Raw genomic sequence first — 57671 nt, forward strand, 5'->3', positions numbered from 1 at the left:
GCCGTCGGCTCGGGGACACCGCGGGCGACGAGCGCGGCCGTCATAGCGGCCGCGAGGCCGACGCTCTTGAGGGCGTCGCGTTCCTGGAGTTCGGTGCTGGCCGCCACGGCCGCCTCGAGGCGGGGGCCGAGTTCGCGGTTGGCCGGTCCCATGGCGCTCGACGCGCGCTCGAGACCGGCCGCCACCGCCTGCAGCGGGGTGGCGTCCGCGGGCGCCTGCGCGATGCCGTCGGCGAGCAGCCTGCTGAGCGTCTCCTGCCCGGCGACCAGAAGCTCCCGCTTGTCGGAGAAGTGCCGGAAGAAGGTGCTCTTGGTGACGCCGGCGCGCTCGGCGATCTGCGCCACCGTGGTCGCGTCGTACCCCTGCTCGGTGAACAGGTCCACGGCCGCGACGACGAGTCGCTGGGTCGCCCCTGGTTGCCATCTAGCCATGAGGACAGGATAGGTGATGGGACTGTTGTCCCGTCACCGTGTAGTGTCAGTGATGGGACAAGAGTCCCATCACTTTCAGGGAGTACTTATGCACGTCTTCATCACCGGCGGCACGGGCACCATCGGCTCCGCCGTGGTCACCGAACTGCTCGGCAACGGCCACAGCGTTCTCGCACTGGCCCGCTCGGACGCCTCCGCGCAGGCCCTCGAGAGCGCCGGCGCCGAGGTGCTGCGAGGGGATCTGGCGGACCTCGACGTCCTGCGGTCCGGCGCCGCGCAGTCCGACGGCGTGATCAACCTGGCGTTCGGACGCGACTACAGCAGCCCGGACGCGCTCGCGCGGGCCGTCGCCGAGGAGAGCGCCGCTCTGGCCGCGCTCGGGCAGGAACTCATCGGAAGCGACCGCCCGATCGTCACGGTCTCGGGTACGCCCTGGGTGCCGGGGCGCGCCTCCACCGAGGCCGACCCGCTGCCGACCGACGGGCCGGTGGGCGGCCGGGGCCGGTCGGTCACGGCACTGCTGGATCTCGCCGAGCGCGGTCTGCGCAGCACGGCGGTCCGCATGCCGCGCACGGTGCACAACCAGGGACAGGGCGGATTCGCCGGGCTGCTGGCCGAGTCGGCGCGCCGCACGGGGGTGGCCGGCTACCCCGGCGACGGCACCCAGCGCTGGCCGGCCGTGCACGCGCTCGACGCGGCGGTCCTGTTCCGTCTGGTCCTCGAATCGGCACCGGCCGGGACGTCCTGGCACGCGGTCGCCGACGAGGGCGACGCGGTGCGGGACATCGCCACCGTCATCGGCCGGCGCCTGGGCCTTCCCGTCGAGCAGGTTCCGCAGGAGACCTTCGGCCCGTTCGGCCCGATCTTCGCCATGGACCAGCCCGCGTCCAGCGCCCGTACCCGCGACGCCCTCGGCTGGCAGCCGGCCCACTCCGCCCTCCTGGAGGACCTGGAGAACATCCAGCCCTGACACAGGTGAGCCGGACGGGACGGCGGATCGCTCACCGAAGCGGCCACCCCGGCCCCGCCCCGGGCCTGCCGACGGGCTTTGTCCTGGATCTGTAACGGCGCCCGACCGGCGCAACGGGCCGCGGATCGTGCCCATCTGACTGGTCGGCGAGGGCGCAACAGGGCGCCGTCGCACACAGGGGAGCGGGCCTCGCCATGGGGGAGACCCGCAGGAAGGAAGTCCATGACCAGGACGAAGAAGGCCGGGACGAAGGCACGCTACGGCCGGATGGCCGTGATCGGCGCGCTGGGTCTGGCCTCGGTGACGCTGGCCGCTGTTCCGGCGTTCGCCAAGGGCGACGTGGACGTCACGGCGCCCCGCACGGCGCACGTCGGCAAGACGATCACGGTCACGGCGCAGGGCGACGACGACAGCGCCGGTTTCCTGCACCAGCTGTGCCTGGAGGAGAACGGCTTCGGCGAGGGCTGGCACCAGGAGAACTGCAGCGCCGTCCGCAACGGCGACGTGCGGGTGACCGCGCACGGCACCTCGGCGCGCCGCGGGGACCTGAAGTTCCGCGCGGTGCTGTACGGCCTGACCAGCAAGCACGACCGGCATCCGAAGCGCCTGCACGCCTCTGACGTGGTGACGGTCCACGTCCGCTGATCCGCCACTCCGGCCGCGGGCAGTGGCGCAGCCGCTGCCCGCGGCCGGACGGCCCTTCTCGCACATGTCACCCGACGGCACGCGAGACCGGGGAGCCGCGCAGTCCCGTGAGGCCGGGCGAGGCAGGGTGACAACCGCCGTACCGGACGGCGCGGCGCGAGCCGGGATCCCCGCCCGGGACGCACATTCCCACGCCTACGGCCGGCGGTTCGGCCATGACGGGACCGCGTCGACGACCCGCCCGCCCCATGCCTGCCGGGCCCTGCCTGCCCCGGACACAGCAACCGCCCGAGTCCTCCGAGACGGTGTCAGGCCGTCAGGACGGCCAGCAGGGCCGCGCCGAACTCCGCGGGACGTTCCAGGTGCACCGCGTGCCCGGCACCGGGAATGACGATCTCCCGTACCGTGCCGCCGTGCGCGGCGTAGCGGTCCAGGACCTGCCGGGTCTGCGCCACCATCGGCTGGGCGGGCGTGCCGTCCCAGCCGGGCACCGCGCCGATCGAGCCCAGGTGCGCCAGGTCGAACATCGAGGTGTCCGAGACGATCACGTCGTCCTGGCCGCGGACCCACAGCACCGGCGGTTTGGGGTCGGCCAGGTGCAGCCCGTCGACCCGGAAGTACAGCGGTGAGAGGGAGTTGAGCACCCCCCGGGTGCCGGGGGCGACGCCCGGCCACGCGGGGGACGGCACGCTGTCGCCCGGGTAGTGGCCGTCGCCGGTACGTGTGGTGAGCATGGACTCCACGTAGGCGTTCTCGCGCTCGGCCCCGGGGCGCCACGGCGGCTTGACGTAGCAGTTCGCCAGGACGGAGCGGGGCGCGGCCGGGGAGTCCCCGCCGCGGTCACCGCCGGCGAGGCGCGTGACGAACTCCGCGTCGGCCGTGCCGCCGCCCGATCCCGCCCCGTCCTCGGAGTTGAGGACGCCGTCCACCCCGTGGGTCCCGCCGAAGCCGTACGGTGACACCGGGTTGACCAGGGTCATGGAGCGCACGGCGGCCGGACGGTCGCACAGGTACTGCATGACCACGCCCCCGCCCATGGACCAGCCCACCAAGTGCGCCCGGTCGATCCCGAGGGCCGTCAGCAGCGCGGCGAGGTCGTCGGCGTGGTCGCGCAGGCCGCGCGTGGCGTCGACGGGCAGCGGGTCGGTGCCGCCGAAACCGCGCAGGTCCGGCGCGAGGGGGCGGTAACGGTCCGGGAGCAGGGCCATGGTGGTGTGCCAGAAGGCGGAGGAGGAGACGTTGCCGTGGACGAAGACGACCGGCTCGCCCTCGTCCCGCACCTCGCAGACCTGGACGGTGAGCCGGCCGGTGGGTACACGGCGGGTGCGGATGCTGTGCGTGGTCATGTGCGGTCCTGCCTTGTCCGGTGTCGGTCGGCCCGTCACGAGAGCCAGGTGGCGATCTGGGCGGCGGCCGAGCTGTTCCAGCCCAGCTCCAGGTGGTTGGCTCCGGCGACGGTGGCGGTGGCGCCGACCGTGCGGACACCGGTGGTGTCGAGTGCGCTGGCGATGAGGACGACACCGTCGCTGGGCCCGCGGTTCTCGTTGAAGATGCCGACGACGTCCGGGGATCCGCCGGCCAGCAGGTAGGTGGTGACGGAGGCGGGTACGCCGGCGGCGTGCAGCGGCTCGATCAGCGACCCCGCGTCGATGGCGGCCTGGATGCCGCTGCCCGCGGTGTAGAGGCCCTGGCCGCCGTAGTACGTCGTGTACCAGTCCTGCGCGGTGCCGTCGACCCCGTACGTCCCGTCCCAGCGGGCCAGCATCTGGCGCTGGCCGGGATAGTCGTCGTAGCCGCCGGAGGGCGTCATCGCGTACTCGGGGTGCGCGGTGTACTGGCCGTAGCAGGTCATCCGCGAGTGCGGGGAGGGCGCGTTGACCGTACCGCCGCACTCGGGCCAGATGGAGAAGTCGTGCGCCCAGCCGTGTGCGTAGGGGTAGTCGTAGCCGCCGTTCGGACCGCCGACGGTGATCAGCCTGCGCACGTCACCGGCGTACGCCCGTCCCCAGTCCGGCTTCAGCGACGAGACGTAGGCGCGCGCCGACATCTCGCCCTTGCTCCAGCCGACGAGGTCGACCTTGTCGACACCGAGCCTGGCCTTGACGACGGCGACGGCGTCACCGACGACCTGCGCCTGCATCAGGTTGTCGCCCTGCTTGTGCGCGAAGCCGACGGCGAAGACGCGGTGGCCGCGTCCGGCCAGGTACTGCATCAGACCGGTGGACGGGCAGGACAGGGCGCCGCAGCCGTATCCGCCCGCCTCACCCGGATCCGCCCAGGCGCGGTCCGCGTTGTCGTTCGCGCCGTGGACGAGGAGGACGGGTGTGGTGCGCGTGCCGGTGTTCCAGCCGGGGGCGGAGTAGAGCAGGAAGCGGCCGGAGTACGGGCGGGAGACCCCGCCGAAGTACGTGACCCGCTTCCCGTCCTGGTCACCACGGCCGTCGGGGGGATAGCCCTCGGTGCGGAACCCGGCGGTGGTGTCGAGGTAGCGCTCCACACGTTCCCAGCCGTTCGAGACGGTTCCGGCCCCGTAACTCGCCTCCAGAGTGAGGTAGGAGGGCGTCGGCCCGGCGGCGGACGCCGGGCCGGCGCCGGCCACCGGCCCGGCCGCCACCGCCAGCAGCAGGGCGAGCAGCATCCTCCACCGCCCCGTACGGCTCTGCCTGCACCCCATGCTCCCGCCCTCTCCTCGCGTGTCCACGGCTGCGTCCCACCGCGGCGGACCACACTAGGCAGCCGACACAGCGGCAGGGCATGTGTGCGGGAACCATAAGTGAGCCGCTCGGTATGGGGGGTGGGCCGGATGCAGCAGCCGGTCGGAGACCGGGACACCGGACAGCCCGGCGCGTCTCCTCAGAGCCGCGCGGTGAGAGGGGGCTCAGCACCGGGAGGTGGGGCCGGGCCGCGACGTCACGTCCGGGATGTGGGAGAAGCCTCGGCCGGTGGGCCGTCACCGGCCTGGGCCTGTGACACTGAACCGCACGCCGATCCTCTGCCCGAGCCGACACCTTTCACAAGGAGTCCGAAGCAAGCATGAACACCAAGCAGCCGACCGTCACCGCCTTCGCCGTCTACCCCGTGGCGGGCCGCGACTCCATGGCACTGAACCTCTCCGGAGCCCACGCCCCCCGCTTCACCCGCAACGTCCTCGTCCTGACGGACTCCGAAGGTCGCACGGGCCTCGGGGAGGTACCCGGCGGCGAGAAGATCACCCAGACCCTGCGCGACGCCGAATCCCTCGTGACCGGGTCCAAGACAGGCGACTACAAGCGGATCCTGCGCGAGATCCAGGACCGTTTCGCCGGCCGGGACGCAGGCGGACGCGGCGCCCAGACCTTCGACCTGCGCACCACCGTCCACGCCGTCACCGCCGTCGAGTCGGCACTGCTCGACCTCCTGGGCCAGCACCTCGACGTACCGGTGGCGGCCCTCCTCGGCGACGGCCTGCAGCGCGACACGGTCCGCGTCCTCGGCTACCTCTTCTACGTCGGTGACCCCGACCGCACCGACCTCGACTACCACCGTGCCCCCGGCGCACCGGTGGACTGGTACCGCATCCGCCACGAGGAGGCCCTGACCCCCGAGGCGATCGTCCGCCAGGCCGAGGCCACCTACGAGCTCTACGGATTCCGCGACTTCAAGCTCAAGGGCGGCGTCCTCGACGGCGCCGAGGAGGTCAAGGCGGTACGCGCTCTCAAGGAGCGCTTCCCCCAGGCACGCGTCACCCTCGACCCCAACGGCGCCTGGTCGCTGCGCGAGGCCGTCGAGCTGTGCACGCCCCTGGCCGGAACCCTCGCCTACGCCGAAGACCCCTGCGGAGCCGAGGACGGCTACTCCGGGCGCGAGATCCTGGCCGAGTTCCGCCGCGCCACCGGCCTGCCCACCGCGACCAACATGATCGCCTGTGACTGGCGGCAGATGACCCACGCCATCGCTCTGCAGTCCGTCTCCATTCCGCTGGCCGACCCGCACTTCTGGACCATGCAGGGCTCGGTGCGCGTGGCCCAGCTCTGCAACGCCATGGGCCTGACCTGGGGCTGCCACTCCAACAACCACTTCGACATCTCCCTGGCGATGGTCACCCACTGCGGAGCCGCCGCACCGGGGGAGTACAACGCCCTGGACACCCACTGGATCTGGCAGGAGGGCCTGGAGCAGCTCACCGTGGCGCCGCCTCGCATCGTCGACGGCGAGATCGCCGTCCCCGACGCCCCCGGTCTCGGCGTCCAGATCGACATGGACCGGCTCCTCGCCGCCCACGAGCTGTATCAGGAGAAGGCGCTGGGCGCGCGGGACGACTCGGTCGGCATGCGCTATCTGATTCCCGGCTGGGAGTTCGACGCCAAGCGACCCTGTCTGGTCCGGTAGACCGAACGATCGCAGCACTTGTTCCGCACGGCTTCCGCTCCACGGCTTCCGCTCGGCGGGCAGGCCCACCGGAAACGAGGACTGGTGGGCCCTGTCCGCTCCTCCCGCTCGTCGGCCGGACGCCGCCGGGTGGCCGGCCGGTCGCTGTGGCCGGCCCGACGGTCGCTCGTAGGCCGGCTGTCGGTGGCTGTGGCTCAGCCGTCGGCCGCTGTAGGCAGGTTGTCGGCGGGGGCCGGTGACCTGTCGGTGTTCTGTCGCCGGGCGCCAGCACAGTGGAGTCGTCCGGCGCCGCTCGTCAGCGGCGCCGGTCACCGGCACCACCGTCCCGGCCCGCTGGTACGGGCTCCGGCATGACCAGCCAGGAACCCGTCCAGTCGCCCTCGACAGGAAGAACGTACCCATGACCAGCGATGTCACGATCATCGGCGCGGGCCTCGGCGGCCTCGCCCTCGCCCGCGTCCTGCACCTGCACGGAATACCCGCCGCGGTCTACGAGGCGGAACCCTCCCCGGCCTCCCGCGCCCAGGGCGGAATGCTCGACATCCACGACTACAACGGGCAGATCGCGCTCGAAGCCGCCGGCCTGACGGACGAGTTCCGCGCGCTGATCCTGGAGGGCCGGCAGGCGATGCGGGTCCTCGATCCGGACGGGACCGTCCTGTTCGACAAGGCCGACGACGGCACGGGCGGGCGCCCCGAGGTGCAGCGCGGTGAGCTGCGGCAGCTCCTGCTCGACTCGCTGCCGGCCGGCACCGTCCGGTGGGGCCACAAGGTCATCGGCGCCCGGAGCCTCGGCGACGGCCGTCACGAGGTGACGTTCGCGGACGGCAGCACCGTCGTCGCCGCGCTGCTGGTCGGCGCGGACGGCGCGTGGTCCAAGATCCGGCCGCTGCTCTCCGCCGTCACCCCCGAGTACACCGGCAGGTCGGTCGTCGACACCTACCTGTTCGACGCCGGTGTCCGGCACCCGGCCGCGGCGAAGGCGGTCGGCGCCGGGTCGATGATCGCCGTCACGCCGGACCGGGAGATCTTCGCCCACCGGGAGAAGGGCGACACCCTGCACGCCTACGTGGGGCTGTCCCGGCCGCGGGACTGGTTCGACGCCATCGACTTCACCGACTCCGCCGCGGCCACCGCCCGGATCGCGCAGGAATTCGACGGCTGGGCGCCGGAGCTGACCGCGCTGATCACCGACGCCGACACCGCGCCGGTGCTGCGCCCCCTCTACGCCCTGCCGACCGGGCACCGGTGGGACCGCGTGCCGGGGGTGACCCTGCTCGGTGACGCCGCCCACCTCGCGGCCCCCAACGGCGAGGGCGCCAACCTCGCCATGCTCGACGGAGCCGAACTCGGCAAGGCCCTGGCCGCACATCCCGGAGACGTCGAGGCCGCGCTCAGCGTGTACGAGCGTGAGCTGTTCCCGCGCAGCGCCGAGGCCGCCGACTTCGCGACCGCCGAGGCCCACGCGGCCGATTCCGGCAACGCCGCCCCTCACGAGCTGATCGCCGCCTTCACCCGGCACGAACCGCCCAGGACCCGGTAACAGCTGCGGACAGAAGTGGGTTCCGACCAGCGGGCGCCGCACGCCGGGGCCCACTTCTGTCCGGACCGCCAAGGCATCCGCCCGGGCCGTCCATTCGCCGGCCCTGGCGCCGGGCGACCGCGCCGTGGCCGGGGGGCCTTCGCCCGGGCCGTCCCACGGGCATGCGCTCGTGGGAGTGATCGTCCTCGGACGGCCGTGACGCGGGGGAGCGGTCACCGGGTTGTCAGGGTATCGGGGAGGACCGAGCAGGAGCGGGCCACGGTCTTGCGCGGCAGGAAGGACGAAGGACAGTGCACCGTGAGGGCAAGCCCAGGCGGGACCGCCCGGCTCTGGCCGTGCGGCTCGGTCTTGAGCCGCATCCCGAGGGCGGCTGGTACCGAAGGCTGTGGTCGGCGGGCGAGCACGTCGACACCGCACAAGGGCGCCGCGTGGCCGCCAGCGCCATCCACTACCTGCTCGCGCCCGGTGAGCAGTCCCGCTGGCACCGCGTAGCCGGCGAGGAGCTGTGGCTCTGGCACAGTGGCAGCCCCCTCACTCTCGCCCACGGCCCTCACCCCGACGCCCACACGGCCTCCACCACCCTGCTGGGCCCCGACCAGGCGGCCGGGCAGGTGCTGGGGGCCGCCGTTCCCGCCGGGAGGTGGCAATGTGCCCACCCCGCCGGTGGCGACCCCGTGCTCGTCACCTGCGTCACCGCCCCCGGCTTCGACTGGAGCGACTTGACGTTGCCGCCGGACGGCAACTGAACCCGTGCGCCCGTACGCCGAGCCCGTACGCCGTTCCCGCTCTCGACGACGGCCGGGGCAGGCCGGTTCGGGGCTGCGGGGGCAGGGGCCTCCACGGCGAGTTCGGTCCTGCGCAGCCCGCGGTGCGACGGCCGGAGACCGCCCCGGCGTGAGCGGATGGACAGGGGAGCGATGAGTTCCGGGTCCCGGCCCGGTCAACCCCTGTGACCGGTGACTGCCGCGCCTGAACTCTGTGAGGTGGACCATGACCACTCATCCCCTGCCGCCCGTCGTCGACGCCGCCACCTGGGAGCGCCGGCTCCGGACACTGCGTGCCAGGGAGAAGGCCGCGACCCGGGAGCTGGACGCCATCGCCGCCGAGCGCCGCCGCCTGCCGATGGTGGAGATGCCCGACTACGTCCTCGAAGGCGAGGACGGGCCGGTCCGGCTGGTGGACGTCTTCGACGGCAAGCGGCAGCTGATCGTCTACCACCACATGTGGTTCCCCGGCAAGGAATGGCAGTGTCCGGGCTGCACGGGTTTCACCGCGCAGTTCACCCGCCTGGAGTTCCTGGCCGGCTATGACGCGCGTTTCGTCGTCGTCACCCAGGGCCCGATCGACGAGGCACTCGCGTACAAGCGGCGGGTCGGCAACCGGATGACCTGGTACTCGACCGCCGGCAGCTCCTTCGGAGCCGATGCCGGCGCACCGCCCGGGGGAGCGTTCGCGGTGAACGTGTTCCTGCGGGACGGGGACACCGTCTACCGCACCTGGCACACCAGCGGTCGGGGTACCGAGCAGCTCACGCACACCTTCGCGCTCATCGACCTCCTGCCGTACGGGCGGCAGGAGGAATGGCAGGACTCGCCCGAGGGGTGGCCGCAGTCCCCCACCTACAGCCGCTGGCCGGGCTCCGAGGAGATCGCCGCGCTCTACGGCACGGGCGCCGACGGGGTGGGACGTCTGTGACCTGCCATGTCACACCCGCCGCGGCGTGAGCCTCGACGGGTGGGCCCTGCCGGGCCGGTCCGGACGCCGGGACGAAGTGTGGACGGCCCGTCCCTGCCGTGAGGCCGGGCCCGGCGGCGCCGGGGGTGAGTGACCGCGAGGGCAGGACAGCTCGCTCGCCGTCCGGGACGTGAGTGGGTATCCGAGGACCCCGGACGTGGGCACCGGGGTGGCAAGTCCGCTCAGCGCTGGGCCGGGGGGCGCCGCGTGACCGGCAGCGGCGGGGTGACGACGGGTTCCAGGAGCTGGGCGAGCTGACGGCGCTGCTGCGGGTCGAGCCGGCCGGTCGCCGGCGCCAGGGCGTCCCGGATCTCGCCGTCCAGCCGTTGCGTGAGTTCGAGTCCGGCCGGGGTGAGGAAGACGTCGACGGCGCGTCTGTCGTCCGGGTTCCTGCCGCGGGCCAGCAGTCCTCGGCGTTCGGCACGGTCGATGAGACCGGACATCGTCGACTTGTCCAGGCCGAGGAAGGCCGCGAGGTCGGTCATCCGGGGCCGGCGGTCGCGGAGGATGCCGAGCACGCGGAGCTGAGTGAGCGACAGGTCGTGCTCGGCGCCGACGCGGGTGAGTACGCCCATGATCTGGAAGGCGCTGCGGACGAGGCCGTCCAGGACGGCGTCCGTGGAGTCGTCGGTGGTCATGGACCGCATGCTACCTGACATGGTTTGGATTACCAATCATCGTAGATTTAGTTGGTAATCCAAACTACTCCCCGTGGGAGGTCACCATGCATGCCGCCATCGTGACGGCGTTCGACGCTCCGCCGATCTACGGCGAGCACCCCGATCCGGTCGCCCGCCAGGAGAACGAGGTGGTCGTGGAGGTCCTCGCAGCCGGGCTCCACCATCTGACCCGGGCCAAGGCGAACGGTTCGCACTACTCCGCCACCGGCGCACTCCCGCTCGTGCCCGGCGTCGATGCCGTCGTGCGCGATCCCTGGGGCGATCTTCGCTATGCGGTCATGGACGACACGGCTCTCGGCACGTTCGCCGACCGCACCGTCATCGACCTGCGCCGCAGCGTGGTCCTGCCGGACGGCATCGACCCGGTCCGGATCGCCGCCGCGATGAACCCGGGGATGGCGTCCTGGGTCGCGCTGCGTCGCCGCATCGACTTCCGGCGGGGCGGGAGCGTCCTCGTTCTCGGCGCCACCGGCAGCGCCGGACGCATGGCGATCCAGGTCGCCAAGCGGTTCGGCGCCGCGCGGGTGATCGCCGCCGGACGCGACACCACCCGGCTCAAGGCGCTGAAGGACCTGGGCGCGGACGAGACGATCACCTTCGACGAGATCCAGGTCGCCGCCGACGTCGACGTCGTGATCGACTTCGTGTGGGGCGAACCGTCCGCCCGTGCCATGATGCCGCTGCTCACCGCCCGCGCCGACCGCGGTGCACCCTTGACCTGGATCCAGATCGGATCGGTCGACGGCCCGCTCGCGCCGATCCCGTCCGCCGCGCTGCGGGCGTCCCGGTTGCAGATCATCGGCAGCGGCATAGGCTCGGTCCCTGCCCGTGACTTCATCGAAGAACTGCCGGAACTGGCCACAGCGGTGGCACAGGGCGCGATCGACGTCCGCGCCCGGGCGGTACCGCTCGCCCGGATCTCCGAGGCATGGACCGACAAGACCGACGAGCGCCTGGTCTTCGTGCCCTGAACCCGGGAGGCGACCGCACAGACTGTCCGGCATCACGTCGCCGCCCACCGGGCGCGCACCACGAACACGGCGTGACCGTCACCGCGCCCGCGGACGGCCCTCGCCGGCGAGGGCCGTCCGCGGGCGCGGCCGGAATGTGGCGGCGGCCCCGGGGCCGCCACTCAGCCGAGGCGCTCGGCGGTGTAGGCCTCGATGGCGTCGCGCTGGAACGCCGCGAGGCCAGGTGCGATGGCCTCGTAGGCGGCGCGCCAGGCGGGGTTGTCGACGCAGGCCCGGCCCATGGCCCTGTGCTCCTCCGCCGACACCGGGCGCAGGGCGGTCACGGCCCGGTACTGGGCGTCGATCTCGCTCTGCACCGGCTCGGAGTCCGCCGGGTGGCCGGCGGCCCGGAGTTCGGCGAGGCGGATCATCTGGGCGGTGCGCTCGCGCTGTCCGGCCTCGATGTCCTGCGGACTCATGCCGGCGACGTGGCGGGCGACCTGCTCGGCGTGGGCGGGGAAGTCGCGCAGGCTGTCCTGGTACTGGTCGGGCTGGACGCCGTCGAAAAGGTTCTCCGGGCGGTTGATGGTCATGGGGGTGTCGTCCTTCCTGGACTGCTCCAGTTCGGCGATCGTGCGGGAGACCGTGGCGGCCAGTGTGTCGAGCCGGTCCCGTTCGGCCAGCAGCCGTCGGTGGTGGCCGCGCAGGGCTTCCACCTCGTCGACCTGCTCGGCCAGGACGCGGCCGATGTCCTCCAGCCCGAGACCCAGCGCCCGCAGGACGAGGATCTGCTGCAGGAGCAACAGCTGGCGTTCGCCGTAGTACCGGTGGCCGTTGGCCCCGATCCGGGCGGGCGGCAGCAGGCCGATCTGGTCGTAGTGCCGCAGCGTACGGGCGGTCACGCCCGACATCCGGGCCACCTCCGCGATCGGCCAGTCCATCACCGTCTCCCTCATTCTCGCCTCACCAGGGCCGGTCTCTCCGGCCCTGGTCACGACCGTAGAAGCTGCCGCAACGGCAACCGCAACCCCTCACGAAACACCACCTCACCGGCCCCGCGCGCAGGATGGCGCCGGCTTCGCGGAGCGGCAGCGCCTGACGTCACCGGGACGCCTCCCTCCAGCGTCCATCGGGCCGATGCACCGAGCCGTGAAGCCAGGGAAACCCTCGTCGGCTCACAGTTTCGAGGCCGGCCCCTGCCGCCGTCACTGGGCCGTGCCGGCCAGCAGCCAGCGGCGCACAGGCACTTCGAGCAGCACTCGATTGCTGCCGGGACGGGTGGGAGCGGATACGTCCCAGCCGTATTTCCGCTCGAACGCGGCCACGACCTGGTGGGGGAAGCCCTCACGCATCAGTGATGCGTCTCCTTCGGCGACGACCGGGAACCGGCCGTCCTCCAGAGCCAGGGACACACGGGGCTCCTCGCGGATGTTCCTGACTTTGACGGAGCTGTCGTCCGAACCGATCCACCACCGTGAGTTCTGGTAGACGAACCAGACCGGTGTGACGTGGGCGGAGCCATCCGGACGCACCGTGCACAGCCAGACGTTCTTCTCCTCGGCCAAGCGCAGAAGGATGTCCGGCCCTGGCTCGTTCACAAGATCACTCATTCCGTCATGGGACCAGCAGACGGGATGAAACACATCGGGCAACGCGTCGGACCATCGGCCTAGGTCTCGCGGTCCGAAGGGAAGTCTCCTTCAGCAGTGAGCCTTCTGGCCCGGATACGACATCCATGGGGAGGCTCTTTTCGTGCCCGCGCCCGCTCTTCCCGAGCGCTCGCCCAGGCCCTGCTCGTCCGGCCCGGCACCACCCAGGTCGAGCGCGTCATCGGCGCTCTCCGGCCGGGCCGACCGGTACCCGACGAGGACGACGTGACGACCCGTGCGCGTCGCTCCCACGGCACTCGTCTCCTGCGAGAGCAGGTGATGACGATCACGCAGAGCGGCATACATGGACCGGCAGCAGCTCTGAGTCCCGCGGGCGAGCGGGCCGTGTGGTCGCGTCGCCCTGTCTCCAGTGAGGAGCCGTATGCAAGCCATCACCGTGCGAGACCGTGGCGCCGGCCCGGCCGGCATGTCTGTGACGGACATGCCCTATCCCCACGCGGCCGAGAACGACGTCATCGTTCGGGTGCACGCCGCAGGCTTCACCCGTGGCGAGCTGGACTGGCCCGGCACCTGGACCGATCGCGCCGGCCGCGACCGTACGCCGAGCGTGCCCGGGCACGAGCTGTCCGGTGTCGTCGTGGAGCTGGGGTACGGCACCACCGGTCTCAGTGTCGGCCAGCGAGTGTTCGGCCTGGCCGACTGGACCCGCGACGGCAGCCTCGCCGAGTACACCGCGGTGGAGGCCCGCAACCTCGCCCCGTTATCTTTTTCGCGGTCCTGCAAGAGGGCCGCTGGCCTCCGGGCCCGGCATGACTGTTGCCCCCTGTCGATCGGATGACCTGGGGGGTGGTGTCACCGGGTCCGAGGGGTGCCGTCGGAGACGCTGATCAGAGGTCCGACCACCGTCCTGCCGGGCGCAATGCCCGGCCGCTCGCGGGCGGCAGGTCTGCATAACGTGGCTGCGCGAGAACGGCTCCCGACCCTGGGGCCGGCACGCATCGACGCATGTGGGGGCACGGTGATCAGCATCGACGGGGTGGACGTCTTCCTGGGCCTGGACGTCGGCAAGCAGACGCATCACGGACACGGTCTGACCCCGGCCGGGAAGACGGTCTTCGACAAGGCGTTGCCGAACAGCGAACCAAAGCTGCGGGCCGTCTTCGACAAGCTCAAGACCAAGTTCGGCACCGTCCTGGTGGTCGTGGACCAGCCCGCCTCCATCGGCGCCCTGCCGCTGACCGTCGCCCGGGACACCGGCTGCCAGGTCGCCTACCTGCCCGGCCTGGCGATGCGCAGGATCGCCGACCTCTACCCCGGCGAGGCCAAGACCGACGCGAAGGACGCCGCCGTCATCGCGGACGCCGCCCGCACCATGCCCCACACCCTGCGCACCCTCGTCCTGACCGACGAGGCCACCGCCGAGCTGACCGTGCTGGTCGGCTTCGACCAGGACCTCGCCGGCGAGGCCAACCGCACCTCCAACCGCATCCGCGGCCTGCTCACCCAGTTCCACCCCAGCCTCGAACGTGTCCTCGGCCCCCGCCTGGACCACCCGGCCGTCACCTGGCTCCTCGAGCGCTATGGATCCCCGCAGGCCCTGCGCAAGGCAGGCCGCCGCAGGCTGGTCGAGATCGTCCGTCCGAGGGCACCGCGGATGGCCGAGCGGCTGGTCGACGACATCTTCACCGCGCTCGACGAACAGACCGTCGTCGTCCCGGGCACCGGCACTCTCGACGTGATCGTCCCGTCGCTGGCGAAGTCGCTGGCCGCCGTCCACGAACAACGCCGGGCCCTGGAGGCCAGGATCGAAGCCCTGCTGGAGGCCCACCCTCTTTCCGAGGTCCTGACGTCGATGCCCGGCATCGGAGTCAGGACCGCCGCAGTCCTCCTGACCACCGTCGGTGACGGCCGCTCCTTCCCGAGCGCCGCCCACCTGGCCTCCTACGCCGGCCTCGCCCCGGCAACCCGGCAGTCCGGCACGTCGATCCATGGTGAACACGCCCCCAGAGGCGGGAACCGGCAGCTGAAACGGGCGATGTTCCTCTCCGCGTTCGCGGCCCTGCACGATCCCGCCTCCCGCACCTACTACGACCGCTGCCGAGCCCGCGGCAAGACCCACACCCAGGCCCTCCTCCGCCTCGCCCGCCACCGCATCAGCGTCCTGTTCGCCATGCTCCGCGACGGAACCTTCTACGAACCGAGGAACCCTCGACTCGCTTGACGAAAGACATAGAGGCACCCTCCCTGCGGACATCGACCACACGCTCGCCGCAGCCCTTCCCATCTCCGGACTGACCGCCTGGCAGGGCCTGTTCGACCACGGCCGCCTCACGACGGGCCAGACCGTCCTGATCCACGGCGCCGCGGGCGGCGTCGGCTCGATCGCCGTACAGCTCGCCCGTGCAGCCGGCGCCCGTGTCATCGGCACCGGCCGGGCCCCCGACCGGGACCGGGCACTCGCCCTCGGCGTTCACACCTTCATCGATCCGCAGACCGAGAACCTGGAGGACGCCGGCGAGGTCGACGTCGTGCTCGACGTGATCGGCGGAGACATCCTCGACCGCTCGGCCGCGCTCGTCCGGGCCGGTGGCACGCTGGTCACCATCGTCGCGCCGCCCCGCGTCCGGCCCAAGGACGGGCGGGCGGTCTTCTTCGTCGTCGAACCCGACCGCGCCCGGCTCACCGACCTCGCCACCCGGGTGCGGGACGGCCGGCTCACCCCGGTCGTCGGGGCTGTGCGGCCGCTCACCGAGGCGCCCGCCGCGTTCGCCTCCGGCAAGCGCAGCCCGGGCAGGACGATCATCCGCGTCACGGAAGATTGAACAAGGGACCAGACCGGTCGTGGTCGGACGGCGGATCGCCGCCGGCCTTCCTGGCCGTGGCCAAGCTGACTGCACTCGCGGCCCGCGGCCACGGCCATGCTCGCCCTCCGATCAGCCGGCCCACGCCAGGACGACGGCGACGGATGCGGTACCCAGGCGCCGTGTCGAGACCTCGGACCAGTGCAGTCGGCGGGGAGCGCGACAGCCTCCTGAACCTTCACTTCCTGGAGCCTGCCAAGGGGATTGACGCGGCTCCCGTATGAGGGGTTAATTCCTTGGTGCCGTATATGGGAGCGCTCCCAACCTCATCGTGGAAGCGCACGGCCACCCCTACGAATCCGAGGAGCCCATCCGCATGAGCGCACGCGACCATGCCGGAAGCACTGGAACACCCGGCAGAGCCGACCGGACCGCAGGAACCGGAGGAAGCAGAGGAGTCGGGGGAACCGGGCGGGTCACCAGAGCCGGGGGAACCGGCGGAACTCTCCGCCCGCTCACCGTCACCGTGGCCGCCGCCGCGCTGGCCGCGACCGCGCTCGCCGCCGTTCCCGCGCAGACGGCAGCGGCGGCGCCGGCGCAGGTGCCCCGGCCCACCACCCTCTACACGCCGCCCGCGAACCCGGACGCCCACCGGCAGATCCTGGAGCTGGCAGGGCAGGGGAAGATCAGGGACGCGGCCGGCGTCCTGGCGATGACGCTGACCCCGCAGGCCGTGTGGTTCGGCGACGGCACGCCCGACGAGGTGCGGACGTCGGTGCACAAGACGGTCGTGGACGCGGCCCGCCGCCACGCGCTGCCGGTGCTGGCGCTCTACGACATCCCAGGCCGGGACTGCGCCCAGTACTCGGCCGGCGGCGCCGCCGACACGGCGCAGTACGAGGCGTGGATCGACGCCGTGCGCGCGGGCATCGGACGGCTGCCCGCCACGGTGGTCCTGGAGCCGGACTCCCTGTCGCTGCTGCCCTCGGACTGCGGCCAGGACGATGCGCAGGGCAGCAGGACCACCGAGCGCTACACCGAGATCCACTACGCGGTGGACGCCCTGGAGCCGCTCGCCGGGACCAAGGTCTACCTGGACGCAGGGCACAGCGGCTGGCACAGCGTCAACGACATCGTGCCGCGCCTGGTCACCGGCGGCGTCGGTGACGCCACCGGCTTCTTCCTGAACGTCTCCAACTACCGCTCCGACAGCGAACTGGCCTGGTACGGCAAGCTGATCTCGTCCTGCCTGAGCTACGTGTCGGCCGGCGGCGCGGCGGCCGACTGCCCGAACCAGTGGTGGCCGGTGAACGACGCCCAGTCATGGCTCGACGCACATGTGCACGAGGCGCCGTCCGCCATGAAGCACTTCGTCACCGACACCAGCCGCAACGGCCAGGGCCCGTGGACCCCGCCGGCCGGTGTCTACTCCGACCCGCAGGAGTGGTGCAACCCGCCCGGCCGCGGCACCGGTGCCCGGCCGACCCTCGACACGGGCGACCCGCTGGCCGACGCCGAGCTGTGGGTGAAGATCCCCGGTGAGTCGGACGGACAGTGCACGCGCGGCACGGCGGGCCCCGACGATCCCGAGCGGGGCTACCCGGATCCGGCGGCCGGCAAGTGGTTCCCCCAGCAGGCCCTGGAACTGGTGCACAACGCCGACCCCCGGCTGGTGCGCTGACCGGCGAACGTACGGGGGCACCGGACCGGCCACGGCGCCACGGAAGAGCGCGGCAGACCGCACGACTGCCGCGCTCGCTCCCGGCGCCGTGAAGCCGGACGCCGTGGGATACCGAACCGCCAACGCCAAGGCGTCAAGACGCAGTTCGCGGTGTACGTCGAAGAGGTGGTTTGACCGTTCGCCGGCCGATCGTGCGTGCGGAGAGGGCGAACACTGATGGGAGGGGTGGCACGGGCCACGGGGGAAGGGGGACGGCATGGCCGACGGCACGGTTCTGGTGGCGGTGGCGGAGCATCCGGAGGACAGGAGCGCCACCGCCGGGCAGCTGGCGCGCATCGCCGAGGGGATCCGGGCGCGCGGCCTGCACGTCCGGTGGGTGGTGAGCGCCTGTGACGCCGAGGCGGTGCTCAGGACGGAGGCCGGTCTGGCCGCCGCGGTGGTCGCCTGGGACCTTCCGCCCGGAGGCGAGGACGAGCCGGGCGGCGCGGCGGTGCTGCGCCGGATCGGCCAGCGGTTCCAGAACCTGCCGGTGTACCTGGTCATGGCGGGCGAAGGGCTGCGCGAGCTGCCGCTGTGGGTGTCGCAGTCGGTGGTGGGCTATGTGTGGCCGCTGGAGGACACGCCGGTGTTCATCGCGGGGCGGATCAGCACTGCCGCGCGGTCCTACCAGGAGGCCCTCCTCCCGCCGTTCTTCAAAGCGCTGCGGCGCTTCGACGACGCGCACGAGTACTCCTGGCACACCCCGGCGCACTCCGGCGGGGTCGCCTTCCTCAAGTCGCCCGTCGGCCGGGCGTTCCACGACTACTTCGGGGAGCGGCTGCTGCGCAGCGACCTGTCGATCTCGGTGGAGCAGCTCGGCTCGCTGTTCGAGCACACCGGCCCGATCGGCGAGGCGGAGCGGAACGCGGCGCGGGTCTTCGGCTCCGACCACACGTACTTCGTCCTGCACGGCGACTCCACCTGCAACCGCCTGGTCGGTCACTTCAGCGTGACCCGCGACGAGATCGCCCTGGTTGACCGCAACTGCCACAAGTCGGTCCTGCGCGGCTTGGTCGTCTCCGGCGCCCGCCCGGTGTACCTGGTCCCGACCCGCAACGGTTACGGCCTCGCCGGACCGCTGCCGCCGGCCGAGATCGCCGCCGACGCGGTGGCGGCGCGGATCGCGGCGAACCCTCTCACGCAGGACGCGGTGTCCTCGCGTGCCCAGTACGCGGTGTTCACCAACTCCACGTACGACGGGCTGTGCTACGACGCGGCGACGGCGGCCCGGGCCTTCGCGGCCGGCACGCCCCGCCTGCACTTCGACGAGGCGTGGTTCGCGTACGCCCGTTTCCATCCGCTCTACGCGGGGCGCTACGGCATGGCGGTGGACGAGGAGGTCTTCCCCGGCCCGGAGCGGCCGACGATCTTCGCGACCCAGTCCACCCACAAACTGCTGGCGGCGTTGTCGCAGGGCGCCATGGTGCACGTGAGGTCCGCGCCGCGGGCGCCGGTGGAACACGACCGGTTCAACGAGGCGCTGATGATGCACGGCACGACGTCGCCGCTGTATCCCATGATCGCCTCCCTGGACGTGGCCACGGCCATGATGGACGGTCCGCAAGGGCAGTGGCTGGTCGACGAGGCGGTGACGGAGGCGGTGCGGTTCCGTCAGGAGATGGTGCGGATCGGGCGGCGTATCCAGGCCGCCGCGGACCGGCCGTCCTGGTTCTTCGGGGTGTGGCAGCCGCGTGAGGTGACCGACCCGGTGAGCGGGGCGCGGCTGCCGTTCGACGAGGCTCCGGCGGACCTGCTGCGCACCGAGCCCTCCTGCTGGCACCTCGCACCCGACGCGGACTGGCACGGCTTCCCCGGCCTGACCGACGGCTACTGCATGCTCGACCCGATCAAGGTCACCCTGACCTGCCCGGGGCTCGACGCGACCGGTGCGATGGCCGACTGGGGCATCCCGGCGCGGGTGCTCACCGCCTACCTGACCGCGCGCGGCATCGTCGTGGAGAAGACCGACAGCTACACCACGCTGGTGCTGTTCTCCATGGGCATCACCAAGGGCAAGTGGGGCACGCTGCTCGACGCGCTGATGGACTTCAAGGATCTGTACGACGAGGACGCGCCGCTGGAGCGTGTGCTGCCCGCGCTGATCGCCGAGCACCCCCGGCGCTACGCCGGACGGGGCCTGCGCGACCTGTGCCAGGAGATGCACGACCACTTGCGCGAGGCCCGCCTGGTCGAGCTGCTCGACACCGCGTTCCAGCAGCTCCCGGAGCCCGTCGCCCCACCCCAGCTGTGCTACCAGCGTCTGGTCCGCGGCGGCACGGAACGGATCCGTCTGGCGGACGCACCGGGCCGGGTCGCCGCGGCCATGGTCACGGTGACGCCACCCGGCATCCCGGTCCTCATGCCGGGTGAGAGCGTCGGAGAGGCGGACGGTCCCCTGCTGCGCTACCTGAGCGCCCTGGAGTCCTTCGACCGCCGCTTCCCCGGTTTCGGCAGCGAGACGCACGGAGTGACCCGCGCTCCCGACACCGGGGACTACCTGATCGAGTGCCTGCGTCCGGACGAGGAGCAGGGGAACGCGGGCGGCAGGACGCCGGAGCAGCGGCGCGGGGCGCGAGTGCCAGGCCGGTGAGGTGAGCCGCGAAGAGGGGGAGGCCGGGCCGCGCCGGCTCCTGCCTGCCTCGGTGTCACTCCTCGCGGTCGGTCGTCGCCCGGCAGCTCTTCCTTCGGCTCGGGCGCCGGGCAGCGCTGACCGAGGCGGTCACGGCGCTGACCGGTCCGGCCCGAGCCGTCGTACGCACGGCTCAGGCCGGGACGGCACGCCCCCCACATGTACCGCACTGGACGGGCAGGAGGCCTCCGTCCCCTCCGTCAGGCCCCTGCCGTTTTCTCGCGGTGCTCCCCGGCAGGGGACCGTGCCTGTCTTCAGCGTCTGGGGCGCAGACTCCATACGAGGAGCGGTACGGACACGAGGAGCAGGGCTCCCTCCACGGCGAGGCTGGCCAGGCCCAGCGGCTCCGTCCAGTTCCCGACGTCATCCGTGTAGTCGGGAAGTCCTGGGCCCCTGGAGAGGATGTAACCCACCACGGGCCCGGCGGCGACCCCGGCTGCCAGCAGCCAGCCAGGGCGGACGAGGCGCATGAGGAGCAGCACGGCGGCGACCACGGCCGCGATCTCCAGGACGTGGTAGGCGATGCCGACGTAAGAGGGGTCGCGCGTCGCCGTGACACCGCCTTGGTCCACGACGTGGATGCCGGCCACCACGAGGCACAACAAGGCTCCCGCCCACCTGGCCGCCCAGGCGGGCTCGGGCTCCGTCACGGTGCGCTCTGACATGCCGCGGTACCTTCCCTCGCTCCACCGGCGCGCCTTGCCGCGCCAGGATGCCGTTCACCGGATCGTCCGGAACAGGGCGGCAGGCCGTGCCCCTGTCAGGTACCACCTTCGACGGACGGCGGCGCGCCGTCCCTTCCGGCAGCGCAAGCGAGTGACGGGCACGAGCGAGGCAAAGAGGTGCCGGTCGCCCGTCCGCCCATGGCGCTCAGCGGCGCGCCCAGGCGTTCGTCCTGAGCCGTACCGAAGCGTTGCACGACCGGCCGCACGCCATCGCCCGCGGGTGCCCGCTCTGCGCCCCGGCGCCACCAGGACCGAGCGCAGAGAGCCGTGACCGGCGCTGACGCGCCCCGCCCGTTCTCCCGGGCCGACGCGCGTCGAGCAGCCCGGGCCGGCACCATGCGCCGAACCGGGAACGAGGCCGTCCGGCATCCGTGCGCCGGACAGGGGGCGGTGTACGCACGAGCTTTCCGTGGTGTCCGGCGGCCCGCAGGGCGTCGCACGCAGCCTTTACGCGCGGCCCCGGGCCCGCCTGAAGCGGTCCAGGCCCTCCGCCAGGGACACCACCGGTTCCGGGTATGCGGCCATGGCGCGCTCCCGGTCCGGAAGGTTCCACGGTTCGTGCACGGACGCCCCCGGCACGTCCGCCAGTTCCGCCACCCAGCGCCGCACGTACGCCCCCTGCGGGTCGTAGCGTCTGCCCTGGGCGACCGGGTTGAGGACCCGGTTGGGCCGGGTGTCGGTGCCCGTGCCCGCCACCCACTGCCAGTTCAGCTGGTTGTTCGCCACGTCGCCGTCGACGAGCAGGTCCAGGAAGTGCCGGGCGCCCAGCCGCCAGTCGACGTACAGCGTCTTGGCGAGGAAGCTCGCGGTCAGCAGCCGCCCCCGGTTGTGCATCCACCCCTCGTGGCGCAGCTGCCGCATCGCCGCGTCCACGACGGGATAGCCGGTGCGGCCCTCCCGCCACGCCTCGGCGTCGGCCTCCGCGTCCTTCCCGGCGCGCCACCGGTCCCCGCGCGTGCGGTAGTCGTGTGCGGCGGCGTCGGGACGTGCGGCGAGCACCTGGCGGTGGAAGTCGCGCCAGGCGATCTGCCGCACGAACGCCTCCGCGCCCGCGCCGCCGGCCCTGCGGGCCCGGTGCACGACCTCGACCGGCGACAGCGTGCCGAAGTGCAGGTGCGGGGAGAGCCGCGAGGTGGCGTCGCCCGCCAGGTCGTCGTGCCGTTCCTCGTAGGCCTCCACACCCGAGCGCAGCCACGCCGTCAGCCTGCGCCGCCCCTCCGTCTCGCCGCCCGCGCACAGTCCCGGCGACACACCGCTCACCGCGGCGCGCTCCGGCAGCGGGGCGGAGCCCACCTCCGGCGGCACGGTGATCGCACGCGGCACGTCCAGCACGTCCCGCAGGCCCTGCGCGGACCAGCGCCGGTAGTACGGCGTGAACACCGCGAAGTGGTCGGAGGAGGCAGGTGTCACCGCGCCCGGCGCCACGGCGGTGCTCACCGTGTCGTGCACGTACAGACGCCGGCCGCCTGCCTCCAGCGCCCGGCGCAGCCGCCGTTCGCGGCCGTGCGCGAAGGTGCTCACGTCGCCGGCCATGTGCACCTCGTCGGCGTCCGCCTCGGCGGCCACCCGGCACACCTGTGTGACCGTGTCGCCCTCGCGCACGACCAGCCGCCCGCCCCGCGCCCGCAGCCGGGCGTCCACGTCCCGCAGGCAGTCGGCGAGGAAAGCGAGCCGGTTCGGCGCGGCGAAACCCGCTGCGTCCACGGCCGGGTCACGCACGAACAGCGGCACCACCCGGCGTCCTCCGCGCAGGGCCGCCCGCAACGGCGGATGGTCCGACAGGCGCAGATCGCAGGTGAACACGACGACCGAGGACTGCATGGGGCTCACTTCCGCTGCCGGTGGGGACACTCTCCGATGTCCGCATTCTCCGCATTCTCCCGGACGGAGGGCTCCCCAGGGGCGAAGCGGGGCGCCCCTTTTGTTCGCGGCTCTAAGGCCACGGGTGGCCACCGGGCCACTCAGGACGGCGCACCCCGCCGCCCCCGGTCGGCGGATGTCCGCGGGTGCCGGCGAGGGCGGCCGTCCTCTTCGCCCGGCTCGACGACCGCAGAGGGGGACGGCAGCCACCGGGGCCCGCGCGAGGGCGCGACTCGCCGCTCACGCGCTCCTGCTTCCCTGTGGCCGCCGCCCCGGACGGAGGTGTTCCGGGTGCCCGGCGGTCAGCGGGCGTGTGCGTGGCCGGCCTCTTCGCGGCGCCCGCCCGGACGGGGGCCGCCCCTGCCGCGCAGGGGTACGTCGGTCTCGGTCAGCACCCGGTGCACGAACCCGTACGACCGGCCGTGGGCCTCGGCTATGGCCCGTATGGACATGCCGCGTTCGTACTGCTCCCGCATCTCCCGCGCGAGCTGCGCGCGGGCCGCGCCGGTGATCTGCTTGCCCTTGTCCACGAATCGTCTCCTTCGCTGCTCGGCGTCCGGCTGTGATCGTCGTCTACCCCGCGGAGCACGTCCTGCGCACCCGGAGGCCGAAATCGCGGCACGGACGCCGGGCAGCCGGGGGCCTGACCGCCCCCTCCTGCCGAACCGCACGGCCTCGCCCCCGGGAGGACCACTGGCGGGTGACAGCACCGCGTAGGTGACCCGCGTCCCGTCGTCCAGCCTGGTCCGGATGTACTCCTCGTTCATGGTGGGCTTCGAGGTGAGCAGCGAGATCAGCATGCCGACCGGAGCCGAGAGGAACGTGAGGACACCACCGGCCGGGAGCCGCCTCGAATCTGTCGGTGGCGTCGGTCTGCGGGTCGGGCAGGGTGTCCTGCATCGTCTGGCCGGACACCGTGGCTTCCTCGCTTCGGCAGGAAGAGGGCGACGGTCTGTGCTGCGGACGGCGGCGGGTGAGAGTCTCGCCCGCCGCCGTCCGCGCCCCCTGGAAAGGTGGTCAGGCGACCACTGGTGGAGAGCCGTCCTGCATGAACGTCACCGTGGTCACGGTGTCCGTGTTGCCCGTGTCCAGGAAGAGCTTGTACAGGTCGACGCCCTGGTAGGTGCCGCCCGGCGCACCGCCGATGATCTCCACCAGCGCCAGATGGAGATGAGGCGGCGTCGGGTCGAACCGGAGCACGGTGCCCAGCGGGTCACCTCTGCTGACCGTGGAGTCGACGGCCAGCTCGGGCGGCACATCGGTCAGGTGGGTGTAGAAACCGCCCATCATGTCGTTCGGCGCACGCATGAACAACTGTGCTCCGTAGACCTTCTGCGTGTCCGCGTCGGGGTCGTGCGGCACCAGCTTGGTGATGTGCGCGTCGAAGGCTGCGAAGATCTGTGTCCCTTCGTCCGCGCCCAGGTCCATGCCGAACTGGATGTACCAGTTCGGCGGCTGGTGGCCCCCCTGGTTGGGCCCTCCGAGCCCCCCGGTGAAGCCCGACGGGAACGGATGGGAGAGATCGATGTCGAACGAAGCCATGGTGGCCACCTCTCAACTGCTCATGGATCTGAGCGACGGATCACACGGAAAGAACGTTGAAGCCCGCGCCCGTGAGCTGGGAACCCAGGGCGCTGACCGTGGTGGCGTCGTCGAACTGCCCGTTCGCCGGGTCGATCCCGTTGGCGTCCTGGAACGCCCGGACCGCGGCCTGCGTGCCGGGACCGTCCACGCCGTCCTGGGCGCCCGGCTTGAACCCGAGGGCCAGCAGGGCACCTTGCACTCCGAACACGTCGGCCAACTGCATCGCGATCTGCTCCACGGGCTGTCCCTGGTCCGCGACCGCCTGGGCCAGCACGAAGTGAGCCCGGTCGAGTTTGTTGCGGATCCGGATGGTTCCCTCGTCCGGTGTGAAGTGGCATTCGTCCGCCGCGGTCTGCCAGTCGTTCCTGGCGACCGCTGCCCGGAACGTGGGGAAGTCGTTCAGCGTCGGTCCCAGCGCCCAGCACATGCTCAGGGTCGCCAGCTGCGCATTGGCCGGCCAGGCGGCGAAGCCGCTGAACTCCGTACGGGAAAGGAGGGTCGACTCCATCTGGTCGAGCTTGGCGAACACACGGCGGTCGATCTCGTCGTCGTCCACGTGCAGGGAGGTGAGCGGCGGCCGGAAGGCGTTGTGTCCCTGCGGTGCCAGTTCCAGATGCCCTTTGACGGCGTCCCAGTCGGCGGCGACCTGGTCGGCGGTGGCCTCCGAACCGTCGTCGTTGACCAGCCAGCGGTACTGCCGCGCCTCGGCCAGCGAGCGTTCGCGCTCGTCCGCGCTCGGCGCCGAGTCGGGTTTCTCCGTCTCGTCGATCTTGTTGCCGATGCCGGTGCTCACCCAGCCCTTCTGGTCCAGGTACATGAAGGCCACCCGGCCTTCGAGCGGATCGTTGAACGCGATCCAGTAATCGCGCACGCTGTCGAACATGGCGCTCTCTCCGTCCTGGTCGTCGCCTCGTCTGCCGCCCGGTCAGCGGCGGCCGAACCCGCCGTGCCGGCCGTCCCCGCCGTGATCGTCACCGTCGTCCTCCCGTCCGTCGGGCCCGTCGTGCCTGTTGTCGCGGTCGCCCCCGCACTGTCTGTCACCGTGGTCGTCATGCCCTCCTGTGCCCGGCGGGACCTCCACGGCGTCGCAGTAGATCACCGGCCCGGGAGGATGCGGGGGCGGCGTGCTCCCCGGCCCCGGGGCCGGGGGGCGCCCGTCGGCGGGGATGCCCTCGGTCTCCACGACCAGCAGGCGCAGCGGTACGCCCGGCCCCGCCGGCGGCACGGGGACCTGGCCGGTGTAGAAGGGCCGGTGGGAGGACTCCGCGTCGATCGAGGTCAGGGTGGTGAGCGTGTCGTCGAGGGTCACCCAGCCGAGGTCTTCGTCGGTGACGGTGTCGTGCCGGCGTTGCAGCACGGCGGTGATCACGGGCGGCGGCGCCCCGGTGGGGTCCCAGGAGGGGCCGGTGACGGTCACCGACAGCGGCCGGCCCGGCTTCACCGTCAGCTCCCGGTCGGGCAGGACGCGCACCACGTCGGCTAGGACGACGGGGGAGATCTCGGCGCCGGGGATCGACTCCGGCTGGTAGCGGACGAGCGCGAGCCGGACGAACGGCAGGCAGGCGTCCCCGGTGTCCAGTTCCAGGTCGCAGAACCAGCGGCCGCCCTCCTCCGCCGCGTCGAACTGCGGGGTGAAGCCCACGACCGTGACGGGCAGCGCGCCGGTGGGCGTGGGGAGGGACAGCTTCGCGGGCGGGCCCGCGGCGTTGGTGAACATCTGCGCGGTCGGGGCGACGACGGGGGCCGAGCGGTGCAGGGGGTCGCGGCCCATCAGGGTGACCCAGGCGTCGCGGACGGAATCCGGGTCGCCGCCGGGCGGCTCGCCGAGGACCACGCCGAGCAGTTCCCCGTCCCCCGAGGAGAACCACGGCCGCTCCAGATACACCCGGACACCGCCACCGCGCCGACGTCTGACAAGGGTGCCGGACGGCCCGTCGTCCTGCTCCAGGGAGAGCGTGGGCATGCAGTACAGCAGTCGCGGGGCCGTGGGCCGTGCGCTGCTGAGCACCGAGTACTCCTGCGCCGCCCCCCGCACGGTGAGGTCGTCCCGGCCGGGGTCCGCGAACTGTGCGGGGAAGCAGTCACCGAACCCGCTGCCCGCCAGGGGCTGGTAGTGCACCGTGCGGTGTCTGGTGTCGCCGAACTCGTGCTTCTCGATGAGGGGCGGAGTCTTGTCGGCGACGGCCTTGTCCGCGGCCGCCCGGGTGCTGAAGGACAGGACGCCGTCCTGGAGGAGTGCGGGTTCGGTGCCCGGGGTTCCGGTCCGGCTCGCCCGGGCCGTCAGCAGTCCGAATACCGGGGCGGTCATCGTGCGGCTGTCCCGGCCCGTCGGACCTGCGTCCGTCACCTCCGTCCACTCCGCGACCAGGTCGATCCGGCCCGTGCTGTCCTCGTCGAGCGCGATGGTGCCGGTGAGATGCTGGGCGGTCGCCTTCTCCGGACGCGGGGCCGGCTCCTGCGCCAGGGCCAGCACGGGGGTCCGCAGCGGCTTCTGCACCGCGTGGACGAGCGTCAGCTCCTGCCCGGGGGTGAACATCCAGTGCCCTCCGGCCGCGGCCAGCGCCAGCACCTCGTCGGCCGGTCGCGGCTCGGGACCGGAACCCGGCGCGGGCATCGGCGTGTTCCTGCACCAGGCGGCCAGACCCATCACGTCCTCGTCCAGATCGATCCCGGAGGACACCTGGACCACCGCCACGGCACCCTTGGGCAGCAGGACCGTCAGCACCCTGGACGCGTCGTCGAAGCGGGGCGGCCCGCTGCCCTCGGCCAGGCGCAGCCGGAAGGACTCGGGGCGGTGCCAGACCGCGCCGTTCCAGGGGACGAAGAACGGCCGGCCGGCGGGCATCCCGGGCAGGCCGTGGAAGACGGCGCCGGAGGACAGGGGGTCAGGGAGGTAGGGCAGTTCGATCTGCTCGCCGGTGTGCAGGGCGGTCATCGGCGGATGGAGGGGGTCCGCGCTCGGTGAGGTGACCGGCGCCGTTTGCACGTCCGGCCCGGTCACGTCGCTCAGCGAGCCGCTCTCCCGCACGGCCAGGTCGTAGACCGCGTCCTGGACGCCGTGGTCGCTCGACCCGATGGCCTCGTCCAGCAGCCCGTGGCGCTCCACGCACTCCAGCGACGCCTTCGGCGCCACCAGGTGGCGTTCGTCGATTCCCTGGTACGGCGCGTGGCCCTGCGCGGTGACCAGCGGCGAACGGTTGAAGTCCGCGGCGTACTCCTCGGCCGTGGTGCCGTCCGCCGGTGGCGGACCGGTGCCGCAGTCGACGGTGAAGCCGTTCTTGCGGCCCAGCTCGGTGAGGGACTGGCAGCCAGGTCTGCCGTCCGCGTCGCTCCCGGAGAATCCCTGAGCGCGTTGCTCCTCGGCGTAGGCGGCCCGGGTCATGTCCCCGAAGAAGCCGTCGGCGCCGCCCGGAAGGGCGTGGCCGTCGGCGATGAGGGCCTGCTGGACGGTGCGGACGTCGTCGTCGGTCAGCCGGAACTGCACCCGGGAGAGCAGGACCGGTTGTGCGGCCGGCGGTGCGCCGGGAGTGCCGGCCGGCGGCGGCGTGGGGCCCGGGCTGCTCCGGATCACCATCCGGTAGGGCGAGGCGCCCTCCTGGAACGGCAGCCGGGGGACGACGGCTGGCGAGAGGACGGGCTCGAACCTCTGGAACGGCAGCGGTCCCGCGGCAGGGATCGTCAGGTCCTTCGGGTCGGTCGGGGCCGGTTGCGGGGGGTCGGTCAGAGCGGTGGCCTGTGGGGCGTCGATGCCGTTGCCCGCCAGGTCGACGGTGCGCAGCCGTACCCGGTACCCGGTACCGAAGCGCAGCCTGGGCAGGGACCCGGGCCGGGCCCTGATCGTGATCTCCAGCGGTACGCCCGGCCCGGCGTCGTTCTTGGGCGGCATGGGCGGCTTGGGGGGTTTGCCGGGCTCATCCGGCTCGGTGTCCAGCACCAGACCCGGGCGGGGCGCGCCGAGCGCCCATCCGTCCCAGGTGGCGAGCTGCTCGGGCACGTAGAGCGTGGAGTCGTCGCGCGAGGAGACCAGGTGTTCCTGGAAGAAGCCCTCGTCCGACGCGGTGAACAGCAGCGGTCCGGAGCCCGGTGCGCGGTACTCCACGTCGCGCTCGTGCAGGGAGAACCAGGCGTGCCGCCGGTCGTCCCAGATGTCCATCCGGTAGCCGCGCACCACGTCCTCGGCGAAGAGTTCGGGCCCGGCCGCGTCGGCGTCCGGGGGCAGGCCGTCCGGCGCGGCGACTTCGGGGTTGTTCTTCGCGAGCATGTTGGCGAAGGCCTTGTCCTGCTCGCCCGCGCGGGTGAAGTCCCCGGTCAGGACCGACAGGTGCTGGTTGCGGAACAGCGAGATCCCGGGCGCCCGCACCGGGCCGAGGCCGACGGAGTCCTTGGTGGCGGCCAGCATGCCGAGCGCGGCGGAGTCGAAGTCGGTCTGCTCCAGGAGGAACTGGGGGTCGCCCGTCTCCTCCAGTGCTCCCAGCGCGACCAGGCCCCGGGAGGGAGGCGGCAGCGGGTCACCGGGCGCGGCGCTCCTGGCCGCGGGGACGAAGACGTGCCGGTCCGGGAGGAAGACGTAGCGGGTGCGGGAGGAGACGTCGTGCGGGTCCGGTCGGGGGCCGGGCGGCCACAGGGGCACGACCGTGAGCAGCCGCTCGCCCGAGGAGACCGGGAGGCGGTCGGCGGGCAGCAGGAAGTCCAGGACGATGCCGAGCCGCCTGAGCAGGGCGGGGTGGTCGCCGAGATGGGTGAGCAGTTCGTGGAAGTCGGGCCGCTTCGCGGTCACCGGCTGCGGCCCGTCCCCGTCCGTACCGGCGGCGACCGTCTCCAGCGGCGTGTTCGAGTGGAACCTGGCCAGTGAGTCGAGCTGCGGCAGGGCGGGGGGCTGGGGTGCGGCCGCCTTCCCGGACGCCACTTCCTGCGAGCTCTTCGGGGCGGGGCTCTGGGGTTTCAGCGCCCCCCACGTCGGGGGCGGCCGGTCGGGCCACATCCGTCCGGCGCCGGCGTAGGTCCGCTTGGTGAGGTCACGCACCTCGGCGACCGAGTAGCTGCGGACCTCCCGTGAGCTGGTCTCCGGGGTGCTGAAGGTGTGAGGTTCCAGGCGCGTGCCGGCGGGGAAGACGCTCGCCCACAGCGTCGGGTCGGGCGCCGGACCCTGTGGCACCAGGCCGTCGGCGAAGACGGTGGTCGTGGCCGGGGTGCCGCTCTCCGCAGCGAACCGGAAGGTGGCTGCGGCGACCTTGTCCGGCCAGTGGAGGAAGTCCTCGAACTGGCCCAGTGTGCCCTCCGCCGGGGGATCGCCCGGGGGCGTCAGCCGGGGGGCGACGAAGACCGACACCCTGGCCTGGGTGCCGTCGTCGGACAGGCCCGCCGGCAGTACGGTCCAGTTGATGTGCTGGTCGATGGGCATGGTCGTCTCCCACCGGGCTCACCTGGCGTAGGCCTCGCAGTAGGCGCGCCAGTGCGGGTCCTTGGGCATGCTGAGGGCGAAGGAGGGGTCGGCGGGTGAGCCGGAGAAGGACCGCTCGAAGGGGATCGAGACGGACTTGCTGAAGAAGGCGATGCGCACGCTGACGGTGAGGCTGCCGCTGCCGCGGATCACCGTCCGGCCGTGGTCCTTCGTGTAGCTGAGCTCCACGTAGAAGTCGACGGACACGGTCACGATGCCCAGTACGGACAGGAAGCCGTGGAACCGCAGGTAGCCGCTCAACTGGACGCTTCGGGAACCCGCGACCTTGAAGCGGATGCCCGCCATGATGGTCACACCCCCGGCGGCGACGCCGACGTCGATCGCGGCGCCGCCGCCGAACTCCAGGGCGCCCTCGACCTCCCGCAGGCCGTCCTTCACGTCGACGCACATGGAGAAGTAGCCGCCCCCGCCGAAGAGGGAGACGGTGACGTTGAAGGGGTGCTGCTGCTCGGAGACCGAGAAGCGGAAGGAGACGGGGGAGGAGTCGAGGGGGATCGTCAGTTCGGCCGTCAGGGTGAGGTTCGTCAGGGTGAGGACGCCCAGGGCGATGGAGGGGAGGGCCAGTCTGTAGCCGGCGACGATGCCGGCGGGCCGGACGTCGACGTAGGCACCGGGGCCGATGAGGTCCGAGGGCAGCGCGCTGCGGAGGGTGTTGACGAACTCCAGGTCGTTCTGGAAGCTCACTGCCAGGCCGGAGGCGGTGACGTCGGGCTTCCGGCCGGGGCCGGTGCGGAACTTCAGGTCCGCCATGTCCACCCGGATGTCACCGAAGTCCAGGCCGAAGTTGGTCAGTTCGCCTGCCACGGTGGCATTGTCGACGGCGTTCGCCGAGCGGGTGGTCCTGGCGTCCAGTGTGAGCGTGGCATCGTTCACGACGAGGAAATGTGTCGGATCGTCCTCCGCGGCGGAATCGGGCTGCGTCAGTTTCGTCTTCCACACGTAGCGCAGTTCCTTGCCCTGCCCGTCGGTCAGGTCGCGGATGCGCAGCACCGGCGCCGGCAGCATCCGTTGCGAGTCCTTCAGGATGGCGTCGATCTGGTCGTCACCCAGCTGCCGGAGCTGTCCGAGGTCCTCCTTGACGATGTTGCTCATGACCTTGGGGAGGTCGATCAGACCGAGCAGCTTGGCCCCGCCGAAGGCCGTCCGGATGAGCTGGCGCGGATCGGTGGCGCCCGCCGTGAAGACGTCCGGGACGACGCCTGCCTGACTGGTGATGAGTCGCAGCGCGGCCTGGGGGCTGGCGAGTCCGCCGGCCTTCTCCGCTCCCAGGGTGAGGGGGAGGGCTTCCGTGAGCTGGAGATAGGCCCCGGCGGGGTGGCTCGCCATGCCCTGCAGCAGGTAGGTGGTGTCGAACGTCACCGGGAGCGCTTCGGCCTTCGGCAGGAACTGTTCGGCCGCGGGCACCCGCACCTTCCCGGCGGACACGTGGGGCAGGCCGACCGCGGGGACCTCCTGGCCCTGGGCGTTCGTGGTTCCCAGACCGAAGGTCAGGGTCTCGACCGCGTGTGCGGTGCTGCCGGGCGCCTCGGCCGGGGGCTGGGCCATGGCCATCGTCTGCCCGTGCAGCTCACGCACCCGGCGGTTGGGGACGGCATCGGCGCGCGGGTCCGTCTCACCGTAGACGCTCCTGAAGTTCCCGTCGGGATCGGGGAGCCCGTCGGGAACGAAGACCAGGGGCATGGTGAAACTGACGTTCCGGCCTTCGCTGTCCGTCCCTATCAGGGTGAACTCGTGATCGGCCTCGGGGTTCTGGAGGACCACCCAGAAGGCGGTGAAATCCTTGAGGGGCTTGTTCTTCTCCTCCAGCGAGGGGGGTACCGGCGGCTTGATAGGCGGGGTGGCGCGGTCCGTGATCCGCAGCGTGCGGAAGGGCATCTCACGGCCCCCGTGCGTGTAGCCGCTCTGCCCGTAACTGACCTCCGGCTGCTTGACGATGATGCGGTCCTCGTGCCGCAGGAAGGCGACGATGCCGCCGTCGGGGTGGGCGGCGAACACCCGCTTGAACTCCTTGACGTGCGAGGCCTCGTGGCCGGTGCTCAACCGGCCGTGCCGCACCACACGTACGAACTGGTCGCGCCCCAGGCCCGTGATGTGGTCGTACGCCTCCAGCCCGTTGCTCGCCGGCGTCGGTGGCCAGGTGCCGTGCAGATGGGCCGAGGAACCCAGCGGGGTGATGATGAACTGGTCCGACCGCAGCGGTGCGCTGGGGATGTCGGGGGGCGGGCCACCGGGGACGACCTGTTCGTTCCGGCTGGTGAGGGTGACGATGTCCGCCAGGTCCTCGGCCGTGAGCGGACTGCCGGCGGGCGGGTCACCGCGGCTCCCGACCGCGGCGAAGGCGCGGAGCAGAACCGGGCCGTCCTGGCTGCCGTGCAGCCGGGCGTGCCACAGGGCGGTGCGCCCGTCCGCCTGCTCGGGGCCGGTCCGGCCCACCCAGTCGACCGGCTCGTCGTACGTGATCAGCAACCGGGTGGGGAACTCGATGACGCTTCTGGGCAGGCCCTGGAAGAGAGCCGGCCCGCCGGGGTCCGGCTGCGTCAGACCGGCCGGTACGGTCATCGGCACCAGGCGCGACCAGTCGAGGAGCGATTCCAGCGACAGCTCCAGGCCCTCCAGCGTGGCCGGGACCGAGAAGGACAGCGTGCTCGTCCCGGCGGTCACCGCGGACACGGTGCCGGCGGCGGGCAGCTGCTCGAAGGCCTGTTCCAGCACATGCTGGGGCGGCAGCGTGACGACCACGAGCGTGGGAGCGGCCGGGTCCGTCCGCACCAGGCGGCGGCCGTCGAAGCGCAGGTTGACCAGGGATATGTCGAGGACCAGCATGTCCGACGGCCGCACCACCCGGAACGGACCCGCGACGACGTCGTCCTCCGGCGGGCGGCGGTCCGGGCGGCCGCCGGGACGGGGGCCGTCGCACGGACCGGACGGCCGGCCCCTGCCGGGGGGACCGTGCCCGCCGAAGTCACCGTCGTGGTCGTCACCGGGGCCATCGAAGTGGCCGTCGCCAGGATGGTGTCGCAGATCTTGCCACAGCCCCGGAGAGCCGGGGCGGGCGATGCCGAATGACATGGGAAACGCCTCATCCGAGGAGCGTCGTAGCGTGGCACGAAGCCACCGACCTCTCCTCCATGCTCGCTCTTATGGTGGTGTCCCGCCACCCGGCGCGGCGTGTGATTCGGCCGCGGAGCGCGGTCATTTCGTATACGCCTCAACCGAATTGGGGCCGACGGCGACTCGCGGCGCATCGTCGCCCACCAACAGAGGCTCCGCCCCACCCCGGCGGGAGCCCGGTTCGCCCCTTCGGGTGGACGGACCGGCCGACGCGCCCGAAAGAGCCTTCCCCGGACCGTCGTTGCACCCCGTGCGGCGCGGGGATAGCGTCGATGGTGTCCGGCCCCCCGCCGCCCCGGAATCCGTACACGTCGTCGGGAGCCATCATGACCATGCTGCTCATCAACGGATCATTCCAGGTGGAAGGCACCCAGCCGGACGGTGACACCGTCCACTTCACCCCCACCGACCCGAACACGTGGGAACTCCTCGGCACGCGCGGTCACGCCGTCAAGCACGATGCGCTCGGACGTGCCACGCTCCGCCTGGACGCGATCGACGCGCTGGAGACCCACTACGGTGCGAACCGTGTGCACCAGCCCCTGCGGTTCGCGCATGCGGCGCGTGACGAACTGCTCGGCTGGCTGGGCTTCGAGGACGTCCGGCAGGGCCCGGACGAGACCGTGACCGCCACGGCACCGGCCACCGTCCCCGGCTCCGTCCTGACCAGCGGAGCCGACGTCCACGGACGGTGCGTCTGCCTGGTGGGCCGCGGTGAGGGCGAGGGCCCGGGCGGTGTGGAGGTCGACGTCGACGCCGTCCTGCTCAGGACGACGGCCAACCATCACCTGCTCACGGCCGGCCTGGTCTACCCCACCTTCTACCGCAGTCTGTTCCCGAGCCTGCGCGAGGAGTTGACCGCCGCCGCCCGGCAGGCGCGGACGGCGCCGGGCCAGGGACTGTGGCCCAGCGACGTGACGACGGCCGGGGCGAAGGTGACGGCACTCTCCTCGCTCACCGACGACGTCGTGATCCTCCCCAAGCTGTTCCGCCGCCTCGTCGACTTCCTCCAGCTCGGCACCCTCTCCCTGACCTGCTTCCCCGCCTACCTCGCCGGAGTGCAGGACCACTTCACCGTCCTGTCCACCGGCCGGCGCTGCACGGGCCTGCACACCGTCGTCGAGGTCACCGACGACCGGACGGTGCGGATGACGCAGCCGCCCGAGGACCTCGTCTTCGACGAGGCGTGACGGGACGAGGCGTGACGAGGGGCGGTCACTGAGGCGGGAAGGTCACCTTCACCGGGGTTCCTCTGGGCACCGTCGTCCCCTTCGGCGGGTCCTGACCGGATATGGCGGCCGGGGCCGCCGAGGGCCCGGAGCCCGGGGCCAGCTCCAGCCTGAGCGTGGTCGTGCCCAGTCTGGCCGCAGCCTCGTCCATGGTGCAGCGGATCAGGTCGGGGACCGCTTCCTGGCCGCCGAACGCGGCGCTGAGCACGTCCCTGCGGGCGTCGGCGGCGACCTTGCCCGAGAAGTAGAAGGCGACCGTCGACCCGACAGCCGCGGCGAGCGCCCCGATCAGCGTGCTCCGCAGGTTGGTGTCACGGACCGCGAAGGCCACCGCGCAGAACGCCACCAGGCCGGTGACGAGCGCCAGGGCGATCCAGCTGCGGACGATGCTGCTGTCCGAGGACGCCGAACGGCTCGGGACGAAGCGCCGGGCGGCGACCAGTACGACCCCGATGGCCACGATCGCCACCAGGAGGATCACCAGGAGCACCTGGACGTGCCCCCAGGAGATTTCCGCCGGAACGTCCGTCTGAGGCTGGAGAACTCCCATGGTGCGGGCCCCTCGCTGGTCACCGGCCCCCTGCCGCGTCCTGTGGTCACGGCCCCGCGCGGGCGCGGCCGCCGGCCGGCGACGAGCCGGCCCCACCGACCTCCCCGACTTCGAGTCTCGCCCCCGTCGCGCGCGGGACGCAAACGCGCCGGATCGCCCCCCGACCGGTGTGCGGAACGGGCGAGTTGAGGGGTCCGCCCCGCCCGACCAGGGGTGCCCGCCCCCGGCCTGGCGGTGATCACGCGGTGCTGTTCAGCGCAGTTGCACGGCCCGGTGGCACCGACCCAGACTGGTGAGGAGAGGCTTCGCCTTCACGGGGCGCGCTCGACCGGACCAGCGTGAGCGGACGATCAAGGTGGTTTCCCCTTCTGAACTGCGGTTGCTCGGCCAGTTCCGGCTGGAACGCGACGCCGGGCCCGTCGAACTGTGCCGCAACGGGCAGCGTCTGCTGGCCTTCGTCGTCCTGCGGCGGCGCGTGCCGCGTACGGTCCTCGCCGGGACACTGTGGCCCGAGGTCACCGAGGAGCGGGCCAGGGGCAGCCTGCGTACCACCCTGTGGAAACTGCCGCGTGGTGACCAGCCGCTGATCGGATGCTCCGGTGACGCGCTCGTGGCCGCCCCCGGCCTGCACGTCGACGTGCACGCCTTCACCGAGACGGCGCTCAGTGTCGTCCAGGGCTGCGGTCCGCCGCTCGGCACGGGGCGAGCGCCGTGCCGGCTCCCGCGGGAACTTCTCGGCGGAGACGACCTGCTGCCGGGCTGGGACGAGGAGTGGGTGCTGCTGGAGCGCGAACGCCTGCGGCAGTTGCGCCTGCACGCCCTCGACGCGCTGGCCGAGGCGCTCGTACGCGAGGGCAGGCCGGCACTCGCGCTGGAGGCGGCGTGGGAGAGTCTGCGCGCCGAGCCGTTGCGGGAGAGCGCGCACCGGGCCGCCGTCTCCGCACACCTGGCGGAGGGCAACGTCGGCGAGGCGGTCCACCACTACCGCTCGTTCCGGCGGTTGCTGCACGCGGAACTGGGCGTCGAACCCTCTGCCCGGTTCACCCGGCTGCTCGCCCGGGGCGGTGTGGCGGTCCACCCTGCGGGGGTGACACCGCGGTGACGCCGGGATGACGGCAGGTCCGTAGACTCGACGAGCCGCGACGGGAGGCTGAGAACCCCCACTCGGCCGGCACCGTCGCCGGCCCTGCGGACGCTCGCTCCCGCAGGGCGCTGAACGGTGACCCGGGAGGACCGCATGGCACCGACCCAGAAGCTGCCGATCGTCTACGTCCGGGGATACGCGGGCGGCACCGCCGGCATCGACAAGGCGGTCACGGACCCCTTCTACGGCTTCAACCTGGGCTCCACACACATCCGTATCGGCCCGGACGACGAACCGTGCTTCTACCAGTTCGAGAGCCCCCTGCTGCGCCTGCACCTGGACGAGGGCTACCACATCCTGGTCGACGGCGGCCAGGAACTCTACCTCGCCACCCATGACACGATCCCGCCGGACAGCATCTGGATCCACCGCTTCTACGACACCGCCGCGACCACCTGGGACGGCACCCCGCACGAGTTCCGGATGGAGACGGCCGCGCAGGATCTGCACCGGCTGATCGAGACGGTCAGGGAGAAGTCCGGGGCACCCCGCGTCCACCTGGTGGCCCACTCCATGGGGGGCCTGGTGTGCCGTTGCCTCATCCAGAAGGTCCTCCCGGATCTCGGTCTCGATCCGGCCGATTACGTCGACAAGCTCTTCACCTACGGCACGCCGCACGGCGGCATCGCCTTCGACGTCGGCTTCGGCGTGCTGGAGAAGCTGCGCGACCTCACCGGCGTGAACGGCGCGGACATCTTCGGCCCGGAACGGATGTACGCGTACCTGACCCCGGCGAAGCTGACCGACCCCGGCGGCCCTCCGCAGGGGTGGGACGGCCGCGCCATGCCGGACGACGGTCCGTCCGCCTTCCCCCACGCCCGCGTCTTCTGCCTGGTCGGCACCGACCCGACCGACTACGACGCCGCCCACGGCCTCTCGGCCGCCACCGTGGGGCCCCGCAGCGACGGCCTGGTGCAGACCGACGACGCCTACGTCCCCGGCGCCCACCAGGCGTATGTGCACCGCAGCCACAGCGGGAGCTACGGCCTCGTCAACTCCGAGGAGGGCTACCAGAATCTGCGCCGCTTCCTGTTCGGTGACCGCCAGGTGGAGGCCGAACTCGTCGGCGTCCACCTGGCCCAGCCGCCCGGCACGGTCTGGCAGGCCGAGGTCCGGCTGTCGGTGCGGGGCCTGCAGATCGTCACGCACGAACGCACCAGCGCCCACTGGTGCCCCCTCCAGTTCGGCGACGGCGCGCAGGGCGCCGCGGACGCGTCACCGCAGGACGGCACGGGTGCCACCGACGCGGACGGGGTGACCGTCCCGTTGGTGAGCACCTTCCTGTGCAGCGGTCTCAGGGCGGACGACTCCTGCGCCCTGCGCTACGCGCTGCATCTGCGGCTCCTGTCGCTGCACCGGTGCGAGGGGGTGCTGAGCTTCCGGGACCACCTGGAACAGTCCGCCGACTTCGACGACACCCTGGTCATCGACGTCGGCGCCGACCCGGCCTGCGAGGTCCCCGCGCTCTCGGCCACCTGGAACTCCGCCATCCAGGGCCCGATCAGCGCCTACCGGCCCGAAGGCCGCGTCCTCGGCGACGAGAACCCCGCCCCCGGCGTCTGGGTGAGCCACGTCGCGCTGCCCGCCACCGCCGCCCCCATCCTCGGGGAAGACGCGCGGATCCGGCTCACCGTGACTCCCTGGGGCTGAGGCGACCGGCGTGAGTCGTCCCCGGGCGGCCAAAGTTCCGGGTGGTCCCCGTGGACGCCGACGCGCGAGGCACGGACCGTCCGCCCGTCACCCGCGAACGCGGTGCCGCCCGTCGGAGAGCGGGAGCAGGGGCCGTGGAAGCGCCGCGCCCGTGCCTCCGGACGTGGGAATTCCCGGCGACTCGGCGCGGCCGTCGACGGGCGCGCCGTAAAGGTGGTGTGCTGGTCACCGCGCAAGATCGTCCGGCCGGGCACGCACTCGGCGGTGACCGCCGGCCCGAGCCGGTCCTCAGCGTCGGCACGGCCCTGACACCGCGGACGGCCGGTGGCTCCAGGAGGTGATCAAGTGAGGACTTCCCCCAGGCATCAGCCCCGCTCGCACCTGAAAGTGCGGCGGCCCCCACCGAGGACCCCGCGGTCCCGTGTGGCGATGGCGGTGATCCTTCTGGTCCTCCTCACGACGACGCTGGTCATGGGGTGGTTCGGCCTCGAGGACTTCGTGCACGCCCTGACCTTCCCGGGGCGTCTCACGGGCGCCGTCCTCATCGCGGTCGCCTTCACCACCTTCCTGGGCGCCGCCGCCGTCGTGGACCACTGGTGGTGGCGCAGTTTCCCCTACTCCGGCATGGTCGCGCTGATCGGCGCGTTCGCCGCCCTGCTGACCAACGCCCTGCTCGTGGTCGAGACGGCCAGGGGCGACTCCGCGGTCTACCTCGCGCTGTTCACCGCGCTCACGGCGGGCTCGGCATGGGCCGTCTTCGCGGTGTGGCGGACAGCGGTCACGATCCCCGCTCCCAAGCGGGTGGCCGCGGCGCTCGTCGTCTCCTCGGCCATCGCCGTCGCCAATTTCGGCTACCAGAACCTTTATCAGCCCTACCAGCGCGAGACCAGGCCGCTCATCGGACTGTCCCTGGGAAACCCTGTGCTGAGTCAGAACCGGAAGGAATTCGCCATCCCCGTCGACATCACCCTGGAGAACCACGGTGACGTCGGCTTCTACGTGCTCGGCACGGAATTCCACGCCATGGGGGAACGGGTGCCCCTGAGCGCGAAGGACCGGCTCCGCCGGCAATGGCGGACCGACGCGGAGCAGTGGAGCAAATCCCAGGAAGTGAATCCGCTCTCCCGCAGGGAGATCCATCAGCCCGGCGAGTTGGTCGAGGCCCGGCCCTGGATGCCCTACGGGCAGTGGATCGAGTCGAGCGACACGTTCGCCACCCGAGTGGTGGTGCAACTGCCCATCGACACCCCGTACGACCAGCTGGCGTTCTACGCCACCGCGAGCCTCGCCCGCAAGGACCGGCTCGCCCTGGAGCCGCCGCTCGAGTTCAAGGCGTACTCCTGGAACGGGAAGGGGGTCCCCGCCTGGGTGAAGCAGCAGCAGAAGCAGGGCCTGGACTCCATCATCTACCGCGCCAGGGTGCACGAGAACAACGCGATCGACGAGCGCACCCGCGACCCCCGGTACGTGACCGTCTACTGGAGGTTCGGCACGCACGGCGCGAACGTGGCGACGAACGTCGCACGCAGGAGTGATGAGGAGCGCATCCCCACCGGAGCGGAGCAGCGCGAGCTGGTGAGCCGCTACGGCCTCGTCGACGTCCTCACGGGCCCGATGGAACGGTCCCTGTGGGACATCAAGAGCCGCAGTTGACGGGCCGGGCCTCGCCGAAGCCGCCGGTGCGCCCTTCCAGACGCTCCAGCCAGGCCACCAGCGCCAGCGAACTGTTCACCCGGTCCCAGGAGTGCGCGTCCCCGAGTCCGAACCGGGCCTCCCGCACCGCCCGGCACAGCAACGGGACGTCGAACATCTCCGCGACCAGCGGATGCCGGGCGGAGCGGCACAGGTCGATGAGCGCACCGCCGTGGGTCCGCAGACCGCGGGCGTAGAGACCGTCGAAGGGGACCTTGGCCGTCCTGCGGCTGATCCGGGCCGGCAGCAGATCCGCCATCGCCTCGCGCAGCACCGCCTTCGGACGGCCGGGATCGAACACGTCTTCGGCGGGCAGGCGGCGCATCGTGGCGACGACCTCCGGGTCGAGGAAGGGGTGCGTGAGGAAGAACCCGTCCTCTCGCGCGCGCTGCCAGGACAGCAGGTCCGGAGCGGCGAGGTAGTTGGCCGCTTCGTAGAGCGACCGCTCCGGCCTGCGCCCGTACACGAAGCGGCTCTCCGCGACGCTGGCCTCCCGGTAGCCGTGCGCCCGCGCGAACGCGGCGCGCAGCCAGGGGGGACGGTTGAAGGAGCCGAGGCCGCCGAGCACGGTTCCGCCGCGGACGAGGGCCCCGGTCCGTTCGGCAGCCAGCGGAAGGGCCGGCCGTACGACGTAGGCGTGGACGGTCTCCCGCAGCCCCCGCTCGCCGCCCTCGGCCCAGGCGCGCGCCTGCCTGGCCAGCTCCCGCAACTGCCCCGTGCGGGCGAGCCGGTGCAGGTGGAACGGGTTGGCGTCCACGACCGGGTCGGCGCCGCAACCGGTCAGGACGGTGTCACAGCCCAGTTCCGCGGCGATGGCGTGGAGCCTGGCCCAGAAGGGGGCGCGGAAGGCGTGCGCATGGGGCTCGTCCGCGTCTCCCGCGTGGTGCTCGAAGTCGTCGAAGTCGGCGACGCCGTCGGCGTCGACGAGCACCGGGCGGGCCGTGGGGGCGAGACGGCGGATCCCCTCCACCGCCGCGTCGAGGTACGGCTGCTCCCCGGCCAGCTCTCCCTGCGTGAAACGCCCGGCGAGCAGCAAGAGGTTCCCGGTGCCGTCCCCGGCCAGCAGCTGTGCCGCGAGCAGCGCCACGCTGGTGGAGTCGAGGCCGCCGGAGACATGGCATGCGGTCACGGTGCCCAGGCGGCGCCGGACGGCCTCCTCCAGCACCCGGCGCAGCTCCTTCGCCGCCCCCTGGCGGTGGTGCCCGTCGGCTGCCGGCGCGGGCGCGTCGTGAGCCCGGCGTACGCGTCGCGGTCCCCGGCCGCGCACCCGCCCGCTGACCGAGAGCTCCAGCACCTCACCGCCGAGGACACGGTGGACCCCCGCGAAGGGAGTGAGGTCCGCGTGCGGTTGCGCCATGTTGCCGGTGAGGTACCGGCAGAAGTAGCGGGGTTCGAGCGCCGAGCCGCTCCCCAGCCCGCGGACCGAGGTGCTCACGGCGCTCACGCGGCCACCGGACTCGCGGAAGAACAGCGGGACGCGTGCCTGCTCGTCCCGGGTCACGAGGACGTGGTCGCGGTACACCAGAACGGCCGCGTAGTCGCCGGCCGGCAGGGGCGCGGGGGCTCCGCGCCGGCCGAGGGCGTCCAGGAGACGGCGCGCGCCCGCCACCCGGTCACGGGCCGGGCCGACGAAGCCGACGACGGCCGCGGTGCCCTCCGGCGAGGAGACCGTCGTCACGAGTCCCGCACGCTCCATCGCCCCGGAGGTCCAGAGCTTCGGCGCACCGTCGGCCCACTCGAGGCGGAGCGCATCCATGTCACGATCCTCCGCGGCCGATCGACAGCACGGGGGTGAAGGCGTGCCCGCGCGGGTCGGCGTCCGGGATGCACAGACCGGCGGAGGAGACCCAGGCGTGCATGGCGAAGGGGTGTTCGCGTACACCGACGTGCAGGACGGCCTCCCAGCCGCGCCGCCGCAGCAGCACGAAGGCCGTCACGGCCTCGGACTTGCAGTCGCCGTCGACCAGGCAGCTCCTGCGGCTCTGCGACTGCACCGCTCGTTTCAGCCGTCCCACCTGCTCCGCCGGGGGGCGGTCCGCGCGGGCGTAGTCCGGGGCGGCCACCGACAGCAGCCGGAGCACCCGTCCGAACCCCATGGTCCGGATCAGCAGGTGGGTGCCGTGCAACCAGAGCCGGACGCCCGCGTCCGTGTGCTCCCGTCGGCACTCCGTGGCGCAGCCGGCCCGGACGAGACCGGTGACGACTTCGGCGCGTTCCTGGGCGTTCCCCTCGGTGAGCACGCACATGTCCGCCGGTGTCATCCCGAGGAAACGTGTCCGCTTCCAGTCCGCGATGAGCGCTCCACCGGACAACCGGGTCACACGGCAGTGCGGCGCAAGGATCTTCTCCAGGGCTGCCAGGGCATCGGCCTCGTCCGCCACCGCGCCTCCTCCCGGGTCCGGTGGGGACGGTGTCAGGACTGGTATCCGTGGCCGTCGTAGAAGCCGCCGCTGAAGCCCCGGATCAAACGGCCGGTACCGAGAAGAACCAGGCGACGAGGCGTACGGATCCGCAGCAATCGGAGAAACATGGTCTACCTCCGAAATAGGGCAGGATCTGCCAACTCCAGGCTACCGGGCCCCGAATGCTCCGCAACCGGGCCGCACGCCCCGCACCGCGTGCCCGCAGGCCGGGTGTCTGGGTGCCCGCGTGCCCGGACGGGGGGTCCGTGCTGGTGCACGAGCCACCGCGTCCTGCCCCGCCCGAAGATCTCCGCGATCCGCACCGAGAACCCCGCACCGCTCAGCCGACACCGCCGCATCGCCCCGTACGACGCGTCGGACGCATCCTCATCGGCGACGACTTCCCAGAGACAGAGCGCACCGCCCTCGCGCTCACCCTCCTTCCGCATGCACCCGGACCACTGGAAGGCGAGGCCGGTGCCCGGTGCCGGGCCGGCGCTGCGCCGTGCCGCCGCGCGTGGCGGACGTCCGAGGGGCCATGATGGGGAGACGGAAGCGGTGCGAGGAGAGTGCGGTGTGGGCGGGTCGGGTTCTGGCGGTGCGACGCACGGCAAGTCCCGGTTCGACGACGTGTACATCCAGCCGGACCCGCGTGCCTACTTCACGCGGCTGGCGCCACTGGACTATGAGATCCCGCACCACGCCCAGCCGGTGTTCCGGCAGCTGGCCGCGGAACGGGCGGCGCACGGTGACGGGCGGCCCGGCGGGCCGGTGGTGCTGGACCTGTGCTGTTCCTACGGCATCAACGCCGCCCTGCTCAATCACGAGGTGACGCTGGCGGAGCTGTACGAGCGGTACATGTCCGACACCGCCCGGCGGATGACGTCGGCGGAACTGGCCGCGTGGGACCGGGAGTTCTACGCCGAGCGGCGGCGGCCCGACGCGTTGCCGGTGTACGGTCTGGACATCGCCGTCCCGGCGGTGCGCTATGCCCAGGAAGCCGGTCTGCTGGAAGCCGGTTTCACCGACGACCTGGAACGTGTGCCGCCCGGGCCGGGACTGCGTGGCGCCCTGGACGAGGTCGGGCTGATCACGCTGACGGGCGGCGGCAGCTACATCACCGAGCGGACGTTCGCCGCGCTGCTGGACGGAGTCCGGCGTCCCGTGTGGGTGAGCGCGTTCGTGCTGCGGACCGTCTCGTACGAGCCCGTCGTGCGGACGCTGGCCGCACACGGACTGCACACCACGGTGGACGGGTCCCGGACCTACCCGCAACGGCGGTTCACGGACGAACGGGAGCGGCAGCACGCGATCGAGGCGGTGCGGGCCCTCGGCGGTGACCCGTCGGGGCGGGAGGACGAGGGCCGCTACCACAGCGTGCTCTACACCTCCCGGCCCGGACCGGTGCGGTAGTCAACGTCCTCCGAGTCTTCCAGCGGCTTCGTCGCCCGGCGGTGGACGGGCGGGACGGGCGGCGCGGTCGCGGCCGGGGATCGGGGCGCGCTCGGCTCGTTGAGCGTCGGGCGGGAGCGCCGCGCCGCCGCCACCGCGGTGGTCCCGGCTCCGGCTCCGCCCACGCGGTGGCGGAGCCGGGACGGAAGCCTCCGACGCCCCCCACCGGATTCAGGAGCCCTGTTGTCAGTGCCCTGCGGCATCATGCGGGGCATGTGACGGCCTGCCCGGCAAGGGCTCGCGGGCCGTCCTCGACGAAGGGGTGCTCCGTGCACAGGCAGGTCACGAGCGAGGAAGGGGCCGCCGAGGAGCGGCGACTGCACTACGAGAAGTGGGTATGGGGCGGACGGCTGCCGAGCGAGTCGCTGCGGCGGGTCCGCGGGAGCAATGTCCTCGGACTCCTCTCCTTCGACAGCGACCTGGTGCACACCCTCGATGCCGTGGGACCCCAGGTGCAGCGGGCAGTGTCCTTGCTGGCCGCGCGGCGGGCCTGCGAGGAAGCGGGCCTGGCCGAGATGGTGTGGGTCGCCCGGGCGCTCACTGCTTTGACGGAGGGACGTCCGCTTCCGCCGCCGTTCGACGACAGGGCCCGGATGGGGGAGGCCCTGCGCGCCGACCTTCCCGTACAGGGGCGGCCGGTGTTCCGGGCGATCCCTCCCGAACGACCGCCGTACTGCCCACCGGACACGGGGAACGAGAGCGTCGTGGTGGTGCACCCCACCATCACGCCCAGCGACCCCGGAGAGATCTCACCACCGCACTTCGCTCTCCCCGCCGTGCTCGCCGCCGCCGATACCGATCCGCTCAGGGCCGCCCTGGACGCGGTGTGGCATGCGCTGCACACCTACGGCGAGCACTACCCGAAGCTGCTCCGGGAGATCTGGTCGGCTTGCGACGAACGCGTGGGGTAGGCCCTCTCCGGTCCCGGGCGCGGGGCATGAACGGCACCGTGCCAGAGGTCCGCGCCGCCCGTCCGGGTGCGGCGCGCCGGCGCACCCGGGCCGGCCGGGTCCGTGCCGACGGACGGGAACAGAGTCTGCTGGAGGGCGGTTGCCGGGCAGACCCGTGAGCGGCGCGCTGTCCGCAGCATCCAGCCGTGCCGGCGTGCAGCGCGTACGGGGACGCATTCCCGCGCACGCGCTCTGGTTCACCGTTCGTTACGGCTTCCGGCCCGCAGTTCCCGCCGCCGGGGCTCCGGGAGCCGTGCCCGATCCCAGGGAGTCGATGAGGGGGAGGGGGCAGCCGGCGGCCCGGAGCGGGGCCCGGACGTCCCGTTCGAGGTCGGGCAGGTAGCCGAACAGGACGTCGGCCGGGCCGGTGATCTCGGCCTCCGCGCACGCGGCGGGCAGCAGGAGCGTCTCGGCCCGGCCGAGTTCGCCGCTCCACGTGCCCGTCCGCACCCGGACCGGGGCGCCGACGTTGGAGAGGATCTGGGCGGTGGCGAAGGAGTGACGCAACGGCTCCGCGGTCCCGGCGCGCCAGCGTTCGAGGGCGAAGTACGGGCCGGCGCAGAGGAAGACCCGTTCCACCCCGTCCCCGACGGCGATGCTCAGTCCGGGCGTGAAGTCCGGCCGCGTCTCCAGGTCGACCTGCTGCATCAGCAGGTCGAGGTGGGAGTGGAATTCCGCGTCGTCCACCGGGGAGCCGTCCTCCATGTTCCAGCGCATCGCGTGCTGCTGGATGTCGGACGTCTGCTCGATCTCGTAGACGAGGGTGTCCGGTCCGAAGCTGTGCGGGGTGCCGCCGGGCACGTACAGCGTCTCTCCCGCGCGCACGGGCAGGCGCCGCAACACGGAGTCGAACTCCTGCGCCTCCAGCGCGGCGCGCAACTCGGCTCCCGTCACACCGGCCTTGACACCGCACAGGGCGGTCGCGCCCGGAGCGGCGTCCAGGATGTGCCACGCCTCGGTCTTGCCGTTGGGACTGCCCTCCAGCCGCCGGGCCGCCTCGTCGTCGGCGTGCAGGTGGACGGGCAGGGCGCCGGAGGCGTCGATGAACTTCGTCAGCAGCGGGAAGCAGGAGCCGGACCACCCGGGGCCCATGAGTTCCCCGGGGTGATCGGCGACCACACGGCGCAGGGACCGGCCGGCCAGCGGTCCGTCGGTCACGATGCTGCCGGAGCCGTCGACGTCGCTGCACTCCCAGGTCTCCGCGATGCTCCAGTCCGGCAGCCCCGTCTTGCCCAGGCGGCGGGCGATGGCGTGTCCGCCGAACACCAGGGGCCTCGCGGTGACGGAGAGCCGCAGCGGATACGCCGGCGTCCGGTCGGCGTTCACAGGATCGGCTGTCCGCCGGTGACCGCGATCCGGGCCCCGGAGACGTAGCTCCCCTCGTCCGAGGCGAGCAGTACGTAGACCGGCGCCAGTTCGGCCGGCTGCCCCGGCCGGCCCAGGGGCACCTGCGATCCGAAGCTCTCCACCTGCTCCGGCGGCATGGTCGCCGGAATGAGCGGTGTCCAGATGGGCCCGGGGGCGACGCTGTTGGCGCGGATGCCCTTGGAAGCCAGCATCTGGGCGAGCGAGCCGACCATGTTCGCGATGCCCGCCTTGGTGACGTCGTAGGGCAGGAGCTGCGGGGGCGGACTGTCGGAGTTGACCGACGTGCTGCCGATGACCGACGCCCCCGGGGGCATGTGCGGGACGGCGGCCTTCGTCAGGTGGAAGAAGGCGCTGAGGTTGATCGCCAGCGTGCGGTCCCACTCCTCGTCGGGGATGTCCTCGATGGAGTCGCGGGTCATCTGGAACGCGGCGTTGTTCACCAGCACGTCGATCCGGCCGAACTCCTCCACGGCCCTGGTGACGATCGAGCGGCAGTGCGCCGGGTCGGCCACGTCCCCGGGCACCAGGACACACCTGCGGCCGGCTTCCCGCACCCACCGCTCCGTCTCCCGCGCGTCCTCGTGCTCGTCGAGGTAGGAGATCAGCACGTCCGCGCCCTCACGGGCGTAGGCGATCGCCACCGCACGGCCGATCCCGCTGTCCCCACCCGTGATGACCGCGGCCTTGCCCGCCAGCCGTCCGGTCCCCCGGTAACTCTCCTCACCGTGATCGGGCTGCGGTGTCATGGCGGCGGTGACGCCCGGCGGGACCTGTTGCTGACGAGGCTGGGACATGGGCAGCTCCCTGAGATCGTTCGAACGCGCGCGGGCCCTTGCCTGGGGGACCGGCGCCCGGGGGTGGGTCGAGGCGGCGAGTACCCCGTCGCACCGGTGTCCACCCGGGCGCACCGCTCGCACCCGTCACGGCCCGCTCGTGACCTCCGGTCCGCTCGCACCCGTCACGGTCCGCCGTCACCTCCGGTCCGGCCCCCGCAGAGCGCGGGCGACAGCGTCCCTGATCCCGGGCCGCGGTGTGTCCGCCGGCCGGGCGGGTACCCAGGTGGGGCCGTGGGCGCGCTCCTTCCCGCACGTCCGCACGAGGAGCGAGGGAGAGCGGGTCATGACACGCCAGGGGTCGCCGGAGGCCGAGGACAGGGCCGGGCGCCTGCGCGAGGTCGCCGCGGACGTGTTCGGCTGGGACACGCTCCTGCCCGAACAGCTCACGGCCATGCAATGGGTGCTGGAGGGCCGGGACGTCCTCGTGGTCATGCCGACCGGCTCCGGCAAGTCGGCCGTCTACCAGGTCCCCGCTCTGCTGCTCGGCGGACCGGTCGTGGTGGTCTCTCCGCTGCTGGCGCTCCAGCGGGACCAGATCGCCGGTCTGCCGGACGACTCCCGCGTCCCCGGCGCGGTCGCCGTCAACTCGGACCTCGACGCGGCGACGACGGAGGCCGCCTGGCAGGCCGTGGGCCGGGGGGAAGCCCGTTTCCTGTACCTGGCGCCGGAACAGCTGGCCAAGGACGAGGTGACCCAGCGGCTCGCCGAGGCGGGCCCCTGCCTGTTCGTGGTGGACGAGGCCCAGTGCGTGTCCTCGTGGGGCCACGATTTCCGCCCCGACTACCTGCGCCTGGCCCAGGCGGTACGGCGGGTGGGCCGGCCACCGGTCCTGGCACTGACGGCAACCGCCGCTCCACCGGTGCGCAGGGAGATCACCGAGCGGCTGGGCATGCACCGTCCGCGTCTGATGGTCACCGGCTTCGACCGGCCGAACATCCGGATGGAGGCCTGCCGTTTCCAGAGCGAGGACGACCGGCGCCGGGCCGTGGTCGAGCGGGCCGCCGCCGAGCCCAAGCCCGGCATCGTGTACGCGGCGGCCCGCAAGGACTGCGAGTACTACGCCCGCGAACTGGGTTCGCTGGGGCTGGCGGCCGAGGCGTACCACGCCGGACTGCGCGCCGGCGAGCGCGCCCGGATCCACGACGCCTTCCTGTCCGGCGAGGCAGACGTCGTGGTGGCGACCTCGGCGTTCGGGATGGGGATCGACAAGGAGGACGTCCGCTTCGTCCTGCACGCCTCACTGCCGGGCTCCCTCGACGCCTACTACCAGGAGATCGGCCGCTGCGGCAGGGACGGCCGTCCCGCACTCGCCGTGCTCCACCACCGGCCGCAGGACACCGGGATGCAGACCTACTTCGCCGGCCGTGCTCCGAGCCGCGGCACCGTCCTGGACGTGGCCGAGGCCCTTCACCACCACCGGGGGGAGCCCGCCGGCCTGGACGGGCTGCGTGAGGAGACGGGCCTGTCCAGGAACCGGGTGACCGCCGCGGTCAACCTGCTGGAGGAGGCGGACGCCGTCGCGACGGGGGACGACGGCCAGGTGCGGCCGGTTCCCGGCGTGTCTGCCGGTCGAGCGGCCGAACAGGCCACTCGGGCGGCGCAGGCGCACCGCCGCACCGACCGGTCGCGGGTCGACATGGCCCGGGCGTTCGCCGAGACGACCGGTTGCAGGCGCCGCTTCCTGCTCGGTTACTTCGGTGAGGAGTACGTGCCGCCGTGCGGGAACTGCGACAGATGCGACGAGGACCGCTCCGGGAACGGGGCCACGGAACCGGCCGCCCATCCCGACGCGGCTTCGTATCCGGTCGGGAGCGAGGTACGGCACCGGCAGTGGGGCGACGGAACGGTGCTGAGCCAGGACCGCGACCGCATCACCGTCCTGTTCGACCAGGCCGGATACCACACGCTGTCCCTGGCGGCGCTGGCCGAACAGCACGGGCTGCTGACGGTGGCGCGGCGGCCGGGGGACCACGGGACGGTGCCGTGACGCGCGGCGCGGCGAGCGCACGGAGCCCCGCGGCCGTGCCGCGAGGCGGTCCGGGCACGTCGGTCGGGGGAACGCGCGACAGGACCCGAGTACGACGGGAGGGTTCGTGATGACCTCGGCAGCAGGAGAGCGGCGTGAGGGCCGCTGCAGCGGGGGAGCGGCACGATGACCTCCTGTGAGCACCCCCGCGACATCTGGACGGAGGCCGCGGCCGGCTGACCGCCGGGCCGCACGTGCCATGGTTCGTACGAAGCAGTACGCCGTCGCCGCCTCCGGGCAGTGGACCGAAGAAGAGGAGGGCCGCCGCCGGCTGCCGTCCGGCGAGGTCCACGCCTGGGAGCCGGGCCGCAACGAGACGGTCTGCGGTCTCTCGCTCAGCCGTTCCCGGCTGACCCGCTTCCCGCACGTCACCTGGACCGACACGTTCCCGGCATCGGGAGGCGCAGCCGACCGGGTACGGCGGGTCTGTCCGCGGTGTGCCTCCGTCGCGGGGCGCCGCGGCGGCGACGCGCGCCCCAGGTGGCACCGCACCCACCCCCGGCCGTGACCGGGGGCCGTCCGCTCCACACCGCACAACTCGGCGTCCGTGTCCCGCGGACCGGTGACGACGCGGGGGGCGTAGCGGGGCGCCCGCCCGTCAGTTGGCGCGGTCGGCGAAGCCTTCGGGCAGATCCGCCGGGCCCACCGCGACGACGCTCTCGTCGTTCTCCCCCACGTACTCGAAGAGGGTGATGCGCGCGAACTCGGGGACGACGTAGATCGGATAGGTCGGACCGGCGTCCCGGTAGGCGCGCATCTCGTCCAGGTGCTCGTTCTGGAAGAGGACCGTCCTGCTGCCGTCCTGCTCGATCCACTGCGGGAAGAATATGGTGCCGTGCAGGACCCGCCGGCGGGGCAGCACGTTGACGACCACGGAGGTGCCGGTCGGCTCGTTCCAGGAGACCTTGTAGACGTCGTCGCCCAGCTGGACCAGGTCGACCTGCTGGTCCTTCACCCAGCGGCCGCCGACCATGCCGGAGTGGATGCGGTAGTCGATGGTGGTGGCGTTCTTCACGTACATCTCGTACTGCCAGCCGTTGGCATACGTGTAGATGAACCGGTGCCCGACGACGCCGGACAGGTCCTGCGGCGGGACGGGGTTCTCGACGGTGGTCGTCGGGGTCATGTGCGCAGTGGTCATGGTGGTGCTCCTCGTAGTGCTCGGCGGCGGCCGTCCGGTGTCCGGTTCACACCGGCGGCTTACCGCCTGAAAACTATTTTGCCACAAAAATATGCGGGCGCAAAAGTCTATGGTGACGGTCCACAATGAGGGCATGCGCGAGACGGAGAGCACAGGGGACGGGGAGTTCGGCGGAGAAGCTGCGCGGGTGGCCGTCGCGCTCGGGGGACTGCTGGGGCCGTTGCGGCGTGCGGTCCTGCGCGCCACCCGCAGTGCCGAGGGGCTGCCGGACCTGCCGGAGGCGCAGATCGAACTGCTGCGGGCGTTGTCCTCCTCGCCGCACGGCCTCAGTCCCGGCGCGGTGGCCGCGCGGTTGCGGGTGGCTCCCTCCACGGTGAGCAACCTGGTCCGGACGATGTCCGCCGCGCGACTGGTCGAGCGTGTCAGGCCCGAGCATGACCAGCGGAGCGTGGTGCTCACCGCCTCGCGGGAATCCCTGGACCTTCTGGAGCGCTACGACCGGGCCAGTACGGCGGCGCTCACCCGGGTCGTCGAGGAGCTGCCCGACGTCGACCGCGTGGCCCTGAACGGAGCGCTGCCCGCCCTCGACCGGCTGGTGGCCGCGCTGCAAGCCGCCCACGGCGCCGGTAACGGCACGGCCACGTAGCGCCTGGGGTGTGAGCAGTTCCGGAGGGCGCCAGAGTCCGAGGGGGCTCCGGAACAGGAAGAATTCCTTGACGAGAATATTCGAGTTGGGGAATACTCTGTCGCATGGACGCATTCTTCACCGCGCTCGCCGACCCGGTCCGCTGGCGACTCGTGAATCTGCTGGCCGAGCGGCCCCGTTCGGTCGGTGTCCTCGCCCAGCTCGCCGAGGCACGTCAGCCGCAGACCACCAAGCACCTGCAGACCCTTGAACGCGCGGGCATCGTCACCTCCCGGCGCACCGGTCAGCGCCGCATCTACGCGCTCCGCGCCGCCCCCTTGCGGGAGATGGCGGCCGTCCTCGGCCGGCTCGCCGACACCGCGGACCGGGCCGGCGGCCCGGGCGCGACCCATGACGCCTACGGGCTCAGCCTCCACACGGAACGGCTCGCCGCCCGGGCGAACGGATGGGCCGATGGCCGGTCCTTCAGGTTCCACCGCTCGCTGACCGGGCGTCCCGAGCTGGTCTGGCGCCACCTGACCGACCCCGGTCTGCTCGCCCGGTGGTGGGCGCCCGACGACCTCCGCGTCTCCCGTCTCCTCTTCGAGACCCGCGAGGGCGGCCGGATCGTCCAGGAGTACCGCGACGCCGACGACGCCGGCGACGCCGACCGGGTCGCCGGACGCGCGGAAGGGACCGTCGACGTCGTACGTCCCGGGGAGCGGCTCGCCTACCGGCTGTCCCCGCTGCTCGCCGACGGTTCCCCGGCCTTCACCGCCCACGTCGAGATGGTCATCAGGTCCACCGGCACCGGCACGGACCTCGATGTCCATTACGGGATCACGGACAGCACCGTGGACTCCGCCGACTTCGTCGCGGGCGTCGAGACCGGCTTCGGACAGAGCCTCGACCGGCTCGCGAGGACCCTCGGCACGTATCCGCAGGACACCGACACCACCGACATCACCGCCACCCCTGGCGCCACCGATGGTGACGCAGACACGAGGAGCGCGAAGTGACCGTGACCGAGCACCCCGGCGGCCGCAGGATCGTCACCAACATCAGCCTCTCCCTCGACGGCCGCTATGCCGCCCCGGGTGACTCCCAGGACATGAGCTGGGTGATGCCCTACGCCCACACCGACGTCGCACGTGACCACCTGACCAGCCTGTGGGAGCCGGCCACGACGGCCCTCCTCGGACGGGTCAACGCCGAGGGTTTCCTCGGCTTCTGGCCCACCGTCATCGGCAGGCAGGACACCGACCCCCGCGACGAGGCCTTCGCCGGATGGCTCGTCGGCACGGACAAGGTCGTCCTCTCCTCGACGCTCGGCGAGGCCCCGTGGGAACGGACGACGATCGTCGACAAGCCGGTCGCCGAGGTGGCGGCGGACCTCAAGGCCACCGAAGGCGGCGACATCCTCGTCCTCTCCAGCGCCGGCGTCATCAAGGCACTGCTGGCGGCGGACCAGGTCGACCGGCTGGCGCTCACCGTCTTCCCGGTCTTCCTGGGCGGGGGGCCGCGCCTCTTCGAGGACGGGTTGCCCGCAGGAAAGTGGGCACTCAGCAGTCACGCCGCCGGAGAGCACGGCACGCTGGCCGTGGTCTACGACCGGGTCCGCTGAGCCCCGCCCGGTCGGCGACGAGCGGGCGGCCCGTCGTGGCTCCCAGTGCCGGCACAGTGGGCAACTCCCGCCCCCGAGGGGCGAGTTGGCGCAGGACCTTGTCACTCTTACCGTGATCAGGCCTGAGACGGTCCGTGAAGCCGGGGAAGACGCCCTCGAGGTCCTGTCCGACGAGCGGGCCGACGCCGCCTGCGCGGGTCCCGCCCAGGCCGCCTTCGGCCCGTCGCGCGATCCTCCGACAAGGCCCTAGTAGTGCTTCGTTACCTTGGGTGATCTCGGCTGGTGGTGGGCATCTTCTCTGGTATGAGGCTGGGGGAGGTGGAACGGCTCCGGGGCGAGTTATCGGAGTTCGTTGCCGATGTGTTCGGTTCATTGCCGCGGCGGGATCAGCGGCGGTGGGGTGAGTGTTATCTGCGGGGTTTGATGCTGGACGGCCGTCGGAAGTCGGTCCAGCCGATGGCCGAGCGGCTGCCGGACGGCAACATGCAGGCCCTGCAGCAGTTCGTGAACCAGTCGCCGTGGGATCCGCTGCCGGTGCGGCGGCGGATCGCCCGGCGGCTGTGCGAGGTGATCGTCCCGGAGGTGTGGGTGATCGACGACGTGTCGTTCCCCAAGTGCGGGACGGCGTCGGTCGGGGTGGCCCGCCAGTACTGCGGAGCGTTGGGGAAACGGGCGAACTGCCAGGTCGCGGTCAGCGTCCACGGGGCCACCGACACGGCCTCCTGCCCGCTGGAGTGGGAGCTGTTCCTGCCCAAGGAGTGGACGGACGAGCCGGACCGATGCCGCAGGGCCGGAGTCCCGGACGGCACCGGCCACCAGGAGAAATGGCGCCTCGCGCTCGGACTGCTCGACGCGCTCGCCGACTGGCAGTTGAAGGCGCCGGTCGTGGTCGCCGACGCCGGATACGGGGTCAGCACACCCTTCCGGGCCGGCCTGGAAGAACGCGGTCTGTCCTACGTGCTCGCGCTGACGGGCAAGGAGATCGCCCATGCCCGTGACGTCGCCCCTCACCGCCCTGCCTATGGCGGGCTCGGGCCGCCGACCCTGCCCCGCTACCGCACCGAGCCACGATCCCTCTCAGTCCACGCGATCGAGGCTGGCGCTGACCGGCTCACCGAGGTGACCTGGCGGCAGGGCAGCAAAGGCGCGATGACCTCTCAGTTCGCGGTGCTGACGGTGAGGCCGGCGGGCAAGCAGGCCCTGGCCGCGGCTCAGGCGGCAGGCGGCGGCCGCAGCCGGTGGGACGGCGTCCTGCCCACACGCACCGTGCTGGTGGAGTGGCCCGCAGGCCACGACGCCCCGACGGGCTACTGGATATCGAACCTGCCCGCCACCACCCCGATCGCCGACCTGGTGCGATGGGCGAAGATGCGCTGGCGGATCGAGCACGACTACCGCGAACTCAAGCACGGTCTGGGCCTGGACCACTTCGAGGGCCGCACCTGGCGCGGCTGGCACCACCACGTCACCCTCGTCACCGCCGCCCAGGCCTTCCTCACCCTGCGGCGGCTCGACCCAAAAGCCCAGATGCCGGCCTGACCCTCTACCAGGTCCTCGATGTCCTCCAGGACCTGCTGAGGTGCTGGACCGGCACCTGCACCACCTGCGGCCGACCCCTGCCGACCAGCAGAAGCAGAACGAGACCCAGAACCTAACGAAGCACTACTAGTAACCTGCCGCAATGCCGAGTTCCGGAATGACAGATGTACTGGTGAGCGGGATACATGTGCGCGAGGCGGTCGCTCACTGTACCGAGACTCTCTCCGGTGTTCCCGACTCCCGGTGGAGCGCTCCTGCGGGCGATCTGGAGTGGACGTGCTGGGAGACCCTGGAACACCTCGCGGACGACCTGCTGACCTACGCGTTGCGGTTCGGGCTCGCGGAGCCCCTGGGCGTCCCGCGCGTGCCCCTGCGCCTGTCCAGCGACCGCGCCGGAGGGCCGGAGAACGTCATCTTCGGTGACAGGGCGGCGGGCCCCGCCGGGCTCCTGACGGTCGTCGAAGCGTGTGGAGGTCTGCTCGCGGCGGTGGTGGACAGCACCCCGTCCACCGTGCGGGCACCGCACGTCTTCGGCGCCTCCGACCCGGAGGGCTTCGCGGCCATGGGCGTCGTCGAGACCCTCGTGCACACCTACGACATCGCACAGGGAGTCCAGCCCGGTGCGAAGCCGCCGGAGGACTTGAGCCGCCGGGCCCTCGTCCGGCTCTTCCCCGACGTGCCCCTCACCGAGGACGCCTCCTCCACTCTGCTGTGGGCCACGGGACGCATCGGCAGCCCCGAACGGCCCCGCCGCGAGAACTGGCGCTGGTACGGCGCCCCCCCCGCCCGACCCGGTGACCCGGCTCCCAGCCTCCGAGACGCCGGCGACGCCGGACGCTGCGCGCAGGGGCCCCCGGCCTCGGGTGGCGTAGTCGGGACCGTGAGGGGTTACTCGGCAGGTATGGCGAAGCTGCATCTTCCAGGGCGGAAAGCGCACCACGACAGCGACGATCCGTCGGCCCACCAGGTGCCGGCACCCGAGGAGGCCGGGCCAGGGCCCGAGGTGGAGCGCCGGGCACCGGACACGCCGACCGAGCTGCCCAAGCGGGCGTGGGGCCGCGTGCTCAAGGGGGCGCTGCGCGAATTCAAGGACGATGAGCTGACCGACCGGGCGGCAACTCTGACGTACTACGGGGTGCTGTCTCTGTTCCCGGCGCTGCTCGTGCTCGTGTCCCTGCTGGGTGTCACCGGCAGGTCTACGACCGACGCGGTCCTGGCCAACGTCAGGAAACTCGCTCCCGGCTCGGCCCGGGACATCATCACCCGGGCCGTGGAGCAGTTGCAGAGCAGCACCGGCGTCGGTTCCGTCATGGCCGTCGTCGGCATCGTGCTGGCGGTGTGGTCGGCCTCCGGCTACGTGGCAGCGTTCATCCGCGCTGCGAACGCCGTCTACGACATGCCGGAGGGCCGCCCGGTGTGGAAGATCGTTCCCGTGCGGCTGGGCGTGACGGTCGTGCTGATGGTGCTGGCGGTGGCCAGTGCGCTGATCGTGGTGTTCACCGGCGGCCTCGCCCGCCGCGCCGGTGCCGCTCTGGGCGCCGGTGACATGGCGTTGACGGTGTGGACGATCGCCAAGTGGCCTGTCCTGGTGGTTCTGGTCACCGCCATGATCGCGATCCTGTACTGGGCGAGCCCGAACGCGAAGGTGAAGGGTTTCCGGTGGATCACCCCCGGCAGCTTCCTCGCCCTGGTGATCTGGATGATCGCCTCGGCCGGGTTCGCGTTCTACGTGGCGAACTTCGCCTCCTACAACAAGACGTACGGCACCATGGCCGGGGTCATCGTGTTCCTCGTCTGGCTGTGGATCACCAACCTGGCCATCCTGCTGGGCCTGGAGTTCGACGCCGAGACCGTACGCCAGCGATCCATCGCCGGTGGGCTGCCACCGGACACCGAGCCCTACACCCAGCCCCGCGACACCCGTAAATGGGACGAGGACGACCGGCGCCGCCTGGGCGAGCGCTGATCCGCACGATGGTCTTGGGCATGGGCCGATGATCTACGGGATCTGCTCTTCAAGGGGCCTGCGGCAGAGCGTCGGGCTGCTGATCGGTCGCTGACCGAGCGAACGGCCTTCGCGTTCCGCCTCCCCCGCCGGCAAGGCGCTCTCTCGGCGGTGGAGGAGACTCCCGGGAACGCTCTACCCGCTCCTTCGACCCCATCGGTGCGCCGGCCTCCACCATCGCGCCACCACCCCGATCGGCTCGATCCTCCGACGGGCGGAGGGCGCGGCGGCACGGGGACCGTCGCAGAGGCCGGCCGTCGCGACGCGTCCGCGTCGAGCACGGCGTCGCCCGTCCGGAGCAGCGACGTGCACCCGGCCGCCACGTGGCCGCCACGAGAAACGGATCTTGCCGGCGCCCCGGTGCTGGGAGCGGCCGGCCGCGCCGGACCACCGGGCAGCCGCCGCCCCGTTATCTTTTTCGCGGTCCTGCAAGAGGGCCGCTGGCCTCCGGGCCCGGCATGACTGTTGCCCCCTGTCGATCGGATGACCTGGGGGGTGGTGTCACCGGGTCCGAGGGGTGCCGTCGGAGACGCTGATCAGAGGTCCGACCACCGTCCTGCCGGGCGCAATGCCCGGCCGCTCGCGGGCGGCAGGTCTGCATAACGTGGCTGCGCGAGAACGGCTCCCGACCCTGGGGCCGGCACGCATCGACGCATGTGGGGGCACGGTGATCAGCATCGACGGGGTGGACGTCTTCCTGGGCCTGGACGTCGGCAAGCAGACGCATCACGGACACGGTCTGACCCCGGCCGGGAAGACGGTCTTCGACAAGGCGTTGCCGAACAGCGAACCAAAGCTGCGGGCCGTCTTCGACAAGCTCAAGACCAAGTTCGGCACCGTCCTGGTGGTCGTGGACCAGCCCGCCTCCATCGGCGCCCTGCCGCTGACCGTCGCCCGGGACACCGGCTGCCAGGTCGCCTACCTGCCCGGCCTGGCGATGCGCAGGATCGCCGACCTCTACCCCGGCGAGGCCAAGACCGACGCGAAGGACGCCGCCGTCATCGCGGACGCCGCCCGCACCATGCCCCACACCCTGCGCACCCTCGTCCTGACCGACGAGGCCACCGCCGAGCTGACCGTGCTGGTCGGCTTCGACCAGGACCTCGCCGGCGAGGCCAACCGCACCTCCAACCGCATCCGCGGCCTGCTCACCCAGTTCCACCCCAGCCTCGAACGTGTCCTCGGCCCCCGCCTGGACCACCCGGCCGTCACCTGGCTCCTCGAGCGCTATGGATCCCCGCAGGCCCTGCGCAAGGCAGGCCGCCGCAGGCTGGTCGAGATCGTCCGTCCGAGGGCACCGCGGATGGCCGAGCGGCTGGTCGACGACATCTTCACCGCGCTCGACGAACAGACCGTCGTCGTCCCGGGCACCGGCACTCTCGACGTGATCGTCCCGTCGCTGGCGAAGTCGCTGGCCGCCGTCCACGAACAACGCCGGGCCCTGGAGGCCAGGATCGAAGCCCTGCTGGAGGCCCACCCTCTTTCCGAGGTCCTGACGTCGATGCCCGGCATCGGAGTCAGGACCGCCGCAGTCCTCCTGACCACCGTCGGTGACGGCAGCAGCTTTCCCACCGCCGCCCACCTGGCCTCCTACGCCGGCCTCGCCCCGGCAACCCGGCAGTCCGGCACGTCGATCCATGGTGAACACGCCCCCAGAGGCGGGAACCGGCAGCTGAAACGGGCGATGTTCCTCTCCGCGTTCGCAGCCCTCCACGATCCCGCCTCCCGCACCTACTACGACCGCTGCCGAGCCCGCGGCAAGACCCACACCCAGGCCCTCCTCCGCCTCGCCCGCCACCGCATCAGCGTCCTGTTCGCCATGCTCCGCGACGGAACCTTCTACGAACCGAGGAACCCTCGACTCGCTTGACGAAAGACATAGAGGCACCCCCCCACGGCGCTTCCGACCGGCGGATCCGCCCCGGGCGACGGCCTGACAATCCTTTCCGGTCGCAGCGACTACCGGTTGACCGACCGCATCCCCGCTTCGTCGTACCGTTCGCCGGCCGCCGGCGGCAGCTCCGCGTCGATGCGGTGCATGTCCTCCTCGGTCAGCTCGATGCCGACCGCGGCGGCGTTCTGCTCCAGGTAGCTGCGGCGCTTGGTGCCCGGGATCGGCACCAGGTCCTCGCCCTGCGCCAGCACCCAGGCGATCGCGAGCTGGGCAGGGGTGACGTCCTTCTCGGCGGCGATCTCCTTGACCTTGGCCGCCAGCCGCAGGTTCGCCTCCAGGTTGGTGTCCGTGAAGCGCGGGTTGTGCCGGCGGAAGTCGTTCTCGTCCAGTTCGTCCGGGGAACTGAAGCGGCCCGCCAGGAAGCCGCGGCCCAGCGGCGAGTACGGCACGAACCCGATGCCCAGCTCCCGGCAGGCCGGCAGCACCTCGGCCTCCACGTCGCGCGTCCACAGCGAGTACTCGCTCTGCACGGCGGTGACAGGATGCACGGCGTGGGCCCGGCGGATCGTCGCCGCGCTCGCCTCGCTCAGCCCGATGTACCGCACCTTGCCCTCGGCGACCAGCTCGCCGAGCGCGCCGACCGTCTCCTCGATGGGCACGTCAGGGTCGACCCTGTGCTGGTAGTACAGGTCGATGTGGTCGGTGCCCAGACGTTCCAGCGA

Annotated in this window: 44 protein-coding genes and 3 pseudogenes (2 of these 47 running past the window's edge); 27 read left to right on the forward strand and 20 right to left on the reverse strand. The window is 72.1% G+C overall.

Annotated elements, in window-relative coordinates; genetic code table 11:
* Window positions 1-431, reverse strand: the 5' portion of a protein-coding gene (locus tag AC6I72_RS30240) for a TetR/AcrR family transcriptional regulator (RefSeq protein WP_498004311.1). 148 nt of this gene lie to the left of the window's left edge; the window shows 431 of its 579 coding nt (coding positions 1-431); the start codon lies at window positions 429-431; its stop codon lies off the left edge, out of view.
* A gap of 88 nt (window positions 432-519) precedes the next feature.
* Here AC6I72_RS30240 and AC6I72_RS30245 point away from each other — a divergent pair, with 88 nt between their 5' ends.
* Both AC6I72_RS30245 and AC6I72_RS30250 read left to right on the forward strand, forming a co-directional pair.
* The gene (locus AC6I72_RS30245; RefSeq protein ID WP_498004312.1) at window positions 520-1401 is read left to right on the forward strand and encodes an SDR family oxidoreductase; all 882 of its coding nucleotides are present in this window, start codon (window positions 520-522) and stop codon (window positions 1399-1401) included.
* 222 nt (window positions 1402-1623) lie between these two features.
* Window positions 1624-2046 carry a hypothetical protein gene (locus tag AC6I72_RS30250; protein ID WP_498004313.1) on the forward strand — a complete coding sequence of 141 codons (423 nt, stop codon included), beginning with the start codon at window positions 1624-1626 and terminating at the stop codon, window positions 2044-2046.
* A gap of 308 nt (window positions 2047-2354) precedes the next feature.
* On the opposite strand, the gene AC6I72_RS30255 is transcribed toward AC6I72_RS30250, so the two are convergent.
* Window positions 2355-3392, reverse strand: coding sequence for an alpha/beta fold hydrolase (locus AC6I72_RS30255; RefSeq protein WP_498004314.1), 1038 nt, complete (start codon window positions 3390-3392; stop codon window positions 2355-2357).
* A 35-nt stretch (window positions 3393-3427) separates the two neighbouring features.
* Window positions 3428-4720, reverse strand: a complete 1293-nt coding sequence (locus tag AC6I72_RS30260; RefSeq protein ID WP_498004315.1) for an esterase/lipase family protein — start codon at window positions 4718-4720, stop codon at window positions 3428-3430.
* Window positions 4721-5079: 359 nt separating this feature from the next.
* Here AC6I72_RS30260 and AC6I72_RS30265 point away from each other — a divergent pair, with 359 nt between their 5' ends.
* The 4 genes from AC6I72_RS30265 to AC6I72_RS30280 all read left to right on the forward strand — a co-directional run bounded on the left by AC6I72_RS30265 (window position 5080) and on the right by AC6I72_RS30280 (window position 9652).
* Window positions 5080-6414 carry an enolase C-terminal domain-like protein gene (locus tag AC6I72_RS30265; protein ID WP_498004316.1) on the forward strand — a complete coding sequence of 445 codons (1335 nt, stop codon included), beginning with the start codon at window positions 5080-5082 and terminating at the stop codon, window positions 6412-6414.
* Window positions 6415-6814: 400 nt separating this feature from the next.
* Window positions 6815-7957 carry an FAD-dependent oxidoreductase gene (locus AC6I72_RS30270; protein ID WP_498004317.1) on the forward strand — a complete coding sequence of 381 codons (1143 nt, stop codon included), beginning with the start codon at window positions 6815-6817 and terminating at the stop codon, window positions 7955-7957.
* Between the two features lie 290 nt (window positions 7958-8247).
* On the forward strand, window positions 8248-8703 hold the full coding sequence (locus AC6I72_RS30275) for a cupin domain-containing protein (protein WP_498004318.1): 456 nt from the start codon (window positions 8248-8250) through the stop codon (window positions 8701-8703).
* 244 nt (window positions 8704-8947) lie between these two features.
* Entirely contained in the window at window positions 8948-9652 is a 705-nt protein-coding gene (locus AC6I72_RS30280) for a DUF899 domain-containing protein (RefSeq protein ID WP_498004319.1), read from the forward strand.
* A gap of 221 nt (window positions 9653-9873) precedes the next feature.
* Here AC6I72_RS30280 and AC6I72_RS30285 read toward each other — a convergent pair whose 3' ends face one another.
* The gene (locus AC6I72_RS30285) at window positions 9874-10329 is read right to left on the reverse strand and encodes a MarR family winged helix-turn-helix transcriptional regulator (RefSeq protein WP_498004320.1); all 456 of its coding nucleotides are present in this window, start codon (window positions 10327-10329) and stop codon (window positions 9874-9876) included.
* An 86-nt stretch (window positions 10330-10415) separates the two neighbouring features.
* Here AC6I72_RS30285 and AC6I72_RS30290 point away from each other — a divergent pair, with 86 nt between their 5' ends.
* Window positions 10416-11342: a quinone oxidoreductase family protein gene (locus AC6I72_RS30290; protein ID WP_498004321.1), complete on the forward strand. Its 927-nt coding sequence runs from the start codon at window positions 10416-10418 to the stop codon at window positions 11340-11342.
* Window positions 11343-11503: 161 nt separating this feature from the next.
* Here the strand turns inward: AC6I72_RS30290 and AC6I72_RS30295 are convergent, their stop codons facing one another.
* Entirely contained in the window at window positions 11504-12262 is a 759-nt protein-coding gene (locus tag AC6I72_RS30295; RefSeq protein WP_498004322.1) for a MerR family transcriptional regulator, read from the reverse strand.
* A 264-nt stretch (window positions 12263-12526) separates the two neighbouring features.
* A complete protein-coding gene (locus AC6I72_RS30300; protein ID WP_498004323.1) occupies window positions 12527-12931 on the reverse strand; it encodes a pyridoxamine 5'-phosphate oxidase family protein in 405 nt (134 codons plus the stop codon).
* 421 nt (window positions 12932-13352) lie between these two features.
* On the opposite strand from AC6I72_RS30300, the pseudogene AC6I72_RS30305 reads away from it, so the two are divergent.
* The 5 genes and pseudogenes from AC6I72_RS30305 to AC6I72_RS30325 form a co-directional block, all read left to right on the forward strand.
* Window positions 13353-13694, forward strand: a pseudogene (locus AC6I72_RS30305) (alcohol dehydrogenase catalytic domain-containing protein); the annotation flags it as partial.
* 255 nt (window positions 13695-13949) lie between these two features.
* Window positions 13950-15152, forward strand: coding sequence for an IS110 family RNA-guided transposase (locus tag AC6I72_RS30310; protein ID WP_498004324.1), 1203 nt, complete (start codon window positions 13950-13952; stop codon window positions 15150-15152).
* A 13-nt stretch (window positions 15153-15165) separates the two neighbouring features.
* Window positions 15166-15753, forward strand: a pseudogene (locus AC6I72_RS30315) (NADP-dependent oxidoreductase); the annotation flags it as partial.
* 505 nt (window positions 15754-16258) lie between these two features.
* Window positions 16259-17413: a glycoside hydrolase family 6 protein gene (locus tag AC6I72_RS30320; protein WP_498004325.1), complete on the forward strand. Its 1155-nt coding sequence runs from the start codon at window positions 16259-16261 to the stop codon at window positions 17411-17413.
* 256 nt (window positions 17414-17669) lie between these two features.
* Window positions 17670-20042 carry an Orn/Lys/Arg family decarboxylase gene (locus AC6I72_RS30325; protein ID WP_498004326.1) on the forward strand — a complete coding sequence of 791 codons (2373 nt, stop codon included), beginning with the start codon at window positions 17670-17672 and terminating at the stop codon, window positions 20040-20042.
* Between the two features lie 293 nt (window positions 20043-20335).
* On the opposite strand, the gene AC6I72_RS30330 is transcribed toward AC6I72_RS30325, so the two are convergent.
* The 7 genes from AC6I72_RS30330 to AC6I72_RS30360 form a co-directional block, all read right to left on the reverse strand.
* Window positions 20336-20746: a hypothetical protein gene (locus tag AC6I72_RS30330; protein ID WP_498004327.1), complete on the reverse strand. Its 411-nt coding sequence runs from the start codon at window positions 20744-20746 to the stop codon at window positions 20336-20338.
* A 507-nt stretch (window positions 20747-21253) separates the two neighbouring features.
* Complete coding sequence (locus AC6I72_RS30335) at window positions 21254-22627, reverse strand: cryptochrome/photolyase family protein (RefSeq protein WP_498004328.1); 1374 nt, start codon at window positions 22625-22627, stop codon at window positions 21254-21256.
* 341 nt (window positions 22628-22968) lie between these two features.
* A complete protein-coding gene (locus tag AC6I72_RS30340) occupies window positions 22969-23196 on the reverse strand; it encodes a helix-turn-helix domain-containing protein (RefSeq protein ID WP_037851502.1) in 228 nt (75 codons plus the stop codon).
* A 487-nt stretch (window positions 23197-23683) separates the two neighbouring features.
* The gene (locus AC6I72_RS30345; RefSeq protein ID WP_498004329.1) at window positions 23684-24208 is read right to left on the reverse strand and encodes a peptidoglycan DD-metalloendopeptidase family protein; all 525 of its coding nucleotides are present in this window, start codon (window positions 24206-24208) and stop codon (window positions 23684-23686) included.
* A 40-nt stretch (window positions 24209-24248) separates the two neighbouring features.
* Window positions 24249-25133, reverse strand: a complete 885-nt coding sequence (locus AC6I72_RS30350) for a peptidoglycan-binding protein (protein WP_498004330.1) — start codon at window positions 25131-25133, stop codon at window positions 24249-24251.
* 42 nt (window positions 25134-25175) lie between these two features.
* Window positions 25176-29651, reverse strand: a complete 4476-nt coding sequence (locus AC6I72_RS30355) for a peptidoglycan-binding domain-containing protein (RefSeq protein WP_498004331.1) — start codon at window positions 29649-29651, stop codon at window positions 25176-25178.
* An 18-nt stretch (window positions 29652-29669) separates the two neighbouring features.
* Window positions 29670-32780, reverse strand: coding sequence for a hypothetical protein (locus tag AC6I72_RS30360; protein WP_498004333.1), 3111 nt, complete (start codon window positions 32778-32780; stop codon window positions 29670-29672).
* Window positions 32781-33148: 368 nt separating this feature from the next.
* Here AC6I72_RS30360 and AC6I72_RS30365 point away from each other — a divergent pair, with 368 nt between their 5' ends.
* Window positions 33149-34012, forward strand: a complete 864-nt coding sequence (locus tag AC6I72_RS30365) for a nuclease (RefSeq protein ID WP_498004334.1) — start codon at window positions 33149-33151, stop codon at window positions 34010-34012.
* Between the two features lie 25 nt (window positions 34013-34037).
* Here the strand turns inward: AC6I72_RS30365 and AC6I72_RS30370 are convergent, their stop codons facing one another.
* Window positions 34038-34601: a PASTA domain-containing protein gene (locus AC6I72_RS30370; protein ID WP_498004336.1), complete on the reverse strand. Its 564-nt coding sequence runs from the start codon at window positions 34599-34601 to the stop codon at window positions 34038-34040.
* Between the two features lie 349 nt (window positions 34602-34950).
* Here AC6I72_RS30370 and AC6I72_RS30375 point away from each other — a divergent pair, with 349 nt between their 5' ends.
* From AC6I72_RS30375 to AC6I72_RS30385, 3 genes are all read left to right on the forward strand, one after another.
* Window positions 34951-35703, forward strand: coding sequence for an AfsR/SARP family transcriptional regulator (locus AC6I72_RS30375; RefSeq protein WP_498004862.1), 753 nt, complete (start codon window positions 34951-34953; stop codon window positions 35701-35703).
* Window positions 35704-35838: 135 nt separating this feature from the next.
* Complete coding sequence (locus tag AC6I72_RS30380) at window positions 35839-37395, forward strand: esterase/lipase family protein (RefSeq protein ID WP_498004337.1); 1557 nt, start codon at window positions 35839-35841, stop codon at window positions 37393-37395.
* 429 nt (window positions 37396-37824) lie between these two features.
* Window positions 37825-39048: a hypothetical protein gene (locus AC6I72_RS30385; RefSeq protein ID WP_498004338.1), complete on the forward strand. Its 1224-nt coding sequence runs from the start codon at window positions 37825-37827 to the stop codon at window positions 39046-39048.
* On the opposite strand, the gene AC6I72_RS30390 is transcribed toward AC6I72_RS30385, so the two are convergent.
* Together AC6I72_RS30390 and AC6I72_RS30395 are read right to left on the reverse strand one after the other, a co-directional pair.
* A complete protein-coding gene (locus AC6I72_RS30390) occupies window positions 39032-40843 on the reverse strand; it encodes an asparagine synthase-related protein (RefSeq protein ID WP_498004339.1) in 1812 nt (603 codons plus the stop codon). The two genes, AC6I72_RS30385 and AC6I72_RS30390, sit on opposite strands and share 17 nt — an antisense overlap.
* Window position 40844: 1 nt before the next feature.
* Window positions 40845-41468, reverse strand: coding sequence for a lasso peptide biosynthesis B2 protein (locus AC6I72_RS30395; protein ID WP_498004340.1), 624 nt, complete (start codon window positions 41466-41468; stop codon window positions 40845-40847).
* Between the two features lie 597 nt (window positions 41469-42065).
* Here AC6I72_RS30395 and AC6I72_RS30400 point away from each other — a divergent pair.
* Together AC6I72_RS30400 and AC6I72_RS30405 are read left to right on the forward strand one after the other, a co-directional pair.
* Window positions 42066-42902 (forward strand): hypothetical protein, encoded by an 837-nt coding sequence (locus tag AC6I72_RS30400; protein ID WP_498004341.1) that lies wholly within the window; start codon window positions 42066-42068, stop codon window positions 42900-42902.
* 308 nt (window positions 42903-43210) lie between these two features.
* A complete protein-coding gene (locus tag AC6I72_RS30405; protein WP_498004342.1) occupies window positions 43211-43852 on the forward strand; it encodes a hypothetical protein in 642 nt (213 codons plus the stop codon).
* A 246-nt stretch (window positions 43853-44098) separates the two neighbouring features.
* Here the strand turns inward: AC6I72_RS30405 and AC6I72_RS30410 are convergent, their stop codons facing one another.
* Together AC6I72_RS30410 and AC6I72_RS30415 are read right to left on the reverse strand one after the other, a co-directional pair.
* Complete coding sequence (locus AC6I72_RS30410) at window positions 44099-45217, reverse strand: class I mannose-6-phosphate isomerase (RefSeq protein ID WP_498004343.1); 1119 nt, start codon at window positions 45215-45217, stop codon at window positions 44099-44101.
* Window positions 45214-46053 (reverse strand): SDR family oxidoreductase, encoded by an 840-nt coding sequence (locus tag AC6I72_RS30415; protein WP_498004344.1) that lies wholly within the window; start codon window positions 46051-46053, stop codon window positions 45214-45216. Before AC6I72_RS30415 ends, AC6I72_RS30410 begins: the two co-directional genes overlap by 4 nt.
* 325 nt (window positions 46054-46378) lie before the next feature.
* Here AC6I72_RS30415 and AC6I72_RS30420 point away from each other — a divergent pair, with 325 nt between their 5' ends.
* Together AC6I72_RS30420 and AC6I72_RS30425 are read left to right on the forward strand one after the other, a co-directional pair.
* The gene (locus tag AC6I72_RS30420) at window positions 46379-48082 is read left to right on the forward strand and encodes a RecQ family ATP-dependent DNA helicase (protein ID WP_498004345.1); all 1704 of its coding nucleotides are present in this window, start codon (window positions 46379-46381) and stop codon (window positions 48080-48082) included.
* Window positions 48083-48320: 238 nt separating this feature from the next.
* A complete protein-coding gene (locus AC6I72_RS30425) occupies window positions 48321-48629 on the forward strand; it encodes a hypothetical protein (RefSeq protein ID WP_498004346.1) in 309 nt (102 codons plus the stop codon).
* Window positions 48630-48719: 90 nt separating this feature from the next.
* Here the strand turns inward: AC6I72_RS30425 and AC6I72_RS30430 are convergent, their stop codons facing one another.
* Window positions 48720-49262, reverse strand: coding sequence for a phenolic acid decarboxylase (locus AC6I72_RS30430; RefSeq protein ID WP_498004347.1), 543 nt, complete (start codon window positions 49260-49262; stop codon window positions 48720-48722).
* Window positions 49263-49395: 133 nt separating this feature from the next.
* On the opposite strand from AC6I72_RS30430, the gene AC6I72_RS30435 reads away from it, so the two are divergent.
* The 7 genes and pseudogenes from AC6I72_RS30435 to AC6I72_RS30465 all read left to right on the forward strand — a co-directional run bounded on the left by AC6I72_RS30435 (window position 49396) and on the right by AC6I72_RS30465 (window position 56925).
* The gene (locus AC6I72_RS30435) at window positions 49396-49908 is read left to right on the forward strand and encodes a MarR family winged helix-turn-helix transcriptional regulator (protein ID WP_498004349.1); all 513 of its coding nucleotides are present in this window, start codon (window positions 49396-49398) and stop codon (window positions 49906-49908) included.
* Between the two features lie 104 nt (window positions 49909-50012).
* Window positions 50013-50906 (forward strand): metalloregulator ArsR/SmtB family transcription factor, encoded by an 894-nt coding sequence (locus AC6I72_RS30440; protein ID WP_498004350.1) that lies wholly within the window; start codon window positions 50013-50015, stop codon window positions 50904-50906.
* 2 nt (window positions 50907-50908) lie between these two features.
* Window positions 50909-51511 carry a dihydrofolate reductase family protein gene (locus AC6I72_RS30445; protein WP_498004863.1) on the forward strand — a complete coding sequence of 201 codons (603 nt, stop codon included), beginning with the start codon at window positions 50909-50911 and terminating at the stop codon, window positions 51509-51511.
* Between the two features lie 303 nt (window positions 51512-51814).
* Window positions 51815-53050, forward strand: coding sequence for an IS701 family transposase (locus tag AC6I72_RS30450; protein ID WP_498004351.1), 1236 nt, complete (start codon window positions 51815-51817; stop codon window positions 53048-53050).
* Window positions 53051-53207: 157 nt separating this feature from the next.
* Window positions 53208-53642: pseudogene (locus AC6I72_RS30455) on the forward strand (maleylpyruvate isomerase N-terminal domain-containing protein); the annotation flags it as partial.
* Between the two features lie 309 nt (window positions 53643-53951).
* On the forward strand, window positions 53952-55016 hold the full coding sequence (locus AC6I72_RS30460; protein WP_498004864.1) for a YihY/virulence factor BrkB family protein: 1065 nt from the start codon (window positions 53952-53954) through the stop codon (window positions 55014-55016).
* Window positions 55017-55722: 706 nt separating this feature from the next.
* Window positions 55723-56925: an IS110 family RNA-guided transposase gene (locus tag AC6I72_RS30465; RefSeq protein WP_498004352.1), complete on the forward strand. Its 1203-nt coding sequence runs from the start codon at window positions 55723-55725 to the stop codon at window positions 56923-56925.
* Between the two features lie 89 nt (window positions 56926-57014).
* On the opposite strand, the gene AC6I72_RS30470 is transcribed toward AC6I72_RS30465, so the two are convergent.
* Window positions 57015-57671: the 3' portion of an aldo/keto reductase gene (locus AC6I72_RS30470; protein WP_498004353.1), read on the reverse strand. The gene runs 333 nt beyond the window's last position; only the last 657 of its 990 coding nucleotides appear in the window; its start codon lies beyond the right edge, outside the window — the gene reads right to left on this strand; its stop codon occupies window positions 57015-57017.

This window comes from Streptomyces sp. Xyl84, assembly GCF_059731885.1.

What these genes read in the sequence shown, in the direction of transcription:
- AC6I72_RS30365 (WP_498004334.1), top strand. Translation starts at nt 33,149, where the DNA reads ATGACCATGCTGCTCATCAACGGATCATTCCAGGTGGAAGGCACCCAG.
- AC6I72_RS30360 (WP_498004333.1), bottom strand. Translation starts at nt 32,780, where the DNA reads ATGTCATTCGGCATCGCCCGCCCCGGCTCTCCGGGGCTGTGGCAAGAT.
- AC6I72_RS30425 (WP_498004346.1), top strand. Translation starts at nt 48,321, where the DNA reads ATGGTTCGTACGAAGCAGTACGCCGTCGCCGCCTCCGGGCAGTGGACC.
- AC6I72_RS30335 (WP_498004328.1), bottom strand. Translation starts at nt 22,627, where the DNA reads ATGCAGTCCTCGGTCGTCGTGTTCACCTGCGATCTGCGCCTGTCGGAC.
- AC6I72_RS30380 (WP_498004337.1), top strand. Translation starts at nt 35,839, where the DNA reads ATGGCACCGACCCAGAAGCTGCCGATCGTCTACGTCCGGGGATACGCG.
- AC6I72_RS30345 (WP_498004329.1), bottom strand. Translation starts at nt 24,208, where the DNA reads ATGGCTTCGTTCGACATCGATCTCTCCCATCCGTTCCCGTCGGGCTTC.
- AC6I72_RS30300 (WP_498004323.1), bottom strand. Translation starts at nt 12,931, where the DNA reads ATGAGTGATCTTGTGAACGAGCCAGGGCCGGACATCCTTCTGCGCTTG.
- AC6I72_RS30270 (WP_498004317.1), top strand. Translation starts at nt 6,815, where the DNA reads ATGACCAGCGATGTCACGATCATCGGCGCGGGCCTCGGCGGCCTCGCC.
- AC6I72_RS30265 (WP_498004316.1), top strand. Translation starts at nt 5,080, where the DNA reads ATGAACACCAAGCAGCCGACCGTCACCGCCTTCGCCGTCTACCCCGTG.
- AC6I72_RS30440 (WP_498004350.1), top strand. Translation starts at nt 50,013, where the DNA reads ATGGACGCATTCTTCACCGCGCTCGCCGACCCGGTCCGCTGGCGACTC.
- AC6I72_RS30460 (WP_498004864.1), top strand. Translation starts at nt 53,952, where the DNA reads ATGGCGAAGCTGCATCTTCCAGGGCGGAAAGCGCACCACGACAGCGAC.
- AC6I72_RS30390 (WP_498004339.1), bottom strand. Translation starts at nt 40,843, where the DNA reads ATGGATGCGCTCCGCCTCGAGTGGGCCGACGGTGCGCCGAAGCTCTGG.
- AC6I72_RS30255 (WP_498004314.1), bottom strand. Translation starts at nt 3,392, where the DNA reads ATGACCACGCACAGCATCCGCACCCGCCGTGTACCCACCGGCCGGCTC.
- AC6I72_RS30325 (WP_498004326.1), top strand. Translation starts at nt 17,670, where the DNA reads ATGGCCGACGGCACGGTTCTGGTGGCGGTGGCGGAGCATCCGGAGGAC.
- AC6I72_RS30280 (WP_498004319.1), top strand. Translation starts at nt 8,948, where the DNA reads ATGACCACTCATCCCCTGCCGCCCGTCGTCGACGCCGCCACCTGGGAG.
- AC6I72_RS30370 (WP_498004336.1), bottom strand. Translation starts at nt 34,601, where the DNA reads ATGGGAGTTCTCCAGCCTCAGACGGACGTTCCGGCGGAAATCTCCTGG.
- AC6I72_RS30450 (WP_498004351.1), top strand. Translation starts at nt 51,815, where the DNA reads ATGAGGCTGGGGGAGGTGGAACGGCTCCGGGGCGAGTTATCGGAGTTC.
- AC6I72_RS30250 (WP_498004313.1), top strand. Translation starts at nt 1,624, where the DNA reads ATGACCAGGACGAAGAAGGCCGGGACGAAGGCACGCTACGGCCGGATG.
- AC6I72_RS30420 (WP_498004345.1), top strand. Translation starts at nt 46,379, where the DNA reads ATGACACGCCAGGGGTCGCCGGAGGCCGAGGACAGGGCCGGGCGCCTG.
- AC6I72_RS30430 (WP_498004347.1), bottom strand. Translation starts at nt 49,262, where the DNA reads ATGACCACTGCGCACATGACCCCGACGACCACCGTCGAGAACCCCGTC.
- AC6I72_RS30435 (WP_498004349.1), top strand. Translation starts at nt 49,396, where the DNA reads ATGCGCGAGACGGAGAGCACAGGGGACGGGGAGTTCGGCGGAGAAGCT.
- AC6I72_RS30355 (WP_498004331.1), bottom strand. Translation starts at nt 29,651, where the DNA reads ATGCCCATCGACCAGCACATCAACTGGACCGTACTGCCGGCGGGCCTG.
- AC6I72_RS30295 (WP_498004322.1), bottom strand. Translation starts at nt 12,262, where the DNA reads ATGGACTGGCCGATCGCGGAGGTGGCCCGGATGTCGGGCGTGACCGCC.
- AC6I72_RS30260 (WP_498004315.1), bottom strand. Translation starts at nt 4,720, where the DNA reads ATGGGGTGCAGGCAGAGCCGTACGGGGCGGTGGAGGATGCTGCTCGCC.
- AC6I72_RS30415 (WP_498004344.1), bottom strand. Translation starts at nt 46,053, where the DNA reads ATGTCCCAGCCTCGTCAGCAACAGGTCCCGCCGGGCGTCACCGCCGCC.
- AC6I72_RS30350 (WP_498004330.1), bottom strand. Translation starts at nt 25,133, where the DNA reads ATGTTCGACAGCGTGCGCGATTACTGGATCGCGTTCAACGATCCGCTC.
- AC6I72_RS30285 (WP_498004320.1), bottom strand. Translation starts at nt 10,329, where the DNA reads ATGACCACCGACGACTCCACGGACGCCGTCCTGGACGGCCTCGTCCGC.
- AC6I72_RS30245 (WP_498004312.1), top strand. Translation starts at nt 520, where the DNA reads ATGCACGTCTTCATCACCGGCGGCACGGGCACCATCGGCTCCGCCGTG.
- AC6I72_RS30330 (WP_498004327.1), bottom strand. Translation starts at nt 20,746, where the DNA reads ATGTCAGAGCGCACCGTGACGGAGCCCGAGCCCGCCTGGGCGGCCAGG.
- AC6I72_RS30290 (WP_498004321.1), top strand. Translation starts at nt 10,416, where the DNA reads ATGCATGCCGCCATCGTGACGGCGTTCGACGCTCCGCCGATCTACGGC.
- AC6I72_RS30385 (WP_498004338.1), top strand. Translation starts at nt 37,825, where the DNA reads ATGGCGGTGATCCTTCTGGTCCTCCTCACGACGACGCTGGTCATGGGG.